We start from the raw sequence: 44,289 nt of genomic DNA, 5'->3' as shown, positions 1-44,289 counted from the left end.
ATCCCTGAAAAGGATGGCATCAACTCAGTAAATTGCCCAGCGTCAACCGGCCAAGATAATTGACGCGCACCGGCCAAGATAGTTGACGCGCGACAGCCCGCGCATCACAAAGCACAGTAAACATACCGCTGCAAGGCGGTCGGGCTTACTTGTTGGGGTCTCTGGGATTCGAAGCCGCAAAATTAAGAACCGTGCGAGCCACAAAAGGAAATAAATACGTTCCCTTTTGCAAGCGAAGTGAAACCTGGTATTTTTAAAACTTGCGATTGATACTATAAATTAGTACCATATGACAAATGAAAGCCAAGCACCGAAAAACGCTGGAACTAATTTTTTCCAGGCCCACTCCCGCCGGAGTGAAGTGGAGCGACGCAGTAGCACTATTCATCGAGCTTGGCGCTGAAGTCACCGAACGAGAAGGCTCCCGCGTTGCCATATTCCTTTTCGGGCAAGTAAATGTAATGCATAGACCACACCCGTCCCCAGATATCGACAAAGGCGCGGTAGCCTCTATTCGCAGATGGCTGGAAGAAAATGGAGTGAAACCATGAAGAACGTAATGACTATTCGCGGCCAGCAAGCGGTAATTACCTACGACCCGGACATTGAAATGCTACGAGGCGAGTTCGTCGGCCTGAACGGCGGCGCAGATTTCTATGCAGCCGATGTAGCCGGGCTGCATCGTGAAGGCGAGCTCTCACTTAACGCCTTTATGGATGAGTGCGCCAAGCGTGGCATTCAACCTCGCAAGAACTTTTCAGGCAAGTTTGTATTGCGGGTCGCCCCCGGAATCCACGAGGCAGCCGTTACAGCCGCCGCGGCTAGCGGTGAAAGCTTGAATCAGTGGGTAGCCGAAGTCATCAAAGAGGCAGCGCACACTTAAAAAAGCCGCACTGAACGGCTAGATTGGGCTGGCGCCCAAGCTATCTACTTTCGTGTTGTCGTTCGTTCTCTTGGAGCGGAACTCTTTTTCGTCATGCGACGCCATTGTAGGCGACGGCTGAGATGGCTATATCCCGTACAACCGGGGGCTTCTTTTTGCGCCCCTCTCGTCAGTTCCCGCCAGGAAGGCTTTCACCATACTTGGCTACTTTACGAGCCGGTAGTGCCCCGAGTTGGCATAACCTCTTTCCGCTTCGCCACAGGTATTTCAATTGGCCTTCGCTCAGTTTCACAGCCCTTTTCCATAGACAAAATAGCTAGGTGGTTATACCTCTGGCGATAGGCATTGATTTCGATTTGCTCGGACTGGCTGAAATCCATAAAAAATAGCGGAACTAGGAACAATGCACCAGTAACGCCAAGTGCTACGTTTTTGCCAGTTTTCTCTGTATCCGGCGCCAGGCGCGCAACTTCAGACGTGATAAATGACATGTCCTGCTCAAGCGCTGCGCAGCTTTTTGCATTATCTCCGTACTGCTGAATCATTACCGGGTTTGCTGCCCTACCCGCGCAACCAGCTAGTGCGGCAACAGACAATAAAGTCACCGCTATGGATATTCTCCTCACAAGCCCATCCCTATTGCATTAGTAATCGAATTGTACTGAATTAAACAAAAAGAAACGGGAAACGGAAACGAGTGCAATTCTAGGATATGTTCGGCGCGTTGATGCTATATGCCACGCACATGACCGGCCGCCGCGCCGTCGGCCAGGAAACGAGCCCCACATTAAAGCGTAGGAATCGCAAGCACTGAAAGACCACACTTACCGAAATGAAGGCAATTCATCCGCAATGGTGCGCTCCATGCGCTCGACCTTTAGCCCCAGCTCAATGATCTGACGCGACAAAGCCAGCATGTTTTTAGTGTGCCTCATGAACACAAGCCTTGCCATCGCGACGGCGTAGGCGCATGAAACTGAAAATATCGACACGCCGAATCCGTACAAATCCAGTTTGGACGGAACCTCGACATAGCGATCGAAATAAACCACTCCAATAGCGCCAATCACGCCCTGAAGTGCGATAAGAAACCACATGAAGCGGGATTGTCTGGGGCGCCTTTTCTCTGTATTGCGGCTGGTTCCTATCTGGCTAAACGCAATGATCAACTGGCCCAGCCCGATCAGCACCGTGATCGCCGCAACAGCCAGCATCAACATTTCAATCTTATTCATTATCCGTGGGCTCCAGCCCGATTTTAAAGACAGGCCGTAGCTTAATCGAATTCCGCCCCGCCGCGTTTTCCTGTTATCCGCAAGCGCATAACGCGTGGTTGCTCAGCCCCCTGCCCTAGGAACTGTGCAGAGGGACCGCCTATCGCAGCGGTACTCGTCGCAGCTCGGGACTCCCCCATATTTCGGACTTCAGGTCAGGACCCGTTGCCGCGCCGAGCACGAACAACGAACGCTTGGAACTCGTGGATGGAAGACCATCGAAATGGTGCGAAAGTATGCGCACCTTGGGCAATCACACCTTGCGCATCACGCCGAAAATGTCACATTTCTGGCACACGCTACGCAAGAAAAAGAAAAAGCCGCGTAAGAGGCGGCTTTAACATACTGATTCTTCACAGGATTTATGGTGGGGCCTGTGGGGCTCGAACCCACGACCAAAAGATTAAGAGTCTTCTGCTCTACCAGCTGAGCTAAAGCCCCCTACCTGGAAAAGACGGTCATTCTAGCACCTTTTTTTCATGGCTGCAGAAAGGCCCGCGCTACCCCAATCAATGTCGCGAACGGCTTCGTTCCGGATACTTTCAGATAGACCGGGCCAGTTCCGCGGCCAAGCCAAGATAGCTGCGGGGGGTCAGTGCCAGCAGGCGGGCTTTGGGTTCGGGCGGCAGGTCGAGGCCATTGATGAATTCGGTCAGCCCTTCCTGGTTGATGCCCTTGCCGCGCGTAAGCGCCTTGAGCTGCTCGTAGGGCTGGGGCAAGCCATAGCGGCGCATTACGGTTTGCACCGGTTCGGCCAGAACTTCCCAGCACCTGTCGATGTCGGCGTCGATGGCGGCCTGGTTCAATTCCAGCTTGTTCAAGCCGCGCAAGCAAGAGTCCCAGGCGACCGCGCAATAGCCAAAGGCAACGCCCAAGTTGCGCAAGACGGTGGAATCGGTAAGGTCGCGCTGCCAGCGGGAAACCGGAAGTTTTTCAGACAAATGGCGCAAGACGGCATTGGCCAGCCCGATATTGCCTTCGGAGTTTTCGAAGTCGATGGGGTTGACTTTGTGCGGCATGGTCGAAGAGCCGACTTCGCCTTCTTTCAAGCGCTGCTTGAAGTAGCCCAGCGAGATGTAGCCCCAGATGTCGCGGTTCAGGTCAAGCAAAATGGTGTTGGCCCGGCCCACGGCGTCGAACAATGCCGCCATCCAGTCGTGCGGTTCGATCTGGATGGAATAGGGATTTTGCTTCAGGCCCAGCCCGGCCAGTACCTTGGCGCTGAATGCGGGCCAGTCGACCTCGGGATAAGCAGAGACGTGGGCGTTGTAATTGCCCGTGGCGCCGTTAAGCTTGGCCAGCGGTTGCACGGCTTCTATAGAAGCGATGGCCAGGTCAAGGCGCGCCGCGACGTTGGCGAACTCTTTGCCCAGCGTCGTTGGGCTGGCCGGCTGGCCATGCGTGCGCGACAACATGGGCTGGTCGGCGAACTGGCGCGCCAGTGTCTTCAGATGAGTGCCGATTTCCGTTAGGCGTGGAATGATGAATTGTGCGCGGGCGCGCGTCAGCATGAGCGCATGCGAGGTGTTGTTGACGTCTTCGGAGGTGCAGGCAAAGTGGATGAACTCGGCCGCACTGGACAGTTCGGCATCGCCAGCCACGCGCTCTTTCAGCCAATATTCCACGGCCTTGACGTCATGATTGGTGGTTTTCTCTATTTCCTTGATGCGGGCGGCATCGGCTTCGCAAAAATTCGCGACCAAACCTTGCAAAAGCGCCGTGGAAGCCGCGGAAAAACGGGGCAGCTCGGGCAAGCCGGCCTGCGACAAACCCAGCAGCCAGGCCACTTCTACCTCGACCCGATGGGCCATGAAGGCCGCCTCGGACAGGGTTTCGCGCAATACCTGCCCTTTGGCGGCGTAACGGCCGTCAAGTGGGGACAAGGCGTTCAAATGACTAAGTTGGTCGGCTATTTGCATCACGGCTCACGTAACTGAAAAATCAGCAGGCATTTTAGCATCGGCACCGCGCGGCACCCGCCAAGCGCCTTAGCCGGAAGGGATGCCCACCTTAGCGAAGCCAATAAACAACACATCGACGCGGGCCGGCATGGCTTGCGCCATTAAGCCTGCGGCGCCTCAACGACCCCCTGATATCCCTGCTATACTTTTCGAGCCAGTAACTTCCTTAGGTTGCCATGAAACTGATTGGTTCGCTGACGAGCCCTTATGTACGCAAAGTGCGTGTCGTAATGGCCGAAAAAAAACTTGAATACGAGCTTATCCTTGAAGATGTCTGGTCCAGCACGACGCAAATCCAGACATTCAATCCTTTAGGCAAAGTCCCCTGTCTGGTCATGGACGACGGAGGCAGCCTTTTCGACTCCCGCGTTATTGTTGAATACCTCGACACCTTGTCGCCGGTAGGCCGCCTTATTCCGCAGGCCAGCCGCGACCGCACCGCAACGCGCTGCTGGGAAGCCATTGCCGACGGCGTGCTTGATGCAGCGGTCTCCATCAATATTGAGAACACCAAACGGGAAGCGGAATTTCGCAGCGAAGCATGGGTGCAGCGCCAAATGGGCAAGATAGCCACTGCGCTGGAATTCATGGACAAAGGCCTTGATCCCCAGGCCTTCTGTATGGGCGTCAACTTCAGCCTGGCCGATGTGGCCGTGGGTTGCGCTCTTTCCTACCTGGATTTGCGCTTTCCGCAACTGGACTGGCGCAAGCAATACAGCAACCTCACCGTACTCGACGAGAAGCTGCAAGCACGGCCCTCGTTCATCAATTCGGCCCCCCCGAAATAAGCCTCGCCCCCAGGGCATCATTCCACTTCCCGGCCACGCAAACGCGCAGATCAAGCGCCGGCCTTGCTTCTATGCTGCCGCCGCAAAGCGCAAGCCTGGGTGTATGGAATTAAATGATGATGCCGCCGCCCAGGCAGATATCGCCGTCATACAAGACGGCCGACTGCCCCGGCGTTACCGCCCACTGTGCCTCGTCAAAGCCTAACGCAAACGCCTCCGGCTCGATCGACAGCAAAGCGCAGGCGGCATCGGACTGGCGATAGCGCGTTTTAGCGGCGTACCGCCCCGGTTCGGGCGCTGCGCCGGCGACCCAGCTTGCGTCCTGGGCCTGAAGCCGCTGCGCCAGCAGCCATGGGTGGTCGTGCCCCTGCACCACGTACAAGGTATTGTTTTCCAGGTCTTTGCGGGCGGTGTACCAGGCGTCGGCAGTGCCATCGTCGCGCTGCTTGCCCTTGATGCCGCCTATGCCCAGTCCCTTGCGTTGCCCCAGCGTATAAAACGACAAACCTTGATGCTCGCCGACCTTCGCGCCTTCGGGGGTTTTTATGGGGCCCGGCTGCGTCGGCAGATAGCGGTTGAGAAACTCACGAAACGGGCGCTCGCCAATAAAACAAATGCCGGTAGAGTCCTTTTTCGCTGCATTGGGCAATTGCAGCGAAGCCGCGATGCGCCGCACTTCAGTCTTGGGAATTTCGCCCAGTGGAAACAAGGTCTTGGAGAGCTGGGCCTGATTCAAGCGATGCAAGAAATAGCTTTGGTCCTTGCTTCGATCCAGGGCTTTAAGCAATTGATACTGCGGCCCATGTGCGGTTTCGACGGCCCGCACCCGTGCATAGTGGCCCGTTGCAATATGTTCGGCGCCCAGCGACATGGCGTGATCAAGGAATGCCTTGAATTTGATTTCTGCATTGCACAGGACGTCGGGATTGGGGGTGCGGCCGGCGGAGTATTCGCGCAGGAAGTCGGCAAAGACGCGGTCTTTATATTCCGCCGCGAAATTCACCGCTTCGATTTCAATGCCAAGAAGATCGGCCACGCTGGCGGCGTCGATCCAGTCCTGCCGCGTCGAGCAATACTCGGAATCATCGTCGTCTTCCCAGTTCTTCATGAACAGGCCCACCACTTCGTAGCCTTGTTCCTTCAAAAGCCAGGCGGTCACCGACGAGTCCACGCCTCCGGACATACCGACGACGACGCGTCCCTTTGATGCTGATAATGTAGTCATGCCGGTATTTTATCTGAACGGGCAAGCGCTTTGAGCGCGCCAGCCGCCACGCGGCACCCTGGCGGTCAAGCCTTGCAGGAGCTTTGCCCAGGCGGCAAGGCTTCTGTACTACTTGCTGGATTGAGGAACTGCGAACCAGCTGGCGCAAGACATTACGCCGGCGGAATCATTTTCCCGGGATTCAAGATATTGTTGGGATCGAAGGCCTGCTTTACTGCATGCATCAGATCAAGCGCATCGCGGCCGTGCTCGGCCAGCATGAATTCCATTTTGTGCAGCCCTATGCCATGCTCGCCGGTGCAAGTGCCCTGCATCTGCAAAGCCCGCGTCACAAGGCTCTGATTGATGCGCTCGGACTCTTGCCACTCCAGCGGGTTGTCGGGGTCCAGCAGCATCAGCACATGGAAATTGCCGTCACCGACGTGGCCCAGGATGGTATATGGGAAACTGGCCCGGTCCAGGTCGGCCGCTGTTTCCAGCACGCAGTCGGCAAGACGCGAAATAGGCACGCATACATCGGTCGTGCTGGAGCGCGAACCTGGCCGCAAATGCAGGCCGGCAAAATACGCGTCATGCCGGGCGGCCCACAGGCGCGACCTGTCTTCGGGATGTTCCGCCCACTCGAACGCCATCCCGCCGTTGGCCGAAGTGATTTCCTGTACTGTTTCGGCCTGCTCGCGCACCCCGCCCGGGCTGCCATGGAACTCGAACAGCAGCAGCGGCGACTCATGCAGGCTTAGCTTGCTGTACGCATTAGTAGCCTTGACGGCCGCCAGGTCCATGAATTCGACACGCGCCACCGGCACGCCCATTTGAATGATTTCAATGACGCTTTGCACGGCGGAATGCAGATCGGGGAAATTGCAGACGGCGGCGGACACCGCTTCGGGCTGAGGGTACAACCGCACCGTAACCTCGGTAATAATGCCCAGCGTGCCTTCGCTGCCCACAAACAAGCGAGTCAGGTCGTAGCCTGCCGACGACTTGCGCGCACGGCCAGCAGTTTGGATAATGCGTCCATCGGCCGTGACCACTTTAAGGCTCATGACGTTTTCCCGCATGGTGCCGTAGCGCACGGCATTAGTGCCCGAGGCACGTGTTGCCGCCATGCCACCAAGAGTGGCGTCAGCGCCCGGATCCAACGGGAAAAACAGGCCGGTGTCACGGATTTCAGCATTAAGCTGTTTGCGCGTTACGCCCGCCTGCACGGTAACCGTCAAGTCTTCGGCATTGACTGCCACGACTCGGTTCATGCCGGTCAGGTCAAGGCTGATGCCACCCTCCACAGCCAGAACATGGCCTTCAAGCGACGAGCCCGCGCCAAAGGCGACAAGCGGCACCTTATGCTCGTTGCAATGGCGCGCAACCCACGCAACCTCTTCCGTTGTAGCGGCATACACGACGCCGTCGGGCAAAGCGGGCGGATAAGGCGACTCGTCGCGGCCATGATGGTCGCGCACGCTGTGCGCCGTGGAAAAGCGGTCGCCAAAATGCGCGCCCAGCGCCTCAAGAAATCCCGCAGGAATCGGGCGGCGCTGGGCTTGATATTGCAAAACGGCATTCAATTGACCATCTCCTTGAAGCGTCCTACCTGGTAACCCGGAACCTGAGAAGGCGAACCAAACAGGACACTGGAACCCGCCATCAGCCCGCAGCACCCCATTTCAAGGGGGTTATCAAGCCGCGGCCGACTGTACGGCCAGCTTGCGGCGATTCCGCACGGCCAGCGCCAGGCGCTCTAGAACCTGAACCGAAGTGTCCCAGTCAATGCAACCATCGGTAATGCTTTGCCCGTAAGTCAACGGTTGGCCGGCAACCAGGTCCTGACGCCCGCCAACGAGATGGCTTTCGACCATGACGCCGCAAATACGCGCTTCGCCGCCTTCCATCTGGCGCGCCACATCGTCCAGGACCAGCGGCTGATTGCGATAGTCTTTGTTGCTGTTGGCGTGGCTGGCATCGATCATGATGCGCTGCGGCAAGCCGGCCTTGGCCAGAACCTGGCATGCCTGCTCGACATTTTCCGCATCGTAATTAGGCACTTTACCGCCGCGCAGGATGACGTGGCAATCGTTGTTTCCGGCTGTCGAGACAATGGCCGAATGCCCGCCCTTGGTAACCGACAGGAAATGATGGGACTGCGACGCCGCTTTGATGGCATCGACCGCAATTTTAACGTCGCCGCCGGTGCCGTTCTTGAATCCCACTGGACACGACAGCCCCGACGCCAGTTCGCGGTGCACCTGGCTTTCGGTGGTGCGTGCCCCAATTGCGCCCCATGAAACCAGGTCGGCGATGTACTGGGGGGTGATCATGTCAAGAAATTCGCAGCCGGCCGGTATGCCCATATTATTGACATCAAGCAGCAATTTGCGCGCCGTGCGCAAGCCAAGATTGATATTGAAACTGCCGTCCAGGCCCGGGTCGTTGATCAGGCCCTTCCAGCCTACTGTCGTGCGGGGCTTTTCGAAGTAAACCCGCATGATGATCTCAAGTTCGTCCTTGTGTTGTTCGCGCAAGGCTTTTAGCCTGTCTGCATACTCGAGTGCGCCGTCGACGTTATGGATGGAGCAAGGCCCAATAACTACTACCAACCTGTCGTCCTGGCCGTGCAAAATATCGTGCACGGCATGCCGCGCCGCATACACGGCGGCCGACGCCTCGCGAGTGCCGGCAAACTCGCGCATGACGTGCGCGGGCGGGCTCAGTTCTTTGATTTCTCGGATACGTAAATCGTCGGTATTGTGTGACACTTGTTGCTCCAGGGTGTGATGCCAACTTAGCAAGCGATATAAAAAAAGCCGCCAAGCTACTAAGCTGGCGGCTTTTTGGGAATTTAGTTTTTACAACGCACTACGTTTCCCTTCCTCCACCAGCGGCTTTGGAAAAGCAAAATAAAAGAAGTAAAACGAATTTACGTTGTGCATAAAGTAAATCCTAGCATAGTTTTCCAATACATCCAAGCCAAAACGCTGGCCTCGCTACCGAAAACAACACCCGCAGCCCTTTGCACCTGGTTGCAATGCAATAAGAGCGCCCCGAGCCCACGCATGCAAATGTATTATGCCGCGCGCGAACGCCGCCATTCAAACGGTGCATTCATTCGCAACGAAGTAATTTGAACTGAAATAATATTATGGGTTATCATTTTTACAGGAACGAATGCCGGAACCGCAGGGAATATCCCACGCAAACCATCCTGAAGAGCTGGCCGATGGCGGGCTTTCTAAAAGGACCTCTCATGAAACACTCCCTCTGGACCACCCTACTTTCCAGTGTTGCCATACTGGCGCTGAACGCCGCCGGCACATCCAGCGCGGCAACTTTGCAACAGATAAAAGACAAGGGCGTCGTGCGTATCGCCATCGCCAATGAAATACCCTACGGATATAGCGGCCTGGACGGCAAGGCTAAAGGCATAGGCCCGGATGTCGCCCAGCAAGTCATGAAACAACTGGGCGTTAAAAAGATTGAATGGTCGACCACGGGTTTCAGTTCGCTTATCCCAGGCTTGAAAGCGCACCGCTTCGATATGGTGGCAGCGGAGATGGCTATCCTGCCCCAGCGCTGCCAACAAGTGCTGTTCTCGGACCCCAATAGTTCCTACGGCGAAGGTTTGTTGGTGGCCAAGGGCAACCCCGACAAACTGCATTCGTTCGAACAATTCAGCCAGGGTCAAGCCAAGGTCGCCATCATGGCGGGCGCCGATCAGCTTGAAATGCTGCAAGCGCTGGGCGTGCCCCAGAGCAATATTCTTACCATTGCAAGCAACGCGGACGCCATCTCGACGGTTTCCACGGGACGCGCCAGCGCCTATGCGGCCACCAGCCTGACCGTGAGCCAGCTAGCTGGGAAGAGCCCTCGCGTTGAAGCCGCCTCCGACTTCTCGGATCCGGTCGTTCATGGCCAGCCTGTACGCAGTTGGGGCGCTTTTGCATTCGCCAAGGATTCCCAGGAACTGCGCGATGCCTTCAATGCCGAGCTGGCCAAGTTCAAAAGCACGCCTGCCTGGCGCAAGATCATGGCGCAATATGGCTTCAGCGACGCCGACATGAAGGCGTCCTTCGACAAGAAGGAAAGCCAATTGTGCGCCCAATAGAAGAAGTGGCGGGCGGCCCGGCGGTAAAGGTAGATAAGACCCCCACGCTTCGCCGCTCGCGCGCCTCGCTGCCCCCCGAGGGGGCGCGTTTACCTTGGGGCGGCCCGGCGGTAAATAAGACCCCCACGCTTCGCCGCTCACGCGCCTCGCTGCCCCCCGAGGGGGCATGTTTACCTTGGGGCGGCCCGGCGGTAAATAAGACCCCCACGCTTCGCCGCTCACGCGCCTCGCTGCCCCCCGAGGGGGCGCGTTTACCTTGGGGCGGCCCGGCGGTAAATAAGACCCCCACGCTTCGCCGCTCGCGCGCCTCGCTGCCCCCCGAGGGGGCGCGTTTACCTTGGGGCGGCCCGGCGGTAAATAAGGCCCCCACGCTTCGCCGCTCGCGCGCCTCGCTGCCCCCCGAGGGGGCGCGTTTACCTTGGGGCGGCCCGGCGGTAAATAAGGCCCCCACGCTTCGCCGCTCGCGCGCCTCGCTGCCCCCCGAGGGGGCGCGTTTACCTTGGGGCGGCCCGGCGGTAAACGGGGCCCCCACGGAGTGCCATTGATGGAGTGGCTGGATTACTTGCCGCCGCTGATGAAAGGGGCTTGGGTGACTGTGCAGTTGGCTGTGTATTCGACTGTGCTGGGCGGGATTTTCTCTTTTGCGTTTGGCATGGGCAAGCTGGCGTCCAATCGCGCATTGCGGGCGTTTTCAATAGCCGTCATCGAGTTCTTCCGCGGCACGTCGCTGCTTGTGCAACTGTTCTGGCTTTACTTTGCCCTGCCCTTGCTGGGCCAAAGCCTTGGTGTCGACTTGCGTCTGCCGCCTGTACTGGCCGGCGTCCTGGCTCTAAGCCTGAATATCGGCGCCTATGGGGCCGAAGTCGTCCGAGGCGCGCTTCAGGCCGTGCCGCGCGAACAGACCGAGGCGGCGCAAGCGCTGGACTTCACACCACGGCAAATCCTGTGGCGCATCCGCCTGCCGCAGGCTGTTCCGGAAATGATGCCCAGCTTTGGCAACCTGGCGGTACAAAACCTGAAAGACACTGCGCTGGTCTCGTTGGTCGGGCTAAGCGACCTGGCATTTCGCGCCGAGCAGATACGCAATATCACCCAGGACAACACCACCATTTATACGCTGCTGTTGCTCATGTATTTCGGCATGGCGCTGGTCCTTACCCTGTGCATGAAACTGCTGGAGCGCTCTGTGGGCCGCTGGCGTTCGGGAGGAACCTGACATGCTGTTCGGCATAAGCTGGAATCTGGACGGCGGCAACTGGCTGTTCGCATGGTCCATACTGCCCATTCTGCTGCGGGGCCTGCTTGTTACGGTGCAGGCCGCGGCGCTGGGCTTTGTGGTGGCCGCCATATTGGGCTTGCTGCTAGCTGCACTGAAAGGCGCGCAATCGCGCTGGGTGTCGTGGCCCGCCAAAGCACTAAGCGAATTCATTCGCGATACGCCGCTATTGGTGCAACTGTTCTTTCTATATTACGTCTTGCCCGATTACGGCATCGTGCTGCCCGCCTTTCTGACCGGGGCGCTGGCCCTGGGTATACAGTACAGCGCTTATACCTCGGAGGTCTATCGGGCAGGCCTGGAATCAGTGCTGAAGGGGCAGGCCGAAGCGGCGCGGGCCCTGGACCTTACTCCACTGCGCATCTTTGCCGTCATTGTCCTGCCGCAAGCCATCCCGCGCATTATCCCCGCATTGGGCAATTACTTGGTTTCCATCATGAAAGATGTGCCGGTGCTATCGGTGGTCTCGGTGCTGGAAATGCTCAATGTCGCCAAAATCATTGGAGACCGCAGCTTCAATTACCTGATTCCCCTCTCCATGGTCGGAGCCCTGTACCTGGTGCTTACCTTGGCCTCATCCGCCGGCGTACGCTACCTGGACAACCGCCTGCCTAAACAAGGACTGCCCCTGCGATGAACGAACCCATTATCAAACTGGAAAAGGTCGTCAAGCGCTTTGGCGACACAACTGTTCTGAACGAACTGGATTTTGAAGTGCAACCGGGCGAGAAAGTCACCATCATCGGCCCTTCCGGTTCGGGCAAATCCACGGTTCTGCGCATACTGATGACCTTGGAGGGCATCGACTCGGGCATGATCTACGTGGCCGGCCAACCCCTTTGGCATGAATATAAGAACGATGCGCTGGTTCCAGCCGGCGAGGCTCATTTGCGCAATATGCGCAAGCACATGGGCATGGTCTTTCAGCAGTTCAATCTTTTTCCGCACATGACGGTGCGCCGCAATATCACCGAAGCGCCGGTCCATGTACTGGGATTGTCCAAGCATGAAGCCCGCCAGCGAGCCGAAGAGTATCTGGAGCTGGTCGGGCTGGCCGACCAGGCCGACAAATTCCCGCGCCAGCTGTCCGGCGGGCAGCAACAGCGCGTCGCCATTGCCCGCGCCCTGGCAATGCGTCCGCGTATTATGTTGTTCGACGAGCCTACATCGGCCCTCGATCCCGAACTGGTAGGCGAAGTATTGAGCGTCATCCAGCGCCTGTCGCAAGAGCATGATCTGACCATGCTGCTGGTGACGCACGAGATGCAATTTGCGCAGCAAATATCCGACCGCGTGTGCTTTTTCGACAAGGGCGTCATCGTCGAACAGGGTACGCCCGAGACGCTGTTTGCCAATCCCGTCGAACCGCGAACCCGTGAGTTCTTGAAAGGCGTGACACTAGAGGCGACTGTCGAGCAAGATGCTTAGTTAGCCCTTGCACGGCCGGTCCATGTCTATCGCAGGGCTCATGACCACAAGAATGCAACGAAGCGCCGCCGCAATCAGGCGACGGCGCTCGAATCCAAGCACATTGAACGCAGCGCCAAACGACGCTATTCCGCGCTCAAGTCGATAGCGCTGCAGCTTCCAGCGGCTCGAGCATTTCGATCCGTTCGCGTGCCGCGATATAGTCGGGACGCGGAGCCAAACCGTACTTGGGCGGGTTGAGCGTGTTTTCCATGCTGTTGTAAACCATGAAAACATTGGCTCGCGGCCAAGGCGAGATATTGCCCGTGGATCCGTGCATGGTGTTGCAGTCGAAAAACACGACCGACCCCGCCTTGCCCGTGACTGTGCGTATTCCGCCGTTCTCGGCCAGCAATTGCAGGCTGATCGCGTCAGGTACACCGTACTCCTGCTTGCGCAAGGACTCTTTGAAGTTTTCATCCGGAGTCTGGCCCTGGCAGGAAATAAACTGCGACTGCGAACCGGGAATCAACATCAACGGGCCGTTGCATTCATTATTGTCGGTCAGCAGTACCGAGCAACTCAAGGCACGCATCGCCGGCATACCGTCCTCGACATGCCAGGTTTCAAAGTCTGAATGCCAATAGAACTCCTTGCCTTTGAAGCCCGGCTTCATGTTGGCCCGCGACTGGTGAATATAAACCTCGGAGCCCAGAATCTGCCTTGCCACATGCAGCAAGCGTGGGTCCCTGGCAAGGCCGGCTATCCGGGCATTGAGTTCGTGCACCCGGAAGATCGACCGCACGGCATCGCTGCCTGGCTCGCGGATAGCCTCATCGCGCCGGGTAACAGCGGGATCGGAACTCATGCTTCGAATCTCATTCAGCAGCGCGTCCGCTTCCTGGGCATCGAACAAGTCTTCCAGCACAATGAACCCATCCCGCTGGTAATCGGCTAGCTGTGTGGCGCTAAGGGCCTGAGCATATTGGCCTTCGCCATAAACCACCGGCTCGCGCCTGCTGATAATGGCTGCGCTCCGGTCTGTGCGCGATACATACGGATCGCTCATGGAGATCTCCATAATATGTACTCCTTCTTATCTGAATCTAGGCTGCACTTTTGTCAGCGGGATAAACCCCCTTGTCATCGTGCACCTCAAAACCCGTGAGCGGCGGATTGAATACGCAAATCACTCGCAGGGGTTTCTCGCCTCCGCGCAACCAGTGTTCGTCGTTTTCGTTCAGCGCATAGACGACACCGGGCCCCAAGGCATACTTTTTTCCGTCGGCAATCGTTTCGATCTCGCCATCGCCCTCGATGCACCAGACAGCTTCGAGGTGATGCTGATAATGGATATGAGTTTGCGTATGAGGAAAAATTATGGTCTCGTGAAACGAAAAGCCCATGCCATCTTTTTGCAGCAGCACACGGCGGCTAAGCCAGTTCTCGGTCTTGATCTCGTGTTCGGTGCCAATCACCTCATTCACATTCTTGACTATCATCGACGCTTTCCTCCAAATTTCAGCACATGGGCACTTGCGCCTTTGGCGGCAAGCACTTCACCTGTACTGCGTTCAATTATTTCCAGGCCCTTTTTCAATTGCTCGTCGCTAATCGTCAAGGCCGGCAAGACTTTCAATACTTCATCATTGGCGCCAGAGGTTTCGATGACAAGTCCGTGCTCAAATGCTTTGTGGGCAATCTGATTGGCCACATCGCTATCGGCCGGCGTTGCCAAACCTTGGATCAACCCGCGTCCGCGTACACTAAGCCCCACTCCCGGATAGCTGTGAACCAGGTTCTCCAGCCAATCACGAACCAGTTCTTCCTTGCGACGGATCTCGTCCGAGAACGCGCTATTGGTCCAGTAGCTGTCCAGCGCTTGCGCAGCCGTGACAAAAGCCAGGTTATTGCCGCGGAAAGTACCGCTGTGCGCGCCCGGCTTCCAGATATCGAGCTCGGGCTTCATCAGCACCAGCGACATCGGCAGGCCGAAACCCGACAAGGACTTGGACAAGGTAATGATGTCGGGGCGAATGCCCGCGGACTCGAAACTGAAGAAGCTGCCGGTGCGGCCGCAGCCCACCTGGATATCGTCAATGATCAAGAGCATGTCGTACTGATGGCACAAGCGCTCCAGGTCCTTGAGCCAGCGCCGCGTTGCGACATTGACCCCGCCTTCGCCTTGCACCGTTTCGACGATGACCGCCGCCGGACGATCCATGCCGCTGCTGGGATCGTCCAGCATGCGTTCAAGGTAAGCAATGGTATTGACGTCGGGTCCCAGATACCCGTCGTACGGCATGAATGTTGTATTTCCCAGCGCCACGCCGGCCGCTTCGCGGAACTTGGCATTGGCGGTCACGGCCAAAGAGCCGCCGCTCACGCCATGGAAGCCATGCGTGAACGAGATGACATTGGGCCGCCCTTTAACTTGCCGCGCAAGCTTGAGCGCCGCCTCGACTGCATTCGTGCCCGTTGGGCCGGTGAACTGCAATTTATAATTCCAGCTGCGCGGCTTGAGCAGCACGCGTTCGACGGTTTCCATGAAATACCGCTTGGCGCCCGTAGCCATATCCAGGCCGTGCACCAATCCATCGGTGTTCAAGTAGTCGATCAGCTTTTCTTTAAGAATGGGATTGTTGTGGCCGTAGTTGAGTGTTCCGGCTCCGCTGAAAAAATCAATGTATTCCTTGCCTGATTCATCAATCAGCACCGATCCCCTGGCCTGACTGAACACAACGGGGAACGACCGGACGTAGCCTCGGACTTCCGACTCCATCCGGTCAAAAATTTTTAAGTCCATCATTTTTACTTCCTCTCTCGTTGATAAGGCAAAGAGCAAAGCCAGGACTTGCTACAGACCAGACTAACCCGCCACCTCCTTGATTGAAAAAATACCGCTGCGCGGTTCGCTGCCCACCGGCGATAAAAAACACCCTCACGCCTCAGAACGGCCCAATACGGATAAGACGCTCGTCTTCGTGAGCGCTTGGCCCGAACAGGCTGCGATCGAACAACAAGCTTTCATGCATTGGTGCGTTCAGGTGCCCGGCCAGGCCCTGGAACATCCTGCGCGAGGACGCATTGTCCGGGCCGACCGTGGTTTCGACATACCTGGCTTGCCGTGCCGCAGGGCGGGCAAGCAGGCTGCGCAACAAATGACCTCCCAGCCCCAAGCCCCGCGCACGCTGGTGCACGGCAACTTGCCAAACGAATAGCACATCGGTTTTTTGGGGGGGAAGATAGGCGGACACAAAGCCATCGAGCTGGCCGCCCCGCAGCGCAACGAGGCAGGTGTCCGCAAAATGCTCGCTAAGAAGCAAATAGGTGTAGACGGAATTTAGGTCCAGCGGCGGGCACTGCTGAATTAACCCATGGACCGCGTGGGCATCGCTGCGTTCGGGGCTGCGTAGAACCACCTGCCCTGGGTTGAGATGTTGAGTTCCCGGCGACGGGGTAATGGAAGAATCGATCGAAGAAATTGATGATGTACTTTCAGTCAAACCGCCAATCCCGATTCTGGTGGCACGGAGCCATCGGGCACCTCTAATATTGGTGAAACAGCCTCTTCGTGCGCCAGCGCCACACCGTCGGACTCCATGAGCCTGACAATGCGTTCCAGCGACAAGGTAATAGTGGCCTGTTCCAGTTCAGGTAGCTCATTGAGCGCGTCCGCCATTTTTTTCTGCATCGGCGAAGGGGTATTTGCAGCCAGATCGACGCCGGCCTGGGTGGCAGAAACAAATACGATTCTGCGATCTTCGCGCCCGCGTTCACGGCGCACCAAGCCTTTGTCTTCAAGGCGGTCCAGGATGCCCACGACAGTGCTGGGACTGACGTGGATTTCACGGCTGATTGCCGTTGCGGTAATGGGCTGGCCGTTGTCGATGACCGCCCGCAGGCATATGAGCTGCGGGGCGGTGATGTTGCTGCATGCGGCCAGTTGCCGCGAGTGCAAGGCAATCGAGCGGGTAATGCGGCGCAAGGCACGCAAAATGCGCAAGTCGTATTGTGTGTTTTCCACTTGATTGTCCATGTAGCGAAAAATTCGGTAATTCAGTTCAACTAAATTGATTTGAACTGAAATCATATGCCCATGAACTAATCGTGTCAACAGTGGTACTGGGCGAATTTGGGTGTTATGGCGGGGAGTTTTTGGGGTGATTGGCTATAGCGGTGGCGAGGAGAAATGCCTTGAGCCTGATAGTTTGTAACAACGGATTACAGGGACATGAATATGCCGATCTTCTCTCTTGATGTCCTGATGCCCTGCTTGATGCTGGCGCCGTCTGCATTGCCGCGGATAGCGGGATAAACACGCCGGTGGCGGGGAAGGCAGGGCGTGCCGGCCCTGGAGACCGGTTCGGCGCGCGGGGCGCCGAACCAGTCACGAGGAGAACAATCAGTCCCCGCCCGCGGCGCCACGTGTAAAGAACCTTCGTCAACAGAACTAGGCCGTGCCGCCCACCGTCAAGCCATCCATGCGGATCGTAGGCATTCCAACGCCCACGGGTACGCTTTGACCTTCTTTCCCGCAAGTGCCCACGCCCGAATCCAGTTGCATATCGTTGCCTATCATGCTGACACGCGTCATTGCTTCAGGGCCGCTGCCGATAAGCGTTGCGCCCTTCACCGGATAGGTTATTTTGCCGTTTTCGATCATATAGGCCTCGGAGGCCGAAAACACGAACTTGCCGCTGGTGATATCAACCTGTCCGCCGCCGAAATTGGCGGCGTACAAGCCCTTTTTCACCGAAGCCAAGACGGCTTCCGGCGCCTCTTTGCCCGACAACATATATGTATTGGTCATGCGCGGCATCGGCAAATGCGCGAACGACTCGCGCCGCCCATTGCCGGTAACAGCCGTTTTCATCAGGCGAGCATTCAGCGAGTCCTGCATATAGCCTTTGAGTATGCCGTCTTCAATCAGCACATTGCGCTGGGTGCGATTGCCTTCGTCGTCGATATTGAGCGACCCGCGGCGATCAGCCAATGTGCCGTCGTCGACCACTGTGACGCCTTTGGAAGCTACCCGCTCGCCAATGCGGCCTGAAAACACACTCGATCCTTTTCGGTTGAAGTCGCCTTCAAGGCCATGCCCCACCGCTTCGTGCAGCAAAATGCCGGGCCAGCCCGAGCCCAGGACGACCGTCATCTCGCCAGCCGGGGCCGGACGGGCCTCTAGATTGACCAAAGCCTCGTGGGTGGCGCGCTGCACATAAGAACGCAGGATATCGTCGGTGAAATAATCCAGGCCCGTGCGGCCGCCGCCGCCCCCATGCCCCATTTCGCGGCGCCCGTCGCGCTCGGCAATAACGGTTAGCGACAAGCGCACCAAAGGACGCACGTCGGCGGCCAGGCGTCCGTCGCTGCCGGCAATCAGCACCACGTCGTACTCCATACCCAGACCCGCCATCACCTGAATGATGTGCGGGTCGGCCGCACGTGCCATTGCCTCAAGGCGCTCGAGTAGCGCAACTTTTTCAGGGGCCGACAAGGTGTTCAACGGGTCGATGGCCGGATACAGCGCATGGGCGGCATCCTTGCCCGGCGTAATGATCTTTTGGCGGCCCGCGCCCTGACGGGCGATGGTGCGCACCGCCCTGGCCGAAGACAGCAAAGCGTCGCTGGACAGAGTGTCAGAATAAGCGAAGGCGGTTTTCTCGCCGCTGAGGGCGCGCACGCCCACGCCCTGGCCGATGGAAAAACTGCCGGTCTTGACTATGCCTTCTTCCAGACTCCAGCCCTCGCTGCGCGTGTACTGAAAATACAAGTCCGCGTAATCGACTTTGTGCGTGAATATTTCACCCAGCGCGCGCGCCATGTCCGACTCGGTCAGCCCCCAGGGGTCCAGCAAAACAGATTTAGCCGTAGCCAGTGCACTAATGGAAGGGTCTGCGATTTTCATAAAAAAGTACCGTATATAAACGTTTACATCGTACGATGCATCAAGGCCGGCAAGGCCTGGCGCACCTCGGCCATTCGTTGTTGGCTGATATTGCCCGCCACGAACCCCGGGCCTTCCGCAAGGTCGGCGACAATATTGCCCCATGGATCAATTAGAACAGAATGTCCCCAGGTGCGCCGGCCGTTTTCATGCTTGCCCCCCTGTGCCGGCGCAAGCACATAGCATTGATTCTCGATAGCCCTTGCGCGCAACAGAACTTCCCAGTGCGCCGACCCTGTCGTATAAGTAAATGCCGCCGGCAAAACAATCAGGCTGACCTCGCCGAAAGCCCGAAACAACTCGGGAAAACGCAGGTCATAACAGATGGACAACCCCACCCTGCCGCAGGGCGTCTCAAAAACCTGGGGGCTGTTTTCACCAGGCCGGATCGATACGGATTCGTCGTAGGACTCATCGCCCTTGGTGAATCCGAACAAATGAATCTTGTCGTAGCGGGCGACGAAGTTGCCTTCGGGGTCATACACCATGCTGGTGTTATATATGCGGTCAGAATCGGGGCTAACAAGGGGCAAGGTGCCCCCCACCAGCCAAACTCCATGCCGCCGAGCCTGCTGGCTTAGAAAATTTTGAATCGGCCCGTCCCCGACAACCTCGCGCAGCGTGACTTTATCGCGATCATGCCGGCCCATCAGGCAAAAATACTCAGGCAAGGCAATTAGTTGGGCTCCATCGGCGGCCGCCTCCGCAATCAGGCTGCCCGCCTGTTTCAGATTTTGCTCCAGCGATGTGGACGAAACGGTTTGGACCGCGGCTACCCGGAAGTCTTCCTTAAGTGCAAGCATGTCAGTTCTATGATTTAAGAGTTAATCGGTCTTTGTATCTGATTGAAATAATAATATGTTTATATTTAAACGGGCGAGAAACAAAACTTTGCAACCCGCGGCATTTCTGTAATACCATTTGCAGTTGCTGCCGATTTTGAATTAATCCGCAATATTATCTTCACCAGTCCTAGCAAGGAATAACGAATGACGCGTGACAATTACGCTGCCCTTCAATTAAAAATCGAAAAAGAAATTACCCGCCTACAAAAACAGGCTAAAGCGCTTCAAGCCAAACAGCGCAATCCTATTATTGCGTCGATTATCCAATCTATGCGTGAATATGACATTAGCCCCGACGAACTGGCTGCCGCCCTGGCCAAAAAGCCAGCCGCCGCGCGCCGCAAAGCCGAAAACAATGCCGAGCCGCCCCAAGCCAGGCGCACCGTACCGCCCAAATATCGCCATCCCGACACTGGCGATACCTGGACCGGCCGAGGCAAAGCGCCGCGCTGGCTGGCCGATGCTCTGGCCCAGGGCAAAACCCGCGACGATTTTCTGATCAATAAATAATCGTCAAAATGCCCGGCATGTACTGCCGGGCATTTTCTTCGTTAACGTTGCCGCTCGTAGCGGATTTCCCGCTGCTGCCCGTTATTGCCCGGAAAGCCGTCGAAAACCGCACGAGTCAAATACGGCATGACATTCAATAGATTATCGTGGGAAGAAGCGCTGACCGCGCTGGATCGATACACCTCGACGCCGTTGCGCGCATTATCCTTGATGATTACGGTCAGCGTATTTTTATATACCTGCACCGGTACGTTCACTACAGGCGGCGAATAAAAAACGCCACCGCCCCAGCCGCCTCCGTAATACCCGCCCCAAGGCCCAAACCCCGGCCCGAAACCATTATAAAAATAAGGATCGGCATATTGCTGAACCCAAGTTTGGGTTACTGGATTGCCATAATCGAAAGACACATTGAATCGCGCTTTCTGGCCCGGCTGCGCTTCTACCAGGCCTGTGCGCCCGATATTGGCGCGTATCATGTCGGAATAGGTTTGATATTCAAGATTACCCGTCTGCCCGGACTCGGGGACAATATGGTAGGTCTTGCCCGCTGCGTCCGGCGGCCATTGTTCAAAACTGGTGACCCGCGCCGACCAAGTCGGGGCCGCGCAACCGGCCAGAATGGCCATGCAGGCCAGCACCATCGCAGCCCGCCAGGACGAAATTAATTTTTGCCCGAAAAAATGCAACATAAGCGCTCCTGCACTTTATATAACGGAATCCGCCGTTCTACATAAGACCATAATGCAAGCCTAAGGTTGCATTATCCTCACAAAAACTCCCCATTGCGCAAACATTACAATAGGGATACTGAATTTTCACGAATCGATCAGGTTTTTGCCATGCGTACTGATACAGCACCCACTATTTCCCGCCACGATTATCAGCCCTACCCCTATCGGCTGCCTCAGGTCGAACTCGTTTTCGATCTGGACGACGTTCAAAGCCGGGTCACCAGCAAGCTTTCGTTCGAGCGTGTCGGGGCCGAAGGCAGCCCCCTGGTCCTGAATGGGGAAGACCTGGCACTGGAATCCGTGGTGCTGAACGGACGCAAGCTGGATGCGGGCGACTACCAGCTCAACGAAGAAACGCTTACAGTTTTCCCGACCGAAGCTGCCATTACCCTTGAAGTTGTAAGCCTATGCAAACCGGCGCAAAATTCTACCCTTATGGGTTTGTATGTGTCGGGCAACAATTTGTTCACACAATGCGAAGCCGAAGGCTTTCGCCGCATTACCTGGTTTCCGGACCGCCCCGACGTCATGTCGCGCTATCGCGTCACCCTGCGCGGCGACAAAGCGCGTTATCCCTTGCTGCTATCCAACGGCAATCTGCTGGAAAGCCAGGATTTACCGGACGGCCGCCACCAGGCCATCTGGGAAGATCCGCACCCCAAGCCCAGCTATTTGTTCGCGCTGGTTGCGGGCGACTTCAGTTGCCGGGAGCAGGCTATCCAGACGGCAAGCGGACGCGATGCCCTGCTCCAGGTCTACAGCGACCGGGGCTCTGAAGACAAAACCGAGTGGGCCCTGGACAGCCTGGCGCGGGCCGTCAAATGGGATGAAACGCGCTTTGGCCTGGAGCTGGATTTGGATCGCTTCATGGTGGTCGCAGCCCGCGACTTCAATATGGGCGCCATGGAAAACAAGGGCCTCAATGTTTTCAATTCGTCCTATGTACTGGCCGACCCCGATACGGCTACCGATGCCAGCTACCATGCCATTGAAGGCGTGATCGGACATGAATACTTCCATAACTGGACAGGCAACCGCGTTACCTGCCGCGACTGGTTCCAGCTTTCGCTAAAAGAAGGCCTTACCGTCTTTCGCGATCAGGAATTTTCTGCCGACATGATGGCCCACGGTTTGACCCAGGGCGAAGCCGCCAGCGCGCGCGCCGTCAAACGCATCGACGACGTCACCGCCCTGCGGACTGCCCAGTTCCCCGAAGACGCTGGCCCCATGGCCCACCCTATCCGCCCCGAAAGCTATCAGGAAATCGGCAACTTCTATACCGCCACGGTCTACGAAAAAGGCGCTGAAGTCATCCGCATGCAGCACACACTGCTTGGCGAAAGCGGATTCCGCGCCGGCATGGACGAATACTTCCGTCGCCACGATGGCTCGGCGGTGACCTGCGACGACTTCGTCAACGCTATGGAGTCCGTCTATATCAAGCAGAATCCCGGCAAAGACCTGAAGGTCTTCCGGCAATGGTATTCGCAAGCCGGCACGCCTCGCGTCAAGGTCGAACTGGACTACAACGCAGCGGCCAAATCCTGCCGCATTACACTAAGCCAGCATTGCGAGCCGGTCGGCATCGAGAAGCTGCGCGAGCCCCAGTCTGAAAAGCCGCCTTTGCTCATCCCGTTCGCTCTGGGCTTGCTGGACGAACACGGCAACGGCATCAGCCTGAAGCACGAAGGCAAGCAGTTGGACACCGTTGTGCTCGAATTGGATACGCGCCGGCAGACGTGGGAATTCGGCAATATTCCCAGCCAGCCCATCCCCTCTTTGCTGCGTAATTTCTCGGCTCCGGTCATTGTCGATTATGCTTACTCGACTGCCCAACTGGCCTTGCTGGCCCAGCACGACAGCGACCCCTTCGCCCGCTGGGAAGCAGGCCAGGAACTGGCCACCCGGCAGTTGCTGAAGCTGGTCGCCGCCATTCAAGCCAAAGCGCCGTTGGACGTCGACCCGGAATTCATCGAATCCTGGCGCGCCGTGCTGCAGGACCAGCAGCTTACGCCCGCCTACCGCAGCCGGGCGCTGACCTTGCCGGGCGAAAAAATCTTGTTGGAGAAAACGCTTCCCATGGATCCGGCAGCCGTAGCCGGCGCCCGCCGCCATCTGCGCGAAACGCTCGGCCGGGAGCTGGCGCCGCTCTGGTTGGAAGCCTTGCATAGCGCCGACTCCGGCACCTCTGCTCCTTACAGTCCGAACGGCCTGCAAGCCGGCCTGCGCTCACTGAAAAACCTGGCGCTGGCGTATCTGGCTGCAGGCAATCATCCGCAAGCAACGGACTTGGCATCCAGGCAATACTATGAAGCGCGCAATATGACCGACCGCATGGGCGGGCTTGCCGCCCTGGTCAACCAGCAAGACGCCTCGGCCGGCGCGCAGGCGCTGCAGCACTTTTACGAGCAATGGCAGCACAATCCGTTGGTCATCGACCGCTGGTTCACCGTCCAGGCCACCGCGCCCTCCACCCGCGTGTCCACCGTGCGCACCCTGATGCAGCACCCGGCATTCACCTTGCGCAATCCCAACCGCGCCCGTTCGCTGATTTTCCAGTTTTGCATGAATAATCTGCAAGGCGCACATACCTCCGAAGGCTACGAGTTCTGGGCCGACCAGGTAATTGCCCTGAACGACATGAATCCCGAAATCGCCGCCCGCCTGGCACGTGCATTCGATAACTGGTCGCGGTATATTCCCGCCAACCGCGAAGCCATTCGCCAAAGCTACGAACGCATCCAACAACACCCCACTCTCTCGCGCAATGTCGCCGAGATCGTGACCAAAGCCTTGAAAATCTAGCAGGAGTCCAACTTGAAACGCAAAACCCTCACGCAATATCTTGTCGAGCAACAGCGCAACGGCAACGCCGTCACCGCCGAACTGCGGCTACTGCTCGAAACTGTGGCGCGCGCCTGCAAAGGCATAGGCCACGCCGTGACCAAGGGCGCCTTGGGCGGCGTGCTGGGCAGCCTGGAAAGCGAGAACGTACAAGGCGAAGTGCAAAAGAAGCTGGACGTGCTGTCCAATGAAATCCTGCTCGAGGCCAATGAATGGGGCGGCAACCTGATGGCCATGGCTTCCGAAGAAATGGAAACCATCCATCGCATTCCCAATGAATACCCCAAAGGCGGCTATCTGCTGCTGTTCGATCCCCTGGATGGCTCATCGAATATCGACGTCAACGTTTCCATCGGCACGATCTTCTCGGTATTGCGCGCCCCCGAGGCGGCCAGCACACGCGAAGTCGAAGAAGCCGATTTCCTGCAACCCGGCACACAGCAGGTCGCCGCCGGCTATGCCGTGTACGGGCCGCAAAGCATGCTGGTGCTGACTGTCGGCAATGGGGTCGTGGGCTTTACCCTGGACCGCGAAATGGGCACCTGGGTACTCACCACCGAAAGCATGACCATCCCGCAAGACACCAGCGAGTTCGCCATCAACATGTCCAATATGCGGCACTGGGAAGGCCCGGTCAAACGCTATATCGACGACTGCCTGGCCGGCGAAACCGGCCCCCTGGCGAAAAACTACAACATGCGCTGGATAGCCTCGATGGTTGCCGACGTACACCGCATCATGACCCGCGGCGGCATCTTCATGTACCCGCGCGACGAGCGTCCCTCAGGCAAAAAAGGCAAGCTGCGCCTGATGTACGAAGCCAACCCCATGAGCTTCATCGTAGAACAAGCCGGCGGCGCGGCCACCGATGGCGAACAGCGCATCCTGGATGCCCAGCCCAACGCCCTGCACCAACGCATCGGCGTCGTCATGGGTTCGAAAAACGAAGTCGAGCGCGTTTCGCGCTATCACATGGAAGACTAGCTTTTTAGCGCCAGGCAAACGCCAAGCCATCCGAACTCCCCGCCCCCCCCCGGCGGGAGCCGGCCTGCGGCGTTAAATTTGCCGAAATCTATCGCTGCCGCATAGCCGTAGTCGAAAAACTTCACTTTCAATGACGGCGCCGGCATCACGATCGCGCAGAATGGCTGGACGACCACCTCGCTGGACAAAGTCCACAACAAGAACTCGCTGTATGGCCCCGTATCGTCCGCCAAGAGCAGCGAAGCCGGACAATGCAACCATGTGTCGGCATCCAGTGCCGCAGTACGGAAAATACAGCCCAAGCAGCGAATTTTTCTCCACTTGGCATCGCTTGGTGATAAAGTAGCCGAGCAGAATTAAACAACCAATAACGAGACAATAAAAATGACAATCGGACGAGTCGTTCCAAGAACCAGTGCTGTCGTTTTTTCCATGCTTTGCTACGCCGGCTGTGCATCGTTGGCATGGGCGGAGCCCCTGGACCTTCCCAAGGTCAAGAATGAAACACTGTCCGCATTGCTGGAGCAGGCCAATGCCGAATACCAGCGCTACGCCGTCCATGCCGACGACTACTTCAAGTTCGACCCTGCCAAGCAGTGGCCCTGCAAGGTCTCAGACGAGCAATTGCGCGACTGGACGGGAACCATCGATTCGGCGGACCAAACGCACAACAAGCCAAAAACTGCCGCCGCGCCAGCCGCCAAGGTTTCGGAATACGGCTATTCGTTTGCAAATACCGCTTTTCATCCAGTCGTTGCAGCCTGTAAAAACGGCAAACCCGATGGAAATATCGAACTGGTCTATGAAAGAGACCGCAAGGCGTGGGGCCCGACATACCAGGGCGCGTCGCGGCAGCAGGGCAAAGTAACGCTGCATGTGGTCGACGGCAAGGCGCAACACACGATCGACCTCCGGACAGCCGTCGATGCACCGGCGGCAAATGACGCGGCCAACAAGAAAAAGCCCGCTATGGCAGCGAAGTCGCCCAGCATAACGGCCAGTGCCGAGCATCTTGAGAAAAGCGGCGTCTCTGCTGCAACCATTCTAAAGATCGACGCGACAAAGCCCATGATGTATTTTTTCAAGCGTCCGGTTGCGGGCAATCGGATCGAAAGAACCGTGTATACCGGCGCGACCCTGACAGCCATCGAAATGCAGGACAAAGCGGGCCGTGCCGATGGCCCTACCCTTACGTATAAAGACGGGCAGGCGCAAAAGAAGTGCTTCAAGCACGGCCAGCCGCTGGCAACGAAAAACTGCAGCTGAAAAAGCTGCGGGCAACGCCAATGGCGCAGCCCGCGGCAAGCAACGGGCAAACGCCCAAGGCGCTTAGGCTGAAGCCGAAACAAGCGCCTTTGCTGCGGTTGGTCAATCCAGCGTCAAGATCGTAGCGCCCCGCGTCTGGCGCCCTGCCAGCGCCGCGTGCGCCTTGCCGGCCTCGTGCAAAGGAAAGCGCTGGCCGATATGCACTTTGATGTTCTTGGCGATAATCATGTCGAACAGTTCGCCGGCCGCCGCGGCCATTTTTTCCTGTGTCGCCACATGGTCGCCCAGCATAGGGCGAGTGACATACAGCGACCCCTTGCTTGCCAGAATACCCAGGCTGACGCCGTCGACCGGACCCGAAGCATTGCCGAAACTGACCATCAGCCCGCGCGGTTGCAGGCAGTCCAGTGAAGTAAGCCAGGTGTCTTTGCCGACGCTGTCGTAGACGACAGGAACCTTGTTTCCCCCGGTGAGCTCCAATACGCGCTCGGCGACGTTCTCGCGCGTGTAGTCGATGACTTCCCAAGCGCCATTGGCCTTGGCCAGGGCCGCCTTTTCGGGGCTGGACGTCGTACCAATAACCTTGACTCCCAGAGCTTTGGCCCACTGGCAGGCAATCAAGCCCACGCCGCCGGCGGCGGCATGGAACAAGATGGTTTCGCCGCCTTGCAGACGATAAGTCTGGCGCAGCAGGTACTGGGCCGTCAGGCCTTTTAGCATGATGGCCGCGCCTTCTTCAAAGCTGATCGCCGAGGGCAACTTGACGACGAAGTTCGCCGGCACGTTGCGGGCTTCGGCATAGGCGCCCAACGGGCTCTGGCCGTAGGCCACGCGGTCGCCAACCTTAAGATGTCGTACATTGGCGCCTACCGCTTCGACGATGCCGGAGGCTTCGCATCCCAGCCCATGGGGCAAGGATTGTTTGTACAAGCCGCTGCGGAAATAGATGTCGATGAAGTTCAAGCCCACGGCCTTCTGCCGGATGGTGACTTCGTCTGTTCCGGGCGGCGGTAAGTCCACCATCGCAAGCTTCATGGCTTCCGGTCCGCCGTTCGCCTCGATGCGTATGGCCTTTACTTGCTGAGTCACAATAAGCTCCTGATTGCTGCTGTGTTAATCAACGACGGCTGGTCAACGAGCCCAGTACCCCGCGCAACAACTGCGTAGCGGTACGCCGCACCATGCTTTTGGCAACTTGTTGAACGACGCCCTCGCGCTTGCCGCCGCGCGGGCCGGTGGACCCGAAAAGAAAGTCGTTGACCGCCCCCATCAGCCCGTCTCCGGCGGGCGCGGCTTCTTTGCCGGCCTGCGGCGCACCGCCTTGCGCCGGCTGCCCGCCGCCCTCGGTGCGCCGCAGCAATACCTCGTAGGCGGATTCGCGGTCGATGGTCTGTTCGTACTTGCCGCCCAACAAAGACGCCGCCCGCAACGCCTGGCGCTCGCTCTCGGTGGCCGGGCCAATGCGGCTGCCGGGAGCCAGCATCCAGGCACGCTGGGTGATCGAAGGCCGTCCCTTGGCGTCAAGCATGGAAACCAGAGCTTCGCCTACTCCAAGCTCGGTAATGGCCGCCTCGATATCCAGGTCCGGATTCGGGCGCATGGTTTGCGCCGCGGTCTTCACGGCCTTCTGGTCGCGCGGCGTAAACGCGCGCAGGGCATGCTGCACACGGTTGCCCAACTGGCCCAACACCGTTTCAGGAATGTCCAGCGGATTCTGGGTTACGAAATAAACCCCTACCCCTTTGGAGCGCACCAGGCGCACTACCTGTTCGATTTTTTCCTGCAAGGCCTTGGGCGCGTCGGCAAACAGCAAATGCGCTTCATCGAAAAAGAAGACGAATTTTGGCTTTTCAAGGTCGCCCACCTCGGGCAAGGTCTCGTACAGGTCGGCCAGCATCCACAGCAGAAAGACAGCATACAGGCGCGGGGACTGCATCAGTTTGTCGGCGGCAAGAATATTGACCATGCCCTGGCCGTTTTCGTTGCAGCGGATCAGGTCGTGCACGCTTAGCATGGGCTCGCCGAAGAACTTGTCGGCGCCCTGGCTTTCCAGTTGCAGCAGGCTGCGCTGAATGGCGCCGATAGAGGCGGAGGAAACATTGCCATAGCGCGTGCGCAACTCGGCGGCGCGATCGGCCACATTCTGCAGCATGGCGCGCAAATCCTTCAGGTCCAGGATAAGCTGGCCTTCGTCGTCCGCCACCTTGAACACCAGCGCCAATACCCCTTCCTGGGTATCGTTGAGTTCAAGCATGCGCGAAAGCAACAGCGGCCCCATGTCGGACACCGTTGCACGCACGGGGTGCCCTTGTTCGCCGAACACGTCCCAAAATGTAACCGGGCAGCCTCCCCATACCGGCTCGGGCAAGCCCAGTTTGGTCAGCCTTTCTTGCAGTTTCGGGCTGGATTGGCCTGCCTGGGAAATGCCGCTCAGGTCGCCCTTGACATCAGCCATGAAGACCGGCGTTCCCAAGCGCGAGAATGCCTGCGCAAGAACCTGCAAAGTTACAGTCTTGCCCGTACCGGTTGCGCCGGTAATGCAGCCATGCCGGTTGGCCAACTCGGGTAAAAAGACGATTTCAGTACTGGAGTTTTTAGCGACAATAATGGGATCGGCCATTTTTTTCCTTTTCGTTGCGCACAATACGACGTATTCCAAGTGTAATTCGATGCTCCCGGCTCTGCACGCGTTAAACTTACGTTCTTTCCCTTAATTTAAGACATTGTTATGGCCGGTCATAGTAAGTGGGCGAATATCCAGCACCGCAAGGGTCGCCAAGATGCCAAACGCGGCAAGCTCTGGACAAAAATCATTCGTGAAATCACCGTCGCCGCGCGCGCGGGCGGAGCCGACCCAGACTCCAACCCGCGTCTGCGCCTGGCCTGGGACAAAGCCACGGCCGCCAATATGCCCAAAGACAACGTCCAGCGCGCCATCACCCGCGGCGCGGGCGGAGCCGACGGCGCCAACTACGAAGAGATCCGCTACGAAGGCTATGGCCCCAACGGCGCGGCTGTCGTAGTGGACTGCATGACCGACAACCGCATGCGCACCGTGGCTGAAGTGCGCCACGCTTTTTCCAAGCATGGCGGCAATATGGGCCAGGAAGGTTCGGTGGCCTTCATGTTCAAGCACTGCGGGCAATTCATTTTCGCCCCGGGCACTTCTGAAGAACAGGTCATGGAAATCGCCCTGGACGCAGGCGCCGACGATATACAAACCGACGACGAGGGCGTCGTCGAAGTCACCTGCCCGCCCACCGATTACGCCGCCGTCAAGGCCGCCTTCGAAAAGGCTGGGCTGGTTCCCGAAGTGCAAGCCATTACCATGAAGCCGCTGAACGAAACCGAACTTACCGGCGATGACGCAATAAAAATGCAAAAAATGCTCGACGTGCTGGAAAGCCTGGACGACGTCCAGGAGGTTTTCACCACCGCCGTCCTTGACGAAGTGGAATAAAGTTTCCAGCTCGTCCCGCGCGGGTTGATCTGCATCAACTCGCTTTTCTTGTCCAAGCTTTAAAGTAACAGTACTAATTACCATCACCACTATGAAACTTCTTGTTATTGGCAACGGCGGTCGCGAACATGCCCTGGCCTGGCGTCTGGCCCAGTCCGAGCGTATTCAGAAAGTGTACGTCGCGCCCGGCAACGGCGGCACCGCCACCACAGCACAGCTCGAAAATGTCGCGCTTACCGATGCCGGCGAACTTATCGCCTTTGCCAAGAAAGAAGGTATCGCCTACACCGTCGTCGGCCCCGAAGCGCCTCTGGCGGCGGGCATTGTCGACGCATTTCGTGCAGCCGGCCTGAAAATATTCGGGCCGACCCAAAAAGCCGCCCAACTGGAAAGCTCCAAGGACTACGCCAAGGCCTTCATGGTTCGCCACCACATTCCGACGGCGACCTACCAGACCTTTACCGACCCAGTCCTGGCCAAGTCCTATATCAGCGAACAAGGCGCGCCCATCGTCGTCAAGGCCGACGGCCTGGCCGCCGGCAAAGGCGTGGTCGTGGCGGCCAGCGTGCAAGAAGCGCACGAGGCCATCGACAAGATGCTGGGCGACGGCTCGCTGGGAGCCGCCGGCGCGCGCGTCGTCATCGAAGAATGCCTGCAGGGCGAAGAAGCCAGCTTCATGGTCATGTGCGACGGCCAGCAGGTATTGGTTCTGGCCACCAGCCAGGACCACAAGCGGCTGCTCGACCACGACCAAGGCCCCAATACAGGCGGCATGGGCGCCTATTCGCCGGCGCCCATCGTTACGCCGACGCTGCACAACCGCATCATGCGCGAAGTCATCCAGCCCACGCTGCAAGGCATGGCCAAAGACGGCCATCCCTACACCGGCTTCCTCTATGCCGGCCTGATGATAGGCGACGGCCCCGATGCCAGCCGCCCGCTCAAGGTGCTTGAATACAACTGCCGCATGGGCGACCCGGAAACCCAGCCCATCATGATGCGTGTCAAAAGCGACCTGACCGAGGTATTCGAGCACGCCGTCAACGGTACGCTCGAGCAGGCCAGCATCACCTGGGACCGGCGTACGGCCCTGGGTGTGGTCATTGCCGCGCAGAACTATCCCGACACGCCGCGTACCGGCGACGCCATTACCGGCCTGGGCAAAAACACCGAGGAATGCGCCGTTTTCCATGCCGGAACCCGGCTAGAGGACGGCGTGGTCAAAACCGCCGGCGGCCGCGTCCTGTGCGTGACCGCACTGGGCGATTCCGTCAAGCGGGCCCAGGCCACGGCCTATCAAACGGTGCAGCGGATTCAGTTCGAAGGCCGCCAATACCGGTCCGATATCGGGTGGCGCGCCCTTTCTTCAGGGGAGACATCTTCCTGACCGGCCGCTAATGCCGGTCTACAGGAGCTAGCCTTATATGGTTGTACCTATTTCTTCCGCTTACGACTACTTTCTGGATTTGCAGACCCGCATCGTGGCCGCGCTTGAACAAGCCGACGGCACGCCCTTCCAGACCGACCACTGGGAACGCGATGAAGGCGGCGGCGGCATCTCGCGCCTGATCGAGGGCGGCCCGCTGTTCGAACGGGCCGGCGTACTGTTCAGCCATGTCAAAGGCAAGACGCTGCCGCCTTCGGCCAGCGCCCATCGCCCGGAGCTTGCCGGCAGGGCATGGGAAGCCATGGGGGTTTCCATGGTGCTGCACCCCCGCAGCCCGTATATTCCGACTGTGCACATGAATGTGCGTCTGTTCGTGGCGCGAGCCCCGGAAAACTCCGATACCGATGACGTATTCTGGTTTGGCGGGGGCCTGGATCTGACGCCCTACTACCCGTTTGAAGAAGACGCCCGCCATTTCCACCAGTCTTGCCACGATGCCCTCGCGCCGTTCGGGCCGGATAAATATCCGGCCTATAAAAAATGGTGCGACGAGTATTTTTTCCTTAAGCACCGCAACGAAACCCGCGGGATTGGCGGCATTTTCTTCGATGACCTGAACGAAGGCGGCTTCGACCACAGCTTCGACCTGGTACGCTCGGTCGGCGACAGCTTCCTGGGCGCCTATATGCCCATCGTCGAGAAACGACGGGCCATGCAATATGGCGAACAGCAGCGCGACTTCCAGGCCTATCGCCGCGGCCGTTACGTTGAGTTCAACCTGGTCTTCGACCGGGGCACCTTGTTCGGACTGCAATCGGGCGGGCGCACCGAATCCATTTTGCTGTCGATGCCGCCCATGGCGGCCTGGCGCTATAACTGGGCCCCGGCTGAAAATACAGCAGAAGCCGAATTAGCCGATTTTTTAAAACCCCGGCAATGGGTATAAAAAGAATCGGCCTGCTGGGCGGCAGCTTCGATCCCGTGCACTTGGTCCATATTGCCCTGGCCGAAACCGCCCGCAAGCATCTGGCCCTGGACGAAGTGCAGCTCATTCCAGCCGCCAATCCATGGCAAAGGCAAGCCTTGGCTGCCAGCCCCGAGCATCGGCTGGCCATGCTGAAACTTGCCATTGCCGCCAAACCCGGCCTGTGCATCAATCCTCTTGAAATCGAACGCGGCGGCAAGACCTACACCATAGACACGCTCGAACAGCTGCCGCAAGGCGCCGAGTACTTCTGGATACTGGGATCCGACCAGCTCGCCAACTTTTGCTCATGGCACCGTTGGCAAGACATCGCACGGCGCGTCCACCTGGCCGTTGCCGAACGCCCGGGCGACGACACCCAGGCGCCTGGCCCGCTGCAACAAATTCTGGAGCAGGCCGGAAAGAGCCTGGTCCATCTTCCATTCGAAGCAAGCCCGGTCTCCGCCTCCGACATCCGCCGCCGGCTGGCGCAGGGACTGGCCGTGGACGGTTTGCTGGACAGCGCCGTAACTCAATATATTCGGCAACATGGCCTTTATCGGGCTACTGCCGCATAGCGTCTCAAGGTATAGTTAAGACTATGGAAATTACAAAACTGCAGCGCCTCGTTCTCGATGCCCTCGAAGACGTCAAGGCACAAGACATCAAAGTCTTCAACACCTCGCACATCACCAGCCTGTTCGACAGGGTGATCATTGCCAGCGGAACCTCCAACCGGCAAACCAGGTCGCTGGCTTCCAGCGTTATCGACACTGTCCGCAAGCACAAAATCCCCATCGTCGCCCACGAAGGCGAAGACACCGGGGAATGGGTGCTGGTGGACCTGGGCGATATTGTCGTGCACTGCATGCAACCGTCGATCCGCCTGTATTACAACCTCGAAGAAATTTGGGGCGACAAACCCGTGCGCGTCAAGCTGCTGCCGCAGTCCACCCAGCCCGTCATTACCGAAACCTACGATTTCGATGACGGCGACAACGACTGAGCCCACTCCCGCCCGACAGGCCGGCGCATGAAGCTTATTGTCATCGCCGTCGGCCAACGCATGCCATCCTGGGTAGAACAGGCGTGGCAAGACTACGCCAAACGGCTTCCCGCCGATTGCGCCCTCGAATTAAAAGAAATCAAGCCGGAACCTCGCACCAGCGGCAAAACCCCTGCCCAGATGATGGCCGCGGAAGCCAAGCGCATCGAGGCGGCCATCCCCGGCCATGCCCTGACCATCGCCCTGGACGAACATGGCAAAGACCTGACCACCATGGCTCTTTCACAAGAATTGGAAGCCTGGCGCTCTGGAGGCCAGGATGTGGTGTTTCTGGTGGGCGGCCCCGATGGCCTGGACGCCGAATTGAAACGCAATTGCCGCAAGCTGATACGGCTTTCTTCATTGACCCTGCCCCACCCCATGGTTCGAGTTGTATTGGCCGAACAACTATACAGGGCGTGGGCTATCATGACTAATCATCCCTACCACCGCGCCTGAAAGGCGTAACGCCGGAGATCTGCCAACCCATGACCACACGCCGCACTAAAATCGTTGCCACACTGGGTCCGGCCAGCTCCACCCCAGCAGTCATTGAAAAGCTCATCCTGGCCGGCATGAATGTAGCCCGCCTTAACTTCTCGCACGGAAGCGCCGACGACCATCGCAAAAGCACGCGCCTGGTACGCGAGTTGGCCGCCAAGCATCACAAGTTTGTAGCCATCATGGGCGATCTGCAAGGGCCCAAAATACGCATTGCCAAGTTCGCGCAGTCGCCCGTCACGCTGGTCGAGGGAGACCGCTTCACGCTTTCCAATACCCACCCGCTGGACGCCGGCGACAACACCATAGTCGGTATCGACTACCCCAGCCTGGTGGCTGATTGCCATCCGGGCGACGAGCTATTGCTGGATGATGGCCGGGTAGTGCTGACGGTCGATGAAGTCGAAGCCCATGCCGTGCACACCACGGTTTCCGTGGGCGGCCCGCTGTCGAACAACAAAGGCATAAATCGGCGTGGCGGCGGCATTTCCGCGCCCAGCCTTACCGACAAGGACAAAGCCGACATCGGCGTCATCGCCGAACTTGACCTCGATTACGTTGCGGTGTCCTTTCCGCGCTACGGCCACGATATCGAAGAAGCACGCAAGCTGGTGCGGGCGGCAGGCAGCAAGGCCTGGATAGTCGCGAAAATCGAACGTGCCGAAGCGGTCAGCGACGACGAAGCGCTGGACTCTCTGATCAAGGCCAGCGACGGCGTCATGGTGGCCCGCGGCGACCTGGGCGTTGAGGTGGGCGACGCGCGGCTGGTGGGCATACAAAAACGCATCATCTTGCATGCGCGCACGCACAACAAGTTTGTCATCACGGCTACCCAGATGATGGAGTCCATGATAAACAGCCCAATCCCCACACGCGCGGAGGTTTCGGACGTTGCCAACGCGGTGCTCGACTACACCGACGCAGTCATGCTCTCGGCCGAAAGCGCCGCGGGGCAATATCCGGTCGAAGCGGTTGCCGCCATGGCCCGCGTCTGCGTGGGCGCCGAGCAGGAGCCCGGCACCACGCGCTCGCAACACCGCGTGGGCGAAACCTTCAATCGGCGCGACGAAACCATAGCCTTGTCGGCCATGTATGCAGCCAATCACTTCCCCGGTGTAAAAGCCATCATCGCGCTGACTGAAAGCGGCCATACGCCGCTTATCATGTCGCGCATACGCTCCGGCGTGCCCATCTACTGCTACACCCGTCATCCGCATACCCAGAATCGCGCCGCCATGTTCCGCGGCGTCTACACCGTGCCCTTCGATGTCAGCAAGCACAACGTGCTGGATGTCAACCACGAAGCCATCAAGCTGCTGAAGGACCAAGGGCTGCTCGAAAAAGGCGACTCGGTCATCCTGACCAAGGGCGAACACGACAACCAGGCCGGCGGCACCAATGATATGCGGATACTGAAGGTCACTTGATCTCGCCGTAAGGCTCAACCGTGCCATTCAGGCGCGGCTTTCAACGACAACATTTCAACAACGCAATACCGGCAACACTGCTTAGCCGACTATTTCACGACCATGCAATTTCACACTAAGATTTATCTGGCATCCGCCAGTCCGCGCCGCCACGAAATTCTTCTGCAGATGGGCGTTGCGCATACCGTGCTGGATGTTCCCGCGCCTCCGGGTGAAGACGAGCCCCGCCTTGCGGGCGAGTCCCCCGCCGATTACGTGCGCCGCACCGCCAAAGAAAAAGCCTTGCGCGCCGTGGCATGGATTTCGACGCAGGCCTTACCCCAGCAACCTGTGCTTGCCGCAGACACTACAGTTTTCATTGGCAACGACATTCTGGGCAAGCCTGTGGATGACGACGACGCAAGGCAAATGCTAAGACGCCTGTCCGGCACGACGCATAGCGTACATACGGCTGTTGTCCTGGCTTGCGGCCAACACCTGGACGAGAAAGTATCGATGACCGACGTGCGCATGAAGCGCCTGTCGGATGCCGAAATCGAAGCCTACTGCGCCACTGGCGAACCCATGGGCAAGGCAGGCAGCTACGGCATACAAGGGCGTGCGGCGCTATTTATCGAGCATATCGCGGGCAGCTACAGCGGGGTTATGGGACTGCCTATATTCGAAACGGGTCAATTGCTGCAGCGCCTGGCCTGAGACTGTTCTTCGCATAGTAAGGCCCGGCGTCTCCATAGGAAAAGCCAATGCCTGGCGCATTGCGGCTCCCGTCATAGGCGGACGCCAGACTCCTGCACCGGGATCTCTTCCTCTACCCCCATGTAGGCAGCCCGCACAGCGGGAGAGTCCAGTAGTTCATCGCTCGGCCCGCTCAGCGCCACTTTCCCGTCCTCCATCACATAGGCGTAGTCCGATAAGTTCAACGCAGCGTGAATGTTCTGCTCTACCAGGCCAATGGTGACACCAGTATCACGGATCCGGGCCAAAATCTCGAACAGCTCATCAACTATGGTCGGTGCCAGGCCCAACGTCGGCTCGTCCAGCAGCAACACACTAGGGTTCGACATAAGGCCTCTGGCCAGCGCCAGCATCTGCTGCTCGCCGCCAGACAGAAACCCCGCGAGGCTATTGCGGCGCTCTTTCAGTCGTGGAAAGAGTTCATACATATGTTCGGCCCTATCTTTCCAGCCGGAACGGGCTTGAGGCAAATAAGCCCCTATCCGCAAAGTATCCGCCACTGTCAAGTCGGGAAACACCATACGGCCTTCCGGCACCAATGACAGGCCAAGCGCCAGGCGTGCCGGAGGAGCCAAGGCGGAAACCGAACGGCCGCCCAGAAGAATTTGACCCTGGCTTGCTGGCAGCAAGCCGGCCAACAATTTCATCAATGTAGTTTTGCCCGCCCCGTTACTTCCAACGAACGCAGTGACTTGACCCGTTTTCAAAGCCACAGACACTTGCTTCAGTATCTGTATCTCTCCGTAGCCGCCACACAGGGCGATAGCTTCAAGCTGCACGGACATTTTTTTGCTCTCCAAGATAAGCCCGGATAACGCGTGGATCGTTGCCCACTTCGGCCGGCGTGCCCTCCATCAGTTGGTGTCCGTCATGCATCACCACAATACGGTCGCTCATGCGCATGAGCACTTTCATTACATGTTCGATAATGATGATGCTAAGGCCATAGTGCTGCTTAAGCTGCTGAATCAAACTCAAAGCCTCGTTCACCTCGGTAGCATTCAAGCCTGCCAACACTTCGTCCAGCAACAGCAACTTCGGATGCGTCGACAACGCACGCGCGATCTCTAGGCGTTTGCGGCCGGCCAATGTCAAGGAAGCAGCGGGCTTGTCGGCCTGAGCGCCCAGGCCCAGTTCATCCAATAACGTCCTACATGTCTTGCGTGCAGCTTGAAGATTCTTTTGCCGACCACTGCCGTACAAAGTTCCAATAAGGCAGTTTTCAAGCACTGTCATGCCCGGAAAAGGCCGGACGATCTGGAAGGTTCTGGCAACTCCCAGACGACAGGCCAGATCAGGGCGAGCCGGCACGAGCTTGCCTTCGAAGTGGATTTGTCCACTAGTGGTCGCCACGTTGCCGGCGATCATCGAAAACAAGGTGGTTTTTCCTGCGCCGTTGGCCCCCATAAGTCCCAGGATTTCGCCCTGTCTCATCGTAAAGTTGACGTCCTGGACCGCAATCACGCCGCCAAAGCGCTTGGACACATGTTGAACACGCAAGAGTTCCGTCATGACTGTCCTTTTGCCGCCCGACGACGGCGCATATCCAGTTTGCCAACAATGCCGTCCGGTGCGAACAACACAAATCCCAGAAGCAAAACGCCCAGCAACACCATATAAAACTCAGGCGCGCGCGACCAAAGAAGTTCGGACAGCAACATGATGAAAGCAGCTCCCAATACCGGGCCAGCGGGACGATCGCTGCCGCCGATAATGGCCATGGTAACGATAGTGAAAGAAGTCATCGGGTTAAACATCTGCATGGGCTCGAAATATGTTGAACGCAGTACCGTCAAGGCTCCCACCATGGCCGGAACCATTGCCGACAGCACAAACGCCAGCAACTTGACCCATGTCGTCGGCACGCCCAATGTCATGGCTGCGGTCTCATCCTCGCGCACGGCCCACAAAGCCATGCCCAGGCGCGAATGCTTCAATACAAAGACCAGCCCCACAGCCAACACCGCCAGCACCAGCATGCCGTAGCTCAGCCATATTACGTCCGGCGCACCAAGCAACAGGCGACCATTGACTCCCAAAGCGGATTCAATGCTGATCACCACGAACTTGAAGAATTCGGCCAGGCCGAACGTCAAGATGACGAAATACGGCCCCCTCACTCGCAAGGCCGGCAAGCCCACCACCAATGCAAACGCCGCAGCCGCCAAAGCCGCCAAGGGCAACACCAGCAATATGGGCAACTGCATCCACAGCAAAGCCATGATGTAGCCGCCCATGCCATAGAACACGGCATGACCCAATGAGATATAGCCAGTCATGCCCGAAAAGGCGACCCAGCTTGCCGTCAAGGCAACCCAGCCAAACAATTGCAGCAAGACCCCCTGCCCATATGTGCCCAGAAAGGCCGGTGCAATGGCGGATGCCAGCAGCAAAGCCAACCAACTGCATATACTGGATATTCGACTGTTCATTACGCCACCTTCTTGCCAAACAAACCCTGAGGGCGCACAAACAGCACCAGGATGAAAATCCCGTACAACAGGATGGACCGATAAGCGGGCGACGTCAGTGCCGAGCCGTAGACCTCAACGCATGCCATCAGCAAGGCTCCGACCACGCTGCCGCCTATAGAGCCCAGGCCACCAAGAATAATGACGAAAAACGCAGCCATCGTAAATGGGAAGCCGGAGAACGGCGTAATGCTTTCGACCATGCTGACCAGCGACCCCGCCAAGGCTGCCAAGGCGAATCCCAAACAGAAAATTACGCGATTGACTTTGTCGGCATAAATGCCGACCAGCGACGACGCATCGCGCTGTTGAATCAATGCGCGTATGGCCAGTCCGGTAATGTGAAAACGAAAAAACAGCATTACAGCAAGCGTAGCAACCGCGCTGACGCCGATAATGACCAGCCGGTTGAGCGAGACGCTGACCGAGCCGATCTGAATGAGCGACTCCATATAACTGTAGCTGCGCGCATTAGGTGAAAGCGCCATGGCGCCCAGGTTTTGCAATATGACCGAAAAAGCAAAGAACACAAGCAAGGAATTTGCCTCGATACGCTGCACCAGTGCAGGCGTGCTGGACAAGCGCTTGATCAGCAACTCGTAGCACAACCACCCCAGCAATGCCGCGACCAGCATGGCTCCGAACATGGATACCAACGGAGAAACCCGGTAAACCGTGAACAGCCAAAAGGCAACGTACGCGCCAAGCATCATGATCTCGCCATGCGCTACATTCAGCAAGCGCATGGCACCGTAGATCAGATTCAAGCCCAGTGCAACCAGGGCATAAATCGACGTCAATGCCAAGGTTGCAATCAAAAGTTCAAGTGAAAACAGCATTTCCATTTTGGACTATTGTTCCCACTTCAGCTTAGGCCTGAATTTGGCAGTTGCCATTTCTGGTGGATGGACGATCTGGACAGCACCATCCTGGAACTGCAGGAACATTGTCGGCGTCGTTACGTTCTGAACGCCTTCAAACTTGATGGGTCCATTGATGGTGGAAAAGGTGTCGGTTGAAATCTCTTTGCGCAATGCATCCTTGTCCAGGCCGGCCTTGGCCACCGCCTGTTCCAGGATTTGGGCGGACACATAGGACAGCACTGCATCCAGATAGTCAGGTGCTTCTCCTGTCTTGGCCTGGTAGGCGTCGAAGAACTCCTTGGCACCGGGCCAGTCCGTCTTGGCCGGCGACCAATGTCCCATCGTTACGATGTTGTCCAGATTCTTTCCAAACATCTTGCTGAAGAATGCTGCTGTCGGCCCTACCAGCAAAAACTGGAACGGCGCCGTAATGCCCTGTTCGCGGGCACCGCGCATGTAAAGAATGGCATCGGGCGGATAAGACAAATTGACGACGGCATCCGGCTGAAGGCGTTTGATCTCCGCCAACGTCGCCGTAATGTCCTTGACGCCAGCGGCATATTGCGTATCCAGCACCACCTCGATACCGGCCTTTTTCAAGGCGGGCAAGAGCTCTTGATCGGTTTTCCATCGGGAAGCCGCTTTGAACGGTGTTGACGGCAACCCTCTTGATACCCAATGTCTTGAACATTTTCACCATTTCAGTGGCGTGGCTGTCGGGCTACCCCGACAATAGCAAAGTGGCTATGCGAACCCCACGGAGACAGCAGCAAGTCCACCTTGTCGTCGGTGATCAATTTTTCGTAGATGGCGGCCACCTTGCCGGCATCGGATTGATCGTCATACACGACGAACTCCACCGGACGCTTCGTACCTGCGACATCCAGGCCTCCTTTCGCATTGACCTGATCTTTCCACAGCTCGTAAGCCGCCCGCGGCCCCGCCGTTGTCGCGGCGAACTCGCCAGTTTGGGAGATTCCCAGGCCAATACGCACCGGGTCTGCCGCAAGACTGTTTGTACTGATCGAAAGCGTCAAAGCCGCGATGGCCAAACGCAACACACCTGTTATTTGTCTCATTCTTCTCTCCTTTTTGGCCATCGCTGCCATGCCAAGTCCAGGGATTCACCCATTGGCAGTCGACTCTAGCCGGTGTTAAATAACTCGAAAACTAAGCTGCGCCAGTTCCAGTAGGGGAATGATTGGCTGCACGGAACACTTGTTCTGCAATCCAGGGGTCGAGCATGGCATTGCGCAAAACCTTAGTGCGAACATCATCCGGCAAGAATGTCACCTCGCCATACAAAATAGACCAACGCTGACAATGTTCGATCAACCCTCTTTCCGCGTTTTCCCAGCGCTCCAATGCCGCAGGAATATCCCGCCTGTCTGTAACCTGTTCGAGATGAACTGCCAAGGCCAGACCGTTTTGCATGGCCATTCCGCCACCCTGTCCCAGATTGGGTGGCTGAGCATGAGCCGCGTCTCCTAGAATCGCGGTACGTCCCGCAGACCATGAATGGCACCTAGTCACACCGTATACGCCCCAACTGATCGGTGATGACCCAATGCGATCGATCAAATGCTTCCACTGCGGAAACGACTCTGTCCACAAGGCTTTATTGACAGGAATGGTCCGTGCTTGCACATCGTCATGAGGGCAAGTCAATGCCAGATAGGTTTCATCCTTACTGACGGGTGTAATCAAGAAGCGGCGGCTGCCATTCCAGCACTCGATATACTTGCCGATATCGTCCGGGCCGAAGTCATTGGGCTCGGCGGGAATCATGGTGCGTAATGCGCCTTCGCTCAATTGCTCGTGCGAGAGCTCCAGCCCCAACGAGGTGCGCACCTTGGACCAGATGCCATCCACGCCAATGGCCAGGTCGGCCTGCACCATCTCATTATTCGCAAACAGCAATTCGCCGCGCGATGTGGCGCTGATGACCTCTGCGCAGGTCTTCACTTTGACGCCGGCCTTCAGGCAGACATCTCGCAAAGCGTCGAGCAATGCGCTGCGCGGCACTGTCAGCAGGCGTTTGTTTGCCTGGATAGGGGCCGACTCAATGATCTCGCCGCGCAGGTCGCGCTGCTCGAAATGCGTTCCTCGGAACGCACCGGCAGTAGCTTGCTCGTATGCCCCCAAGGCCTCCAGCACCCTAAGGCCATTTTCCCAAATGTAAAGCCCTGCACCGACCGCACGCAAAGCGTCCTGGCGCTCATACACCGTTACGTCCCATCCGCGCTGCGCCAAAGCGGCCGCCGTCGCCAAGCCGCCGATCCCGCCTCCGGCAATAGCGGCGTTAAGTTTCTGTGTCATCGTAAAGCCCCTAAACCGCCATAGCCAAAGCCAAATCGCCGCGAACGGAAAGGTCGCGCTTACCTTCTTTTGCGACATACCATTCGCTTAACATGCCGTCCGGGTCCTGCAGAAACACACTGTGCTTCCATGGCAAATTGATTTCTTGCGCGATTTTGACGCCGGCCCTGGCCAATTCGGCCCTGGCGCGATCCAGCGTTTCTTCGTCCTTTAGCTGGAAGGAGGCATGATGATAGGCTGCCGTAGAATCGGGCACCAGCACCAGGTTGTAGTCATAGCCCTCCAGCCGCGCCGCTAAATATACAGCGCCTTCTTCCTCAGCCACGACATGCAAACCGCCAATGCGAGTGTAGAAGTCCACCATTTTTTCGATCTGGGGCGAATGCAGCGTAGCGTGCGTCAAACGCCATGGATGTACCGGTGCCGACTCGACGACGCGCAGCTCTGGATTGCTCTCGTATCGCCCTTCTGTAAAGCCCTCCGCTTGCAGCGGGTCCCAACGGCTGGTAATCAATTCCATAGGGCCATTCAAAACCGTGCGCCAATCCTTGACCGTATCGCAATAGAACTCGTTGTAGTTTCCATCGGGGTCGAACATATAAACGCTGTGCGCAACCTGGTGATCCACGGTAATGTCGGTCTTGATGTCGTCCCGCTTCAAAGAACGAAATGCCTTGATCAGCTCCGCCTCGTTTTCGAGCTCCCAAGCCAGATGATTCAAGCCAGAATTCAACCCTATGGTGCCGGGCAATTGCAGCAACCCATCCCTGCCGTAACGATCCACGCCGTTGGTTTTCTGGATCATGCCTAAATCATGAGGCGTATGACCAGTGCCCAAAAACGTAGCAATCAGATCCGGCTCTGTGAACTCGACCTTCAGGCCGCAAACATCGTTATAGAAACGCTCTGACGTCTGCAAGTCGTCTACCCAAAGATTAACGTGCCCAAGACGTCGAGGCTGAAAATAACGCGGCTCGGACGCCGCCTGCGTAGACTGAACCATTGATTCTTCCTTTACACAAAATCATTTACTGACAATGGAAGTACTGTATGAGCGTCCCATAAACATGTCAATACATATGTAGTGCCATATAATGAGTGAAAACACCTAATCGATGCCTTTCCAAGGGAAAGCACCTAGCCTTTATCGACACGTAACAGCGACGAACGCTATGATTACGATCAAGATCAATCGACAAAAACCGCGTATCCTTGTGCCAAAGCCCACCCCCGGAACGCCTATTAAAGAACAGCTCATCCCTTTGCATTTCTTCTTCCTCCTAGCCTAATAACACCTCACGAACATGTCATTTGACCAGCGCACAAAGACGCTCAGCAGCGATGAAGAAACGACTCGCCTCCCGCTACAAGCGGATAGCTGGAGCCTGCAAAAGAACATCGCCTTTCGTATGGCCTGCATTATTTTTCGGATGGATCAAGAGCTTCGCGACTCTGTCCTGAGAAATCTGGACCTGACCTATGCGCACTTCCGTGTGCTGCAAGTGCTGTTCGAAAAAGACGGGCAGCAAATAGGCGACATTGCCCGCAGCATCGTCATGCGCCAGCCGGTTCTAAGCCGGGTCATAGATCAAATGGAAGTCAGAAAACTAGTGCGACGCAAACAGGACAAGGATGACAGTCGTTATATGCGGGTTTTTCTGACGCCCACGGGAAAACGCCACTATCAACAAGCCTGGCCTGCTGCGCACCAAATCATCGAGGGGGGCCTGGAAGTCGTAACGCACGAAGAGCGCGACCTACTATGCGGCTTGCTTACCCGCATCGACACTCATATGCAGAGGAAATAAAAATGCTGAGGGCCACAACTGTTTAATACATTGCGCCTGGCCATTCAATTACCGAGGCGCGAATTGCCGGTATTGATTCCACTTTGTCTACGAACGCTGCTACAGCCGGCTTTGCACCATTGGCCCAGAAGGATTCAACAGCCATATTCTTCATGCGCAGCAATTCGACTCCCCAGTACAGATCGGCCATGGTGACGTTGTCGCCCACTACCCAATCATCGCCGGACTTCAGTTTGTTTTCAAGGTGGTTGCAGCCGGCTTCGGCTTTATCGTAGGCCGCACGCATCGCCTCTGGCGTGAAAAGCTGCTGGGCGGCGTTGAGCTCCTTCGATCGTTTGGCGGAGTAACCCCTGACAAGATCCGCATCGTCGGCAAATTGCGCCAGGTAATGGTCGCAACGCTCGACTTTACTCATGGCGAATCCAACGCCGTTGCCTTTGCGGCGCGACTCTGGCCTATGGTCTTCGCCCGGCGGCTTGCCGGCCAGCATCTGGTAATTGGGCATGTTATCGACAAAGGCCACTTCGGCGTCGATGGCGTTTTGCAAATGCGCCGGCCGCAAGGCTGCGCCGTCTGCCGCCGTCTGGTCGATATAAAAGCAGATGCGTTTCGAATCGACCAATACCTGCCCGGTCTCCCAGTCGACGAGCGTAGGCACCACAGCTGGATCGCAACCGCCCATTGAAACCGAAGTGCTGCCCGTGTGCTCGGTAACCAGGCCGCCACCTAGCGCGATACATCCCATCAAGCGCAGGCGCACATTGGCAGGCAAATAGGTTTGGCCCTCGAAGATGTTTAACTGGTGTGAACGGTAAGGAATGTTGTGGTGAGCCAGCACAGCGCGCACCTTCTGCGAACAGATTGAATTGGGCGCATGAAAGAGTTCGAATCGGGGCGTCGCTGATTCGCTTATACCCACGATTTCACCAATTGTTCCTAGGCTGTTCCGCAACTCGGCGACAACTTGCTCAAGGGCCTGGGACATGTTTGAGTTCCTATTTCCGGTTTCTACTGGGATGAATTCAACGAGCCAGAGAAATATACCCCTTCTGCACAGAGGCCGTAAGATAGCGAACACCTTCCAGTGATGCCAATATGCCATCGCACGCGAAGCTTGTTCTTGCGTGATGGCTTTTCTGTTTCTACAAAGACAAAACCCCTCAACCGAGTGGGTTGAGGGGTTTTGAGGGATAAGAGCCTGACGATGACCTACTTTCACAGACGTTAATCAACTATCATCGGCGCAAAGGCGTTTCACGGTCC

General features: G+C 57.5%; 45 protein-coding genes and 1 tRNA gene. 20 read left to right on the top strand and 26 right to left on the bottom strand.

Annotated elements, in window-relative coordinates; all coding sequences use genetic code 11:
- Positions 1-296: 296 nt before the first annotated feature.
- Together DFR37_RS21420 and DFR37_RS21415 are read left to right on the top strand one after the other, a co-directional pair.
- The gene (locus DFR37_RS21420; protein ID WP_113935214.1) at positions 297-551 is read left to right on the top strand and encodes a type II toxin-antitoxin system HicA family toxin; all 255 of its coding nucleotides are present in this window, start codon (positions 297-299) and stop codon (positions 549-551) included.
- Entirely contained in the window at positions 548-883 is a 336-nt protein-coding gene (locus tag DFR37_RS21415; RefSeq protein ID WP_113935213.1) for a type II toxin-antitoxin system HicB family antitoxin, read from the top strand. The genes DFR37_RS21420 and DFR37_RS21415 overlap by 4 nt, the downstream gene beginning before the upstream one ends.
- A gap of 209 nt (positions 884-1,092) precedes the next feature.
- On the opposite strand, the gene DFR37_RS21410 is transcribed toward DFR37_RS21415, so the two are convergent.
- The 4 genes from DFR37_RS21410 to purB all read right to left on the bottom strand — a co-directional run bounded on the left by DFR37_RS21410 (position 1,093) and on the right by purB (position 4,076).
- Complete coding sequence (locus DFR37_RS21410; protein ID WP_113935212.1) at positions 1,093-1,428, bottom strand: hypothetical protein; 336 nt, start codon at positions 1,426-1,428, stop codon at positions 1,093-1,095.
- A gap of 279 nt (positions 1,429-1,707) precedes the next feature.
- Complete coding sequence (locus DFR37_RS21405) at positions 1,708-2,118, bottom strand: hypothetical protein (RefSeq protein ID WP_113935211.1); 411 nt, start codon at positions 2,116-2,118, stop codon at positions 1,708-1,710.
- A 404-nt stretch (positions 2,119-2,522) separates the two neighbouring features.
- Positions 2,523-2,598: transfer RNA gene (locus tag DFR37_RS21395), tRNA-Lys, on the bottom strand.
- A gap of 101 nt (positions 2,599-2,699) precedes the next feature.
- On the bottom strand, positions 2,700-4,076 hold the full coding sequence (gene purB / locus DFR37_RS21390; protein ID WP_113935209.1) for an adenylosuccinate lyase: 1,377 nt from the start codon (positions 4,074-4,076) through the stop codon (positions 2,700-2,702).
- Positions 4,077-4,294: 218 nt separating this feature from the next.
- Here purB and DFR37_RS21385 point away from each other — a divergent pair, with 218 nt between their 5' ends.
- Positions 4,295-4,906 carry a glutathione S-transferase N-terminal domain-containing protein gene (locus tag DFR37_RS21385; protein WP_113935208.1) on the top strand — a complete coding sequence of 204 codons (612 nt, stop codon included), beginning with the start codon at positions 4,295-4,297 and terminating at the stop codon, positions 4,904-4,906.
- Between the two features lie 109 nt (positions 4,907-5,015).
- Here DFR37_RS21385 and mnmA read toward each other — a convergent pair whose 3' ends face one another.
- From mnmA to aroG, 3 genes are all read right to left on the bottom strand, one after another.
- Positions 5,016-6,131: a tRNA 2-thiouridine(34) synthase MnmA gene (gene mnmA, locus DFR37_RS21380; protein ID WP_113935207.1), complete on the bottom strand. Its 1,116-nt coding sequence runs from the start codon at positions 6,129-6,131 to the stop codon at positions 5,016-5,018.
- Between the two features lie 152 nt (positions 6,132-6,283).
- A complete protein-coding gene (locus tag DFR37_RS21375; protein ID WP_113935206.1) occupies positions 6,284-7,696 on the bottom strand; it encodes an FAD-binding oxidoreductase in 1,413 nt (470 codons plus the stop codon).
- 111 nt (positions 7,697-7,807) lie between these two features.
- Positions 7,808-8,884, bottom strand: a complete 1,077-nt coding sequence (aroG, locus tag DFR37_RS21370; RefSeq protein ID WP_113935205.1) for a 3-deoxy-7-phosphoheptulonate synthase AroG — start codon at positions 8,882-8,884, stop codon at positions 7,808-7,810.
- A gap of 488 nt (positions 8,885-9,372) precedes the next feature.
- On the opposite strand from aroG, the gene ehuB reads away from it, so the two are divergent.
- From ehuB to ehuA, 4 genes are all read left to right on the top strand, one after another.
- Positions 9,373-10,230, top strand: a complete 858-nt coding sequence (gene ehuB, locus DFR37_RS21365) for an ectoine/hydroxyectoine ABC transporter substrate-binding protein EhuB (protein ID WP_113935204.1) — start codon at positions 9,373-9,375, stop codon at positions 10,228-10,230.
- Positions 10,231-10,774: 544 nt separating this feature from the next.
- Positions 10,775-11,446: an ectoine/hydroxyectoine ABC transporter permease subunit EhuC gene (gene ehuC, locus DFR37_RS21360; RefSeq protein ID WP_113935203.1), complete on the top strand. Its 672-nt coding sequence runs from the start codon at positions 10,775-10,777 to the stop codon at positions 11,444-11,446.
- A gap of 1 nt (position 11,447) precedes the next feature.
- On the top strand, positions 11,448-12,143 hold the full coding sequence (ehuD, locus tag DFR37_RS21355; RefSeq protein ID WP_113935202.1) for an ectoine/hydroxyectoine ABC transporter permease subunit EhuD: 696 nt from the start codon (positions 11,448-11,450) through the stop codon (positions 12,141-12,143).
- The gene (ehuA, locus tag DFR37_RS21350; RefSeq protein WP_113935201.1) at positions 12,140-12,934 is read left to right on the top strand and encodes an ectoine/hydroxyectoine ABC transporter ATP-binding protein EhuA; all 795 of its coding nucleotides are present in this window, start codon (positions 12,140-12,142) and stop codon (positions 12,932-12,934) included. The genes ehuD and ehuA overlap by 4 nt, the downstream gene beginning before the upstream one ends.
- Positions 12,935-13,070: 136 nt before the next feature.
- On the opposite strand, the gene thpD is transcribed toward ehuA, so the two are convergent.
- The 7 genes from thpD to DFR37_RS21315 form a co-directional block, all read right to left on the bottom strand.
- Positions 13,071-13,994, bottom strand: a complete 924-nt coding sequence (gene thpD, locus DFR37_RS21345) for an ectoine hydroxylase (protein ID WP_113935200.1) — start codon at positions 13,992-13,994, stop codon at positions 13,071-13,073.
- Positions 13,995-14,019: 25 nt separating this feature from the next.
- Entirely contained in the window at positions 14,020-14,415 is a 396-nt protein-coding gene (locus DFR37_RS21340; RefSeq protein WP_113935199.1) for an ectoine synthase, read from the bottom strand.
- Positions 14,412-15,719: a diaminobutyrate--2-oxoglutarate transaminase gene (ectB, locus tag DFR37_RS21335; RefSeq protein WP_113935218.1), complete on the bottom strand. Its 1,308-nt coding sequence runs from the start codon at positions 15,717-15,719 to the stop codon at positions 14,412-14,414. Before ectB ends, DFR37_RS21340 begins: the two co-directional genes overlap by 4 nt.
- A gap of 142 nt (positions 15,720-15,861) precedes the next feature.
- On the bottom strand, positions 15,862-16,419 hold the full coding sequence (gene ectA / locus DFR37_RS21330) for a diaminobutyrate acetyltransferase (protein WP_218951517.1): 558 nt from the start codon (positions 16,417-16,419) through the stop codon (positions 15,862-15,864).
- Positions 16,416-16,952: a MarR family winged helix-turn-helix transcriptional regulator gene (locus DFR37_RS21325; RefSeq protein ID WP_113935216.1), complete on the bottom strand. Its 537-nt coding sequence runs from the start codon at positions 16,950-16,952 to the stop codon at positions 16,416-16,418. The genes ectA and DFR37_RS21325 overlap by 4 nt, the downstream gene beginning before the upstream one ends.
- A gap of 414 nt (positions 16,953-17,366) precedes the next feature.
- Entirely contained in the window at positions 17,367-18,824 is a 1,458-nt protein-coding gene (gene tldD / locus DFR37_RS21320) for a metalloprotease TldD (protein WP_113935198.1), read from the bottom strand.
- Between the two features lie 23 nt (positions 18,825-18,847).
- A complete protein-coding gene (locus DFR37_RS21315) occupies positions 18,848-19,666 on the bottom strand; it encodes a carbon-nitrogen hydrolase family protein (RefSeq protein ID WP_113935197.1) in 819 nt (272 codons plus the stop codon).
- A gap of 186 nt (positions 19,667-19,852) precedes the next feature.
- Here DFR37_RS21315 and DFR37_RS21310 point away from each other — a divergent pair, with 186 nt between their 5' ends.
- On the top strand, positions 19,853-20,218 hold the full coding sequence (locus DFR37_RS21310; protein ID WP_113935196.1) for an H-NS histone family protein: 366 nt from the start codon (positions 19,853-19,855) through the stop codon (positions 20,216-20,218).
- A gap of 41 nt (positions 20,219-20,259) precedes the next feature.
- On the opposite strand, the gene DFR37_RS21305 is transcribed toward DFR37_RS21310, so the two are convergent.
- On the bottom strand, positions 20,260-20,910 hold the full coding sequence (locus DFR37_RS21305) for a DUF4136 domain-containing protein (protein WP_113935195.1): 651 nt from the start codon (positions 20,908-20,910) through the stop codon (positions 20,260-20,262).
- A gap of 150 nt (positions 20,911-21,060) precedes the next feature.
- On the opposite strand from DFR37_RS21305, the gene pepN reads away from it, so the two are divergent.
- The 3 genes from pepN to DFR37_RS21285 all read left to right on the top strand — a co-directional run bounded on the left by pepN (position 21,061) and on the right by DFR37_RS21285 (position 26,046).
- Positions 21,061-23,757 (top strand): aminopeptidase N, encoded by a 2,697-nt coding sequence (pepN, locus tag DFR37_RS21300; protein ID WP_113935194.1) that lies wholly within the window; start codon positions 21,061-21,063, stop codon positions 23,755-23,757.
- Between the two features lie 12 nt (positions 23,758-23,769).
- Positions 23,770-24,780 carry a class 1 fructose-bisphosphatase gene (locus DFR37_RS21295; protein WP_113935193.1) on the top strand — a complete coding sequence of 337 codons (1,011 nt, stop codon included), beginning with the start codon at positions 23,770-23,772 and terminating at the stop codon, positions 24,778-24,780.
- Between the two features lie 384 nt (positions 24,781-25,164).
- Positions 25,165-26,046 carry a hypothetical protein gene (locus DFR37_RS21285; RefSeq protein WP_147251654.1) on the top strand — a complete coding sequence of 294 codons (882 nt, stop codon included), beginning with the start codon at positions 25,165-25,167 and terminating at the stop codon, positions 26,044-26,046.
- Between the two features lie 102 nt (positions 26,047-26,148).
- Here DFR37_RS21285 and DFR37_RS21280 read toward each other — a convergent pair whose 3' ends face one another.
- Together DFR37_RS21280 and DFR37_RS21275 are read right to left on the bottom strand one after the other, a co-directional pair.
- Complete coding sequence (locus DFR37_RS21280) at positions 26,149-27,135, bottom strand: quinone oxidoreductase family protein (protein WP_379881418.1); 987 nt, start codon at positions 27,133-27,135, stop codon at positions 26,149-26,151.
- A gap of 28 nt (positions 27,136-27,163) precedes the next feature.
- A complete protein-coding gene (locus DFR37_RS21275; protein WP_113935189.1) occupies positions 27,164-28,666 on the bottom strand; it encodes a helicase HerA-like C-terminal domain-containing protein in 1,503 nt (500 codons plus the stop codon).
- Between the two features lie 108 nt (positions 28,667-28,774).
- On the opposite strand from DFR37_RS21275, the gene DFR37_RS21270 reads away from it, so the two are divergent.
- The 8 genes from DFR37_RS21270 (at position 28,775) to DFR37_RS21235 (ending at position 35,526) form a co-directional block, all read left to right on the top strand.
- On the top strand, positions 28,775-29,506 hold the full coding sequence (locus tag DFR37_RS21270) for a YebC/PmpR family DNA-binding transcriptional regulator (protein ID WP_113935188.1): 732 nt from the start codon (positions 28,775-28,777) through the stop codon (positions 29,504-29,506).
- 91 nt (positions 29,507-29,597) lie between these two features.
- Positions 29,598-30,893, top strand: coding sequence for a phosphoribosylamine--glycine ligase (gene purD, locus DFR37_RS21265; protein ID WP_113935187.1), 1,296 nt, complete (start codon positions 29,598-29,600; stop codon positions 30,891-30,893).
- Between the two features lie 37 nt (positions 30,894-30,930).
- Complete coding sequence (hemF, locus tag DFR37_RS21260) at positions 30,931-31,839, top strand: oxygen-dependent coproporphyrinogen oxidase (RefSeq protein ID WP_113935186.1); 909 nt, start codon at positions 30,931-30,933, stop codon at positions 31,837-31,839.
- The gene (gene nadD, locus DFR37_RS21255) at positions 31,830-32,435 is read left to right on the top strand and encodes a nicotinate (nicotinamide) nucleotide adenylyltransferase (RefSeq protein ID WP_180148100.1); all 606 of its coding nucleotides are present in this window, start codon (positions 31,830-31,832) and stop codon (positions 32,433-32,435) included. Before hemF ends, nadD begins: the two co-directional genes overlap by 10 nt.
- A 23-nt stretch (positions 32,436-32,458) precedes the next feature.
- On the top strand, positions 32,459-32,863 hold the full coding sequence (gene rsfS / locus DFR37_RS21250; protein WP_113935185.1) for a ribosome silencing factor: 405 nt from the start codon (positions 32,459-32,461) through the stop codon (positions 32,861-32,863).
- Positions 32,864-32,890: 27 nt separating this feature from the next.
- Entirely contained in the window at positions 32,891-33,361 is a 471-nt protein-coding gene (gene rlmH / locus DFR37_RS21245; RefSeq protein WP_113935184.1) for a 23S rRNA (pseudouridine(1915)-N(3))-methyltransferase RlmH, read from the top strand.
- A gap of 29 nt (positions 33,362-33,390) precedes the next feature.
- On the top strand, positions 33,391-34,830 hold the full coding sequence (pyk, locus tag DFR37_RS21240) for a pyruvate kinase (RefSeq protein WP_113935183.1): 1,440 nt from the start codon (positions 33,391-33,393) through the stop codon (positions 34,828-34,830).
- 102 nt (positions 34,831-34,932) lie between these two features.
- Positions 34,933-35,526, top strand: coding sequence for a Maf family protein (locus DFR37_RS21235; protein WP_113935182.1), 594 nt, complete (start codon positions 34,933-34,935; stop codon positions 35,524-35,526).
- A 71-nt stretch (positions 35,527-35,597) separates the two neighbouring features.
- Here the strand turns inward: DFR37_RS21235 and DFR37_RS21230 are convergent, their stop codons facing one another.
- The 8 genes from DFR37_RS21230 to DFR37_RS21195 form a co-directional block, all read right to left on the bottom strand.
- Positions 35,598-36,350, bottom strand: a complete 753-nt coding sequence (locus tag DFR37_RS21230) for an ABC transporter ATP-binding protein (RefSeq protein WP_113935181.1) — start codon at positions 36,348-36,350, stop codon at positions 35,598-35,600.
- Positions 36,334-37,077, bottom strand: a complete 744-nt coding sequence (locus DFR37_RS21225; RefSeq protein ID WP_113935180.1) for an ABC transporter ATP-binding protein — start codon at positions 37,075-37,077, stop codon at positions 36,334-36,336. Before DFR37_RS21225 ends, DFR37_RS21230 begins: the two co-directional genes overlap by 17 nt.
- Positions 37,074-37,997 carry a branched-chain amino acid ABC transporter permease gene (locus DFR37_RS21220; protein WP_113935179.1) on the bottom strand — a complete coding sequence of 308 codons (924 nt, stop codon included), beginning with the start codon at positions 37,995-37,997 and terminating at the stop codon, positions 37,074-37,076. The genes DFR37_RS21225 and DFR37_RS21220 overlap by 4 nt, the downstream gene beginning before the upstream one ends.
- The gene (locus DFR37_RS21215; protein WP_113935178.1) at positions 37,997-38,881 is read right to left on the bottom strand and encodes a branched-chain amino acid ABC transporter permease; all 885 of its coding nucleotides are present in this window, start codon (positions 38,879-38,881) and stop codon (positions 37,997-37,999) included. Before DFR37_RS21215 ends, DFR37_RS21220 begins: the two co-directional genes overlap by 1 nt.
- Before the next feature lie 6 nt (positions 38,882-38,887).
- Positions 38,888-39,499, bottom strand: coding sequence for an ABC transporter substrate-binding protein (locus DFR37_RS21210; protein ID WP_211317332.1), 612 nt, complete (start codon positions 39,497-39,499; stop codon positions 38,888-38,890).
- Between the two features lie 101 nt (positions 39,500-39,600).
- Entirely contained in the window at positions 39,601-39,978 is a 378-nt protein-coding gene (locus DFR37_RS21205; RefSeq protein WP_170139977.1) for an ABC transporter substrate-binding protein, read from the bottom strand.
- Between the two features lie 91 nt (positions 39,979-40,069).
- Positions 40,070-41,218: an FAD-dependent oxidoreductase gene (locus DFR37_RS21200; protein WP_113935175.1), complete on the bottom strand. Its 1,149-nt coding sequence runs from the start codon at positions 41,216-41,218 to the stop codon at positions 40,070-40,072.
- A gap of 10 nt (positions 41,219-41,228) precedes the next feature.
- Positions 41,229-42,221: a VOC family protein gene (locus tag DFR37_RS21195; RefSeq protein WP_113935174.1), complete on the bottom strand. Its 993-nt coding sequence runs from the start codon at positions 42,219-42,221 to the stop codon at positions 41,229-41,231.
- A gap of 301 nt (positions 42,222-42,522) precedes the next feature.
- On the opposite strand from DFR37_RS21195, the gene DFR37_RS21190 reads away from it, so the two are divergent.
- Positions 42,523-43,026: a MarR family winged helix-turn-helix transcriptional regulator gene (locus tag DFR37_RS21190; protein ID WP_113935173.1), complete on the top strand. Its 504-nt coding sequence runs from the start codon at positions 42,523-42,525 to the stop codon at positions 43,024-43,026.
- A 22-nt stretch (positions 43,027-43,048) separates the two neighbouring features.
- Here the strand turns inward: DFR37_RS21190 and DFR37_RS21185 are convergent, their stop codons facing one another.
- Positions 43,049-44,245 (bottom strand): glutathione S-transferase family protein, encoded by a 1,197-nt coding sequence (locus DFR37_RS21185; protein WP_245954056.1) that lies wholly within the window; start codon positions 44,243-44,245, stop codon positions 43,049-43,051.
- Between the last annotated feature and the right edge of the window lie 44 nt (positions 44,246-44,289).

Source organism: Eoetvoesiella caeni, from assembly GCF_003315175.1.
Classification (GTDB): domain Bacteria; phylum Pseudomonadota; class Gammaproteobacteria; order Burkholderiales; family Burkholderiaceae_B; genus Eoetvoesia; species Eoetvoesia caeni.
The sequence above is the reverse complement of the archived record's forward strand: the minus strand, read 5'-3'. Positions and strand labels throughout refer to the sequence as shown.

Coding starts and splice junctions, on each gene's coding strand:
- DFR37_RS21420 (WP_113935214.1), top strand. CDS start 297: ATGAAAGCCAAGCACCGAAAAACGCTGGAACTAATTTTTTCCAGGCCC.
- DFR37_RS21415 (WP_113935213.1), top strand. CDS start 548: ATGAAGAACGTAATGACTATTCGCGGCCAGCAAGCGGTAATTACCTAC.
- DFR37_RS21410 (WP_113935212.1), bottom strand. CDS start 1,428: ATGATTCAGCAGTACGGAGATAATGCAAAAAGCTGCGCAGCGCTTGAG.
- DFR37_RS21405 (WP_113935211.1), bottom strand. CDS start 2,118: ATGAATAAGATTGAAATGTTGATGCTGGCTGTTGCGGCGATCACGGTG.
- purB (WP_113935209.1), bottom strand. CDS start 4,076: ATGCAAATAGCCGACCAACTTAGTCATTTGAACGCCTTGTCCCCACTT.
- DFR37_RS21385 (WP_113935208.1), top strand. CDS start 4,295: ATGAAACTGATTGGTTCGCTGACGAGCCCTTATGTACGCAAAGTGCGT.
- mnmA (WP_113935207.1), bottom strand. CDS start 6,131: ATGACTACATTATCAGCATCAAAGGGACGCGTCGTCGTCGGTATGTCC.
- ehuB (WP_113935204.1), top strand. CDS start 9,373: ATGAAACACTCCCTCTGGACCACCCTACTTTCCAGTGTTGCCATACTG.
- ehuC (WP_113935203.1), top strand. CDS start 10,775: ATGGAGTGGCTGGATTACTTGCCGCCGCTGATGAAAGGGGCTTGGGTG.
- ehuD (WP_113935202.1), top strand. CDS start 11,448: ATGCTGTTCGGCATAAGCTGGAATCTGGACGGCGGCAACTGGCTGTTC.
- ehuA (WP_113935201.1), top strand. CDS start 12,140: ATGAACGAACCCATTATCAAACTGGAAAAGGTCGTCAAGCGCTTTGGC.
- thpD (WP_113935200.1), bottom strand. CDS start 13,994: ATGGAGATCTCCATGAGCGATCCGTATGTATCGCGCACAGACCGGAGC.
- DFR37_RS21340 (WP_113935199.1), bottom strand. CDS start 14,415: ATGATAGTCAAGAATGTGAATGAGGTGATTGGCACCGAACACGAGATC.
- ectB (WP_113935218.1), bottom strand. CDS start 15,719: ATGGACTTAAAAATTTTTGACCGGATGGAGTCGGAAGTCCGAGGCTAC.
- DFR37_RS21325 (WP_113935216.1), bottom strand. CDS start 16,952: ATGGACAATCAAGTGGAAAACACACAATACGACTTGCGCATTTTGCGT.
- tldD (WP_113935198.1), bottom strand. CDS start 18,824: ATGAAAATCGCAGACCCTTCCATTAGTGCACTGGCTACGGCTAAATCT.
- DFR37_RS21315 (WP_113935197.1), bottom strand. CDS start 19,666: ATGCTTGCACTTAAGGAAGACTTCCGGGTAGCCGCGGTCCAAACCGTT.
- DFR37_RS21310 (WP_113935196.1), top strand. CDS start 19,853: ATGACGCGTGACAATTACGCTGCCCTTCAATTAAAAATCGAAAAAGAA.
- DFR37_RS21305 (WP_113935195.1), bottom strand. CDS start 20,910: ATGTTGCATTTTTTCGGGCAAAAATTAATTTCGTCCTGGCGGGCTGCG.
- pepN (WP_113935194.1), top strand. CDS start 21,061: ATGCGTACTGATACAGCACCCACTATTTCCCGCCACGATTATCAGCCC.
- DFR37_RS21285 (WP_147251654.1), top strand. CDS start 25,165: ATGACAATCGGACGAGTCGTTCCAAGAACCAGTGCTGTCGTTTTTTCC.
- DFR37_RS21275 (WP_113935189.1), bottom strand. CDS start 28,666: ATGGCCGATCCCATTATTGTCGCTAAAAACTCCAGTACTGAAATCGTC.
- DFR37_RS21270 (WP_113935188.1), top strand. CDS start 28,775: ATGGCCGGTCATAGTAAGTGGGCGAATATCCAGCACCGCAAGGGTCGC.
- purD (WP_113935187.1), top strand. CDS start 29,598: ATGAAACTTCTTGTTATTGGCAACGGCGGTCGCGAACATGCCCTGGCC.
- hemF (WP_113935186.1), top strand. CDS start 30,931: ATGGTTGTACCTATTTCTTCCGCTTACGACTACTTTCTGGATTTGCAG.
- nadD (WP_180148100.1), top strand. CDS start 31,830: ATGGGTATAAAAAGAATCGGCCTGCTGGGCGGCAGCTTCGATCCCGTG.
- rsfS (WP_113935185.1), top strand. CDS start 32,459: ATGGAAATTACAAAACTGCAGCGCCTCGTTCTCGATGCCCTCGAAGAC.
- rlmH (WP_113935184.1), top strand. CDS start 32,891: ATGAAGCTTATTGTCATCGCCGTCGGCCAACGCATGCCATCCTGGGTA.
- pyk (WP_113935183.1), top strand. CDS start 33,391: ATGACCACACGCCGCACTAAAATCGTTGCCACACTGGGTCCGGCCAGC.
- DFR37_RS21235 (WP_113935182.1), top strand. CDS start 34,933: ATGCAATTTCACACTAAGATTTATCTGGCATCCGCCAGTCCGCGCCGC.
- DFR37_RS21230 (WP_113935181.1), bottom strand. CDS start 36,350: ATGTCCGTGCAGCTTGAAGCTATCGCCCTGTGTGGCGGCTACGGAGAG.
- DFR37_RS21225 (WP_113935180.1), bottom strand. CDS start 37,077: ATGACGGAACTCTTGCGTGTTCAACATGTGTCCAAGCGCTTTGGCGGC.
- DFR37_RS21220 (WP_113935179.1), bottom strand. CDS start 37,997: ATGAACAGTCGAATATCCAGTATATGCAGTTGGTTGGCTTTGCTGCTG.
- DFR37_RS21215 (WP_113935178.1), bottom strand. CDS start 38,881: ATGGAAATGCTGTTTTCACTTGAACTTTTGATTGCAACCTTGGCATTG.
- DFR37_RS21205 (WP_170139977.1), bottom strand. CDS start 39,978: ATGAGACAAATAACAGGTGTGTTGCGTTTGGCCATCGCGGCTTTGACG.
- DFR37_RS21200 (WP_113935175.1), bottom strand. CDS start 41,218: ATGACACAGAAACTTAACGCCGCTATTGCCGGAGGCGGGATCGGCGGC.
- DFR37_RS21195 (WP_113935174.1), bottom strand. CDS start 42,221: ATGGTTCAGTCTACGCAGGCGGCGTCCGAGCCGCGTTATTTTCAGCCT.
- DFR37_RS21190 (WP_113935173.1), top strand. CDS start 42,523: ATGTCATTTGACCAGCGCACAAAGACGCTCAGCAGCGATGAAGAAACG.